The 56,676-nt window shown below is 70.9% G+C and carries 50 protein-coding genes (2 of these 50 running past the window's edge); 32 read left to right on the forward strand and 18 right to left on the reverse strand.

Features of this window, described 5'->3' with window-relative positions:
- Positions 1-206: the final stretch of a trimeric intracellular cation channel family protein gene (locus ABD481_RS14570; RefSeq protein ID WP_344666162.1), read on the forward strand. Its footprint begins 475 nt before the window's first position; 206 of the gene's 681 nt are visible here — the last part of the coding sequence; its start codon lies off the left edge, out of view; the stop codon is at positions 204-206.
- Positions 207-283: 77 nt separating this feature from the next.
- Here ABD481_RS14570 and ABD481_RS14575 read toward each other — a convergent pair whose 3' ends face one another.
- The 3 genes from ABD481_RS14575 to ABD481_RS14585 all read right to left on the reverse strand — a co-directional run bounded on the left by ABD481_RS14575 (position 284) and on the right by ABD481_RS14585 (position 3,003).
- On the reverse strand, positions 284-1,387 hold the full coding sequence (locus tag ABD481_RS14575) for a hypothetical protein (protein WP_344666163.1): 1,104 nt from the start codon (positions 1,385-1,387) through the stop codon (positions 284-286).
- Positions 1,384-1,929 (reverse strand): SigE family RNA polymerase sigma factor, encoded by a 546-nt coding sequence (locus tag ABD481_RS14580; protein ID WP_344666164.1) that lies wholly within the window; start codon positions 1,927-1,929, stop codon positions 1,384-1,386. Before ABD481_RS14580 ends, ABD481_RS14575 begins: the two co-directional genes overlap by 4 nt.
- Before the next feature lie 318 nt (positions 1,930-2,247).
- On the reverse strand, positions 2,248-3,003 hold the full coding sequence (locus ABD481_RS14585) for a hypothetical protein (RefSeq protein ID WP_344666165.1): 756 nt from the start codon (positions 3,001-3,003) through the stop codon (positions 2,248-2,250).
- A gap of 194 nt (positions 3,004-3,197) precedes the next feature.
- Here ABD481_RS14585 and acnA point away from each other — a divergent pair, with 194 nt between their 5' ends.
- On the forward strand, positions 3,198-5,843 hold the full coding sequence (gene acnA, locus ABD481_RS14590; protein ID WP_344666166.1) for an aconitate hydratase AcnA: 2,646 nt from the start codon (positions 3,198-3,200) through the stop codon (positions 5,841-5,843).
- Positions 5,844-5,959: 116 nt separating this feature from the next.
- Positions 5,960-6,319: a nuclear transport factor 2 family protein gene (locus ABD481_RS14595; protein ID WP_344666167.1), complete on the forward strand. Its 360-nt coding sequence runs from the start codon at positions 5,960-5,962 to the stop codon at positions 6,317-6,319.
- Between the two features lie 56 nt (positions 6,320-6,375).
- Here the strand turns inward: ABD481_RS14595 and ABD481_RS14600 are convergent, their stop codons facing one another.
- On the reverse strand, positions 6,376-6,663 hold the full coding sequence (locus tag ABD481_RS14600; RefSeq protein WP_344666168.1) for a hypothetical protein: 288 nt from the start codon (positions 6,661-6,663) through the stop codon (positions 6,376-6,378).
- A 155-nt stretch (positions 6,664-6,818) separates the two neighbouring features.
- On the opposite strand from ABD481_RS14600, the gene ABD481_RS14605 reads away from it, so the two are divergent.
- The 6 genes from ABD481_RS14605 to ABD481_RS14630 all read left to right on the forward strand — a co-directional run bounded on the left by ABD481_RS14605 (position 6,819) and on the right by ABD481_RS14630 (position 15,586).
- Entirely contained in the window at positions 6,819-8,102 is a 1,284-nt protein-coding gene (locus ABD481_RS14605) for a DUF1800 domain-containing protein (RefSeq protein ID WP_344666169.1), read from the forward strand.
- A gap of 10 nt (positions 8,103-8,112) precedes the next feature.
- Positions 8,113-9,474, forward strand: a complete 1,362-nt coding sequence (locus tag ABD481_RS14610) for a DUF1501 domain-containing protein (protein ID WP_344666170.1) — start codon at positions 8,113-8,115, stop codon at positions 9,472-9,474.
- 547 nt (positions 9,475-10,021) lie between these two features.
- Complete coding sequence (locus ABD481_RS14615) at positions 10,022-10,465, forward strand: hypothetical protein (RefSeq protein WP_344666171.1); 444 nt, start codon at positions 10,022-10,024, stop codon at positions 10,463-10,465.
- Positions 10,466-10,613: 148 nt separating this feature from the next.
- On the forward strand, positions 10,614-12,638 hold the full coding sequence (gene dxs, locus ABD481_RS14620) for a 1-deoxy-D-xylulose-5-phosphate synthase (protein ID WP_344666172.1): 2,025 nt from the start codon (positions 10,614-10,616) through the stop codon (positions 12,636-12,638).
- 89 nt (positions 12,639-12,727) lie between these two features.
- Positions 12,728-14,389 carry an ArnT family glycosyltransferase gene (locus ABD481_RS14625; RefSeq protein WP_344666173.1) on the forward strand — a complete coding sequence of 554 codons (1,662 nt, stop codon included), beginning with the start codon at positions 12,728-12,730 and terminating at the stop codon, positions 14,387-14,389.
- 57 nt (positions 14,390-14,446) lie between these two features.
- Positions 14,447-15,586 carry a winged helix DNA-binding domain-containing protein gene (locus ABD481_RS14630; RefSeq protein ID WP_344666174.1) on the forward strand — a complete coding sequence of 380 codons (1,140 nt, stop codon included), beginning with the start codon at positions 14,447-14,449 and terminating at the stop codon, positions 15,584-15,586.
- A 37-nt stretch (positions 15,587-15,623) separates the two neighbouring features.
- Here ABD481_RS14630 and ABD481_RS14635 read toward each other — a convergent pair whose 3' ends face one another.
- The 4 genes from ABD481_RS14635 to ABD481_RS14650 form a co-directional block, all read right to left on the reverse strand.
- Positions 15,624-16,370 (reverse strand): DUF427 domain-containing protein, encoded by a 747-nt coding sequence (locus tag ABD481_RS14635; protein ID WP_344666175.1) that lies wholly within the window; start codon positions 16,368-16,370, stop codon positions 15,624-15,626.
- 26 nt (positions 16,371-16,396) lie between these two features.
- Positions 16,397-17,128: an alanyl-tRNA editing protein gene (locus ABD481_RS14640; RefSeq protein ID WP_344666176.1), complete on the reverse strand. Its 732-nt coding sequence runs from the start codon at positions 17,126-17,128 to the stop codon at positions 16,397-16,399.
- A gap of 74 nt (positions 17,129-17,202) precedes the next feature.
- Positions 17,203-17,433, reverse strand: coding sequence for a heavy-metal-associated domain-containing protein (locus ABD481_RS14645; RefSeq protein ID WP_344666177.1), 231 nt, complete (start codon positions 17,431-17,433; stop codon positions 17,203-17,205).
- Positions 17,433-18,269 carry a phosphatase PAP2 family protein gene (locus tag ABD481_RS14650; RefSeq protein ID WP_344666220.1) on the reverse strand — a complete coding sequence of 279 codons (837 nt, stop codon included), beginning with the start codon at positions 18,267-18,269 and terminating at the stop codon, positions 17,433-17,435. The genes ABD481_RS14645 and ABD481_RS14650 overlap by 1 nt, the downstream gene beginning before the upstream one ends.
- Before the next feature lie 291 nt (positions 18,270-18,560).
- On the opposite strand from ABD481_RS14650, the gene ABD481_RS14655 reads away from it, so the two are divergent.
- From ABD481_RS14655 to ABD481_RS14670, 4 genes are all read left to right on the forward strand, one after another.
- A complete protein-coding gene (locus ABD481_RS14655; RefSeq protein ID WP_344666178.1) occupies positions 18,561-19,928 on the forward strand; it encodes a glutamine synthetase family protein in 1,368 nt (455 codons plus the stop codon).
- 7 nt (positions 19,929-19,935) lie between these two features.
- The gene (locus ABD481_RS14660; RefSeq protein WP_344666179.1) at positions 19,936-20,679 is read left to right on the forward strand and encodes a gamma-glutamyl-gamma-aminobutyrate hydrolase family protein; all 744 of its coding nucleotides are present in this window, start codon (positions 19,936-19,938) and stop codon (positions 20,677-20,679) included.
- A gap of 3 nt (positions 20,680-20,682) precedes the next feature.
- A complete protein-coding gene (locus ABD481_RS14665; protein ID WP_344666180.1) occupies positions 20,683-22,041 on the forward strand; it encodes an aldehyde dehydrogenase family protein in 1,359 nt (452 codons plus the stop codon).
- A gap of 73 nt (positions 22,042-22,114) precedes the next feature.
- Positions 22,115-22,897: a 3-oxoacyl-ACP reductase gene (locus tag ABD481_RS14670; RefSeq protein WP_344666181.1), complete on the forward strand. Its 783-nt coding sequence runs from the start codon at positions 22,115-22,117 to the stop codon at positions 22,895-22,897.
- A 71-nt stretch (positions 22,898-22,968) separates the two neighbouring features.
- Here the strand turns inward: ABD481_RS14670 and ABD481_RS14675 are convergent, their stop codons facing one another.
- A complete protein-coding gene (locus ABD481_RS14675; protein ID WP_344666182.1) occupies positions 22,969-23,220 on the reverse strand; it encodes a hypothetical protein in 252 nt (83 codons plus the stop codon).
- Positions 23,221-23,457: 237 nt separating this feature from the next.
- Here ABD481_RS14675 and ABD481_RS14680 point away from each other — a divergent pair, with 237 nt between their 5' ends.
- The 11 genes from ABD481_RS14680 to ABD481_RS14730 all read left to right on the forward strand — a co-directional run bounded on the left by ABD481_RS14680 (position 23,458) and on the right by ABD481_RS14730 (position 38,612).
- Positions 23,458-24,135 (forward strand): DUF1707 SHOCT-like domain-containing protein, encoded by a 678-nt coding sequence (locus ABD481_RS14680; RefSeq protein WP_344666183.1) that lies wholly within the window; start codon positions 23,458-23,460, stop codon positions 24,133-24,135.
- Between the two features lie 160 nt (positions 24,136-24,295).
- Positions 24,296-25,318: an ABC transporter ATP-binding protein gene (locus ABD481_RS14685; protein ID WP_344666184.1), complete on the forward strand. Its 1,023-nt coding sequence runs from the start codon at positions 24,296-24,298 to the stop codon at positions 25,316-25,318.
- 1 nt (position 25,319) lies between these two features.
- On the forward strand, positions 25,320-26,147 hold the full coding sequence (locus ABD481_RS14690) for an ABC transporter permease (protein WP_344666185.1): 828 nt from the start codon (positions 25,320-25,322) through the stop codon (positions 26,145-26,147).
- A 13-nt stretch (positions 26,148-26,160) separates the two neighbouring features.
- The gene (locus tag ABD481_RS14695; protein WP_344666186.1) at positions 26,161-26,973 is read left to right on the forward strand and encodes an ABC transporter permease; all 813 of its coding nucleotides are present in this window, start codon (positions 26,161-26,163) and stop codon (positions 26,971-26,973) included.
- Between the two features lie 186 nt (positions 26,974-27,159).
- On the forward strand, positions 27,160-28,599 hold the full coding sequence (locus tag ABD481_RS14700) for a diaminobutyrate--2-oxoglutarate transaminase family protein (RefSeq protein ID WP_344666187.1): 1,440 nt from the start codon (positions 27,160-27,162) through the stop codon (positions 28,597-28,599).
- Positions 28,592-30,832, forward strand: a complete 2,241-nt coding sequence (locus tag ABD481_RS14705; RefSeq protein WP_344666188.1) for a pyridoxal phosphate-dependent decarboxylase family protein — start codon at positions 28,592-28,594, stop codon at positions 30,830-30,832. Before ABD481_RS14700 ends, ABD481_RS14705 begins: the two co-directional genes overlap by 8 nt.
- Positions 30,829-32,634, forward strand: a complete 1,806-nt coding sequence (locus ABD481_RS14710; protein WP_344666189.1) for an IucA/IucC family protein — start codon at positions 30,829-30,831, stop codon at positions 32,632-32,634. The genes ABD481_RS14705 and ABD481_RS14710 overlap by 4 nt, the downstream gene beginning before the upstream one ends.
- Positions 32,634-33,209 carry a GNAT family N-acetyltransferase gene (locus ABD481_RS14715; RefSeq protein WP_344666190.1) on the forward strand — a complete coding sequence of 192 codons (576 nt, stop codon included), beginning with the start codon at positions 32,634-32,636 and terminating at the stop codon, positions 33,207-33,209. Before ABD481_RS14710 ends, ABD481_RS14715 begins: the two co-directional genes overlap by 1 nt.
- The gene (locus tag ABD481_RS14720) at positions 33,209-34,546 is read left to right on the forward strand and encodes a lysine N(6)-hydroxylase/L-ornithine N(5)-oxygenase family protein (protein WP_344666191.1); all 1,338 of its coding nucleotides are present in this window, start codon (positions 33,209-33,211) and stop codon (positions 34,544-34,546) included. Before ABD481_RS14715 ends, ABD481_RS14720 begins: the two co-directional genes overlap by 1 nt.
- A gap of 2 nt (positions 34,547-34,548) precedes the next feature.
- Positions 34,549-36,348 carry an IucA/IucC family protein gene (locus tag ABD481_RS14725; protein ID WP_344666192.1) on the forward strand — a complete coding sequence of 600 codons (1,800 nt, stop codon included), beginning with the start codon at positions 34,549-34,551 and terminating at the stop codon, positions 36,346-36,348.
- Between the two features lie 158 nt (positions 36,349-36,506).
- Entirely contained in the window at positions 36,507-38,612 is a 2,106-nt protein-coding gene (locus tag ABD481_RS14730) for an ATP-dependent DNA helicase (RefSeq protein ID WP_344666193.1), read from the forward strand.
- 143 nt (positions 38,613-38,755) lie between these two features.
- Here the strand turns inward: ABD481_RS14730 and ABD481_RS14735 are convergent, their stop codons facing one another.
- The gene (locus ABD481_RS14735) at positions 38,756-39,517 is read right to left on the reverse strand and encodes a hypothetical protein (protein ID WP_344666194.1); all 762 of its coding nucleotides are present in this window, start codon (positions 39,515-39,517) and stop codon (positions 38,756-38,758) included.
- Positions 39,518-39,748: 231 nt separating this feature from the next.
- The gene (gene lexA, locus ABD481_RS14740; RefSeq protein ID WP_344666195.1) at positions 39,749-40,429 is read right to left on the reverse strand and encodes a transcriptional repressor LexA; all 681 of its coding nucleotides are present in this window, start codon (positions 40,427-40,429) and stop codon (positions 39,749-39,751) included.
- A gap of 698 nt (positions 40,430-41,127) precedes the next feature.
- Here lexA and nrdR point away from each other — a divergent pair.
- The 4 genes from nrdR (at position 41,128) to ABD481_RS14760 (ending at position 47,188) form a co-directional block, all read left to right on the forward strand.
- The gene (gene nrdR, locus ABD481_RS14745) at positions 41,128-41,583 is read left to right on the forward strand and encodes a transcriptional regulator NrdR (protein ID WP_344666196.1); all 456 of its coding nucleotides are present in this window, start codon (positions 41,128-41,130) and stop codon (positions 41,581-41,583) included.
- 150 nt (positions 41,584-41,733) lie between these two features.
- Complete coding sequence (locus ABD481_RS14750; protein WP_344666197.1) at positions 41,734-44,688, forward strand: vitamin B12-dependent ribonucleotide reductase; 2,955 nt, start codon at positions 41,734-41,736, stop codon at positions 44,686-44,688.
- A gap of 247 nt (positions 44,689-44,935) precedes the next feature.
- Positions 44,936-46,033: a Fic family protein gene (locus tag ABD481_RS14755; RefSeq protein WP_344666198.1), complete on the forward strand. Its 1,098-nt coding sequence runs from the start codon at positions 44,936-44,938 to the stop codon at positions 46,031-46,033.
- Positions 46,034-46,156: 123 nt separating this feature from the next.
- Entirely contained in the window at positions 46,157-47,188 is a 1,032-nt protein-coding gene (locus ABD481_RS14760) for a M48 family metalloprotease (protein WP_344666199.1), read from the forward strand.
- A gap of 56 nt (positions 47,189-47,244) precedes the next feature.
- Here the strand turns inward: ABD481_RS14760 and ABD481_RS14765 are convergent, their stop codons facing one another.
- From ABD481_RS14765 to ABD481_RS14775, 3 genes are all read right to left on the reverse strand, one after another.
- On the reverse strand, positions 47,245-48,036 hold the full coding sequence (locus tag ABD481_RS14765) for a dioxygenase family protein (protein WP_344666200.1): 792 nt from the start codon (positions 48,034-48,036) through the stop codon (positions 47,245-47,247).
- A gap of 107 nt (positions 48,037-48,143) precedes the next feature.
- Positions 48,144-48,773, reverse strand: coding sequence for a GTP cyclohydrolase II (locus tag ABD481_RS14770; protein ID WP_344666201.1), 630 nt, complete (start codon positions 48,771-48,773; stop codon positions 48,144-48,146).
- A 113-nt stretch (positions 48,774-48,886) separates the two neighbouring features.
- Entirely contained in the window at positions 48,887-49,345 is a 459-nt protein-coding gene (locus ABD481_RS14775) for a MarR family winged helix-turn-helix transcriptional regulator (RefSeq protein ID WP_344666202.1), read from the reverse strand.
- A gap of 63 nt (positions 49,346-49,408) precedes the next feature.
- Here ABD481_RS14775 and ABD481_RS14780 point away from each other — a divergent pair, with 63 nt between their 5' ends.
- Positions 49,409-50,353: a phosphotransferase family protein gene (locus ABD481_RS14780; protein ID WP_344666203.1), complete on the forward strand. Its 945-nt coding sequence runs from the start codon at positions 49,409-49,411 to the stop codon at positions 50,351-50,353.
- Here ABD481_RS14780 and ABD481_RS14785 read toward each other — a convergent pair.
- Complete coding sequence (locus ABD481_RS14785) at positions 50,340-51,014, reverse strand: TetR/AcrR family transcriptional regulator (protein WP_344666204.1); 675 nt, start codon at positions 51,012-51,014, stop codon at positions 50,340-50,342. The genes ABD481_RS14780 and ABD481_RS14785 overlap by 14 nt on opposite strands.
- A gap of 212 nt (positions 51,015-51,226) precedes the next feature.
- Here ABD481_RS14785 and ABD481_RS14790 point away from each other — a divergent pair, with 212 nt between their 5' ends.
- Complete coding sequence (locus tag ABD481_RS14790) at positions 51,227-52,129, forward strand: NAD-dependent epimerase/dehydratase family protein (protein WP_344666205.1); 903 nt, start codon at positions 51,227-51,229, stop codon at positions 52,127-52,129.
- A gap of 153 nt (positions 52,130-52,282) precedes the next feature.
- Complete coding sequence (locus tag ABD481_RS14795; RefSeq protein ID WP_344666206.1) at positions 52,283-53,605, forward strand: FAD-binding oxidoreductase; 1,323 nt, start codon at positions 52,283-52,285, stop codon at positions 53,603-53,605.
- Here ABD481_RS14795 and ABD481_RS14800 read toward each other — a convergent pair.
- Positions 53,581-53,976: a winged helix-turn-helix transcriptional regulator gene (locus ABD481_RS14800; RefSeq protein WP_344666221.1), complete on the reverse strand. Its 396-nt coding sequence runs from the start codon at positions 53,974-53,976 to the stop codon at positions 53,581-53,583. The genes ABD481_RS14795 and ABD481_RS14800 overlap by 25 nt on opposite strands.
- Before the next feature lie 85 nt (positions 53,977-54,061).
- Between ABD481_RS14800 and ABD481_RS14805 the strand changes: the two genes are divergently transcribed.
- Positions 54,062-54,685: an NAD(P)-dependent oxidoreductase gene (locus ABD481_RS14805; RefSeq protein ID WP_344666207.1), complete on the forward strand. Its 624-nt coding sequence runs from the start codon at positions 54,062-54,064 to the stop codon at positions 54,683-54,685.
- A gap of 60 nt (positions 54,686-54,745) precedes the next feature.
- Here ABD481_RS14805 and ABD481_RS14810 read toward each other — a convergent pair whose 3' ends face one another.
- Positions 54,746-56,077, reverse strand: a complete 1,332-nt coding sequence (locus ABD481_RS14810) for an NAD(P)/FAD-dependent oxidoreductase (protein ID WP_344666208.1) — start codon at positions 56,075-56,077, stop codon at positions 54,746-54,748.
- Between the two features lie 225 nt (positions 56,078-56,302).
- On the reverse strand, positions 56,303-56,676 hold the final stretch of the coding sequence (locus ABD481_RS14815) for a TIGR01777 family oxidoreductase (RefSeq protein WP_344666209.1). 529 nt of this gene lie beyond the right edge of the window; only the last 374 of its 903 coding nucleotides appear in the window; its start codon lies off the right edge, out of view — the gene reads right to left on this strand; the stop codon is at positions 56,303-56,305.

Below are 56,676 nucleotides of genomic sequence, written 5' to 3' on the forward strand. Positions count from 1 at the left end.
TCAACGAGGTGCCGTTGGTGCTTCAGCGGGAGCTGTACGCGGTCCCGGCATTCCTCGGCGGTTTGTTGTTCGCGATGATGCAGCGCCACGGATTCGTCGTTCAGGGTTATCTCGCATCGGTCGTCGCGATTTCGCTGACGACCGCCGTGCGCCTGGTGGCGGTGTGGCGGGACTGGCACGCGCCCCGCCCCGGAGCTGTCGCATAGCGCCGGGGCGGGGCCTGATACACGTTTTCTCCGTGTGATTTCTCACAGGGTTCGCATAACGCAGTTCGCTTACTCGTTCAGTTCACGACGTTCGTCGTCCATTTCGCCCGGTCGGTGCCGAGCAGGGTGAGGCGGTCCAGCAGACCGCGCGGGCCGCCGACGGAGGTCAGGGCGGACGTGCCGTCCGCGGTCGGCTCGTCATGGACACAGACCCGCAGGCCCTCGGAGTCCTTGCAGGCGCTCGTTCCCGTGGGTTGCGGGGGGGTCGCCAGCAGGAGGTTGCCGGGCAGGTCCACCGCCGCGGCCGCGTTCTGGTCGGACGCGTTCGGCTTCTGCCCGACCGGGGTGACGGTGAGGGAGAACGACGGACCGCGGTTCTGTCGGCCCGCCGCGCCGAGCTGGTAGGCCACGCCGGTTTCGAAGCCTCCTTGTTCCAGGTCCTTCAACGACGCCTCGGCGAGGGTCACGCCGGCGGGCAGGCCCTCGATGTGGAACGGCAGGGCCACGGGCGTCGATCCGATCCGGAGCGATTCGGCCACCTGGGTCAGCCGGGCCTTCAAGGCGTCGCCGTGGATCGTGTAGTCGCCGCCGAGGGTGTACCAGTCGCCCGAGGCGGTCTGCCAGGCCAGCGACAGGTCCGCCGGGATCTCCGGGACGTCGCCCGGATTCACGATGAAGTACGCCCTCGTGCTGCCGGCCAGGCTGGTCGGCAGCTTCTGCTCGTATTGCGCGAGCTGCGGCTCTCCTCCCGTGCGCGTCAGCGTGAGCTGCTTCACCGGCGCGATCGTGGAGCTGTCGGCGGCGGCCGGCATCGGCGCGGCCGCGGTGAGGGTGTCGCCGTAGTCCGGGCCGGTGGTGCGGGTGGTGGTCCGGTACCCGTCGGGCAGCCACCCGAAGGCGCCGATCGCGACCAGCGGGTCGGTGCCGGTGAAGACGCGGTGCGCCGGGCCGGCGGTGCTCGCCGGGGCCTTGCCGGCCGGTGTGGTGCCGCCGAGCGCGTTCACCACCAGCGCGCAGGCGGCGACGACGGCCACGCCGCCGCCGAGCGAGGCCAGGCGGGCGGCGGCCAGGCGGCGGCGCCCGTCGGCGCGGGCCCGGTCGATGTCGACGGTGCTGGGCGGCGCGGCGCTGTGGGCGGCCTCCGCGAACGCGTCCAGCGAGGACTTCAGATCGTGCGTCATCGAGGTCCCTCCATTACAGGGATCGGATTCGGATCGAGGAGGTTGCGCAGGGTCGCCAGGCCGCGGGCCGACTGGCTTTTCACGTTGCCGGTCGAGCAGCCCATCAGCTGCGCCGTCTGCTCGACCGAGAGGTCGCAGTAGTAGCGCAGGACCACGGTGGCGCGCTGCCGGGGCGGCAGCCGGGACAGGGCCGCGCGCAGGTCCACGTCCAGCGCGGCGCCGACCCCGGCGTCGAGGTCCGCGGCTCCGGCCGGCTCCGGGTCCGAGGACCCCGGTCCGAACCGGTGCAGGACCGTCCACTTGGCCCAGCCGCTGCGCTGCTCGGCCAGATAGGTGTTCACCAAGGTGCGCCGCGCGTAGCCGTCGACGTTGTCGGCCCGGGAGGCCCGGTTCCAGTGCGTGTAGAGCTTGGTGATGGTCGTCTGGACCAGGTCGTCGGCGCGGTGCCAGTCCCCGCACAGGAGATAGGCCACGCGCCGCAGCCAGGCTTGGCGGGCTCCGGCGTAGGCGGTGAAGTCGGCGTCGCGGTCAGGCTTCGCCATGCGGTTCCCCCTCAGGTGTCGGTGTGTCCGGACACCCACCTGATGCGGTCGGGGGAGGCGGGGGTTGCATCGGCGGGCCGCGTCCCGCCGTCTCTCCGGGCGGTCCGGCCGTGACCGGGGCCTATGCGGTGCGGTAGTAGTAGGAAGTGGACGCGGCGGCCACCGGACCCCGGCCGTCGGTGCGGGCAGCCCGCCGGAGCTTCGCGCTCCGGCGGGCTGTCACGTCCGATCGTCAGGGCGGCGGGTCGGCGGGTCGGCGGGTCGGCCGGACGGCCGGGTGACCGGCCAGCGGGTCGGTCGGTCAGCGGGTCGGCCGGATCAGTCGAACAGGAGCTCCAGCTCCGGCTCGTCGGCGCCCCGGTCCAGGTAGCAGGCGCCCGGCTCCACGTACTCGGTGCCGCCGGGGCCGTTGATGTGGATGCCGGTGAAGACCGCCACGTGCACCGGCACCGTCTGCCGCTCGCGCAGCACGGTGATCACCTTGTGGGTGTCGGCGGTGATCACGTCGCGGGCGATGCGGGTGAGCCCGGCCAGGTCCGGCAGCGGGCCCTCGGGCAGCCACGGCGGGATGCGGTCGCGGAGCATGCCCTGCTCCGGGTCCAGCAGGTCCAGGAAGGGATAGTCGCCGGTGGGGGCGTTGTCGCCGCGCAGTTCGTCGTGCAGCGCCATCAGGGCGCCGCAGGTGTGGGACACGCCGGGGACGCCGGGGCGCTCGACGTTGCCGATGACGCCGGTGGCGTCGATCCCTATGTGCGGCAGGGCCACCAGCACGAAGCGGCGTATGCCGTCCTCGATCGGGGCGTGGCTGGCCGCGGCCAGGATGCCGGTGCGGCCCAGCACGATCATGCCGGCCAGGCCGGCCATGTTGAAGCCGGCGCCCCAGGTGTCCTGGAGCCGGGCGGTCAGGTTGAAGGCGAGCTCGTCGCGGCAGGTGGCGATGAGCGGCAGGGAGTTGGCGGCGTGGAATCCGTGGGGGGCCAGCAGCTCGCGGGTGGCCCGGACGAACCCGGTCGCGGGGATCGCGTCCGGGAACGTGGAGCGCAGGACCAGGGAGGCGGCCTTCGGGGTCGTCATGGGGTCAGTCTGCATGGCGTCCATCGGAAACGATTGTCACCGGGGCCCCGGGCGGGCGCCAGCGGCCGTCCGGGTGAGGGGGGTCACACCGGTGCCGCCCTCGGGCGGCCCCCCGGGTTGGTCAAGCCGGGCGGCACCCACTAGAGTCTCTTGATGTCGAGATACTTTCCGCAAGCGAGAGCTGGGCCATCGCAATGACCTCCAAGAACAGCTTCGGCGCCCGCGACACCCTGGCGGTGGGCGCGCAGTCGTACGAGATCTTCCGCATCGGGGCCGTCGAGGGCTCCGGGCGGCTTCCCTTCAGCCTGAAGGTGCTGCTGGAGAACCTGCTGCGGACCGAGGACGGGGCCAACGTCACCGCCGGGCAGATCCAGGCGCTGGGCCAGTGGGACCCGAGCGCCGAGCCGGACACCGAGATCCAGTTCACGCCGGCCCGGGTCATCATGCAGGACTTCACCGGCGTGCCGTGCGTGGTGGACCTGGCCACGATGCGGGAGGCGGTGGCCGAGCTCGGGGGCGACCCGGCGAAGATCAACCCGCTGGCCCCGGCCGAGCTGGTGATCGACCACTCGGTGATCGCCGACGTGTTCGGGCGCCCCGACGCCTTCGAGCGCAACGTCGAGATCGAGTACGGCCGCAACCGCGAGCGCTACCAGTTCCTGCGCTGGGGGCAGACCGCCTTCGACGAGTTCAAGGTGGTGCCGCCCGGCACCGGCATCGTGCACCAGGTGAACATCGAGCACCTGGCCCGGGTGGTCTTCGACCGCGCCGGCCAGGCCTACCCGGACACCGTGGTCGGCACCGACTCGCACACCACCATGGTCAACGGCCTGGGCGTGCTGGGCTGGGGCGTCGGCGGCATCGAGGCCGAGGCCGCGATGCTCGGCCAGCCGGTCAGCATGCTGATCCCGCGGGTGGTCGGCTTCAAGCTGCACGGCGAGCTGCCGGCCGGGGCCACCGCCACCGACCTGGTGCTCACCATCACCGAGATGCTGCGCAAGCACGGCGTGGTCGGCAAGTTCGTCGAGTTCTACGGCGCCGGCGTGGCCGCCGTGCCGCTGGCCAACCGGGCCACCATCGGCAACATGTCGCCGGAGTTCGGCTCCACCTGCGCCATCTTCCCGATCGACGGCGAGACCATCTCCTACCTCAAGCTCACCGGCCGCCCGGCCGAGCAGCTGGCGCTGGTCGAGGCCTACGCCAAGGCCCAGGGCCTGTGGCACGACGCCGACCACGAGCCGGTCTACTCCGAGTACCTGGAGCTGGACCTGGCCACCGTCGTGCCCTCCATCGCCGGGCCCAAGCGCCCGCAGGACCGGGTCGTGCTGTCCCAGGCCCAGGCCAAGTTCGCCGAGGCGCTGCCGACCTACGCCGCGCAGAGCTCGAAGCCGACCGGCGTCACCATGGAGGACGGCAGCCAGTTCGCCATCGACAACGGCGCGGTGGTCATCGCCTCCATCACCTCCTGCACCAACACCTCCAACCCGCAGGTGATGATCGGGGCGGCGCTGCTGGCCAAGAAGGCGGTGGAGAAGGGCCTGCACACCAAGCCGTGGGTCAAGACCACGCTGGCGCCCGGGTCGAAGGTCGTCACCAACTACTACGAGCGCTCGGGGCTGACGCCGTACCTGGACAAGCTCGGCTTCAACCTGGTCGGGTACGGCTGCGTCACCTGCATCGGCAACTCCGGGCCGCTGCCGGAGCCGGTCAGCAAGGCGGTCAACGAGGCCGACCTCGCGGTGGTGTCGGTGCTCTCGGGCAACCGGAACTTCGAGGGCCGGATCAATCCGGACGTGAAGATGAACTACCTCGCCTCGCCGCCGCTGGTCGTCGCCTACGCCATCGCCGGGACCATGGACTTCGACTTCGAGAGCGAGGCGCTGGGGTTCGACGGCGAGGGCGAGGCGGTGTATCTGCGGGACATCTGGCCGACCACCGCTGAGATCCAGGGGGTCATCGACCAGGCCATTACGGCTGAGATGTTCGCCAAGGACTACTCGGACGTGTTCGCGGGGGACGAGCGGTGGCGCTCGCTGCCGACGCCGACCGGCAACGTCTTCGAGTGGGACGCCGACTCCACCTACGTGCGCAAGCCCCCGTACTTCGAGGGCATGGCGGAGCAGCCGGCGCCGGTGGCCGACATCCACGGTGCGCGGGTGCTGGCCAAGCTCGGCGACTCGGTGACCACCGACCACATCAGCCCGGCGGGTTCCATCAAGGCGGACAGCCCGGCCGGCAAGTACCTGGCCGAGCACGGTGTGGAGCGCAAGGACTTCAACAGCTACGGCTCGCGCCGCGGCAACCACGAGGTGATGATCCGCGGGACCTTCGCGAACATCCGCCTGCGCAACCAGCTGCTGGACGACGTCGAGGGCGGGTTCACCAAGGACCTGCTGACCGGCGAGCAGACCACCATCTACGACGCCTCGCAGTCCTACCAGGCCGCCGGCATCCCGCTGGTGGTGCTGGCCGGCAAGGAGTACGGCTCCGGGTCCTCCCGGGACTGGGCCGCCAAGGGCACGGCGCTGCTGGGTGTGAAGGCGGTCATCGCCGAGAGCTACGAGCGCATCCACCGGTCCAACCTGATCGGCATGGGCGTGGTTCCGCTCCAGTTCCCGGCCGGGCAGAACGCCGAGTCGCTGGGGCTGACCGGTGAGGAGACCTTCGAGATCACCGGGCTGGAGGAGCTGAACGAGGGCACCACGCCGCGGACGGTGAAGGTGAAGGCCGGGGACGTCGAGTTCGACGCCGTCGTCCGCATCGACACGCCTGGTGAGGCTGACTACTACCGCAACGGCGGCATCATGCAGTACGTGCTGCGGAACCTGCTGAAGAAGTAGGCGGTACTCGCGTCACGCGTGGTACCCGCAGTACCCGCAGTACCCGCAGTACCCGCGTCACGTGTTGTGCGGCGGCCCTCGACCCTTCCGGGTCGGGGGCCGCTTATCGTGGGGCCGTGGACGACGATCAGACCGCCGCGGCGGTGCGGGAACATGTGCGGGCGTTCAGCGAAGGCGATCTGCGGGCCCTGATGGCCGGGCTCGCCGCCGACGCGGTGTGGATCACCGGCCGGACGACTGTGCGCGGGACGGCCGAGCTGGAGCCGTTCTTCGCCGCGGCCATCAACGATCTGAAGCCGCGGCTGGCCATCGAGAATCTCGTGGTGGACGGGCCCCGGGCGGCGGCGCAGGTGACCGAGACCCTGGTGTGGGACGGTGCTGAGCGGTCGTTCGCGGTCGCGGCGTTTTTTGTGCTGCGGGACGGGCTGATCGTGGCCGCGAAGATCTACCGTGAGGGCAGCGCGGAGTTGGAGTGAGGCGGGTGGCCGCCGCACGCCATCGGCTTTGGGCCGTTGTTCTCGGGCTGTCGTTCTCAAGCCATCCGCTTGAGTTCCTCGTCGGCGACCAGGGCCCAGTGCATGTCCGGACCGGCGGAGGCCCGCGCGAACCACATGTAGGCCTGTGCGAACTCGCGATGGCGGCAGGCGATGACGCCCAGGAAGATCATGGCCGCGGGCGCGGACTCCGGGGCGTTGATGCCGGCCACCGTCAGCAGCGAGAGCCGGGCGCCCTCCAGATCGCCGTCGGCGTAGGCGTACATGGCGCCGGCGAAGTAGGCGTCGGCCTCGGCGCGCAGCCGGAGCGGGACCGGTGGGGGCACTCTGGGCGGGGGATGCAGGGAGCGCGCTATTGCCGCGTGGGCCTCATGATTCCGCACAGCGTGCCGCGGGCCCGAGGGGTCGGAGGCAGGATCCGTATCGGAGGACATATGGCGTACTTACCCGTGCCTTAACCAAGTTCCCCGATTCTTGGGGTGTGAGCATCGACCAGAACAGATCCGCCGTGGCGCATCTGCTGCGGCGCGCCGGTTTCGGAGCGAACGGTGCGGAGATTGACGCCGCCGTGAAAGCCGGTTACCAGGCGACGGTGGGCGCGCTGCTCGGCGCGGCCGGGGACGCCGGGGCGGCCGCCACGCCGGCGCCGGACTTCCCGCTGGTCAAGGACCCGAAGAAGGGCAACGCCCAGCAGGACTACGAGCTGGTCGGGTGGTGGCTGGCGCGGATGGCGGCGGTGACGCAGCCGCTGGTGGAGAAGCGGACGTTCTTCTGGCACGGGCACTTCGCGACGTCGCTGCAGAAGGTCAAGAGCGTCGGGTTCATGCTGAAGCAGAACCAGACGATGCGCAGCCTCGGCGGTGGTGACTTCTCCTTGCTGGCGCACGCGATGGTGCGCGATCCGGCGATGATGCTGTGGCTGGACAGCGCGGGCAACACGCTCAAGGCGCCGAATGAGAACCTGGCGCGCGAGTTGATGGAGCTGTTCACGCTCGGCGTCGGCAACTACAGCGAGACCGATGTGCGCGAGGCGGCGCGGGCGCTGACCGGTTGGCGGCTGGGCCCCGACGGCGGGTCGAATCTCGTGCCCAAGCTGCACGACGGTACGGCCAAGACCGTGTTGGGGAAGTCGGCGAACTTCGACGATGCCTCGCTGGTGGACTGGCTGTTGCAGCAGCCTGCGTCGGCGGCGTTCGTTGCTGCGCGGGCTTGGAACCGGTTGGGGATGCCGGGGGCGATTCCGGGTGATGTGTCGGGTCGGTTGCAAGCTGCGTATGGGGCGCAGCGTGACTTCAACGCGTTGCTCAGGGCTCTGTTTCTCGATCCGGTCTTTACCGGGAGCCAGGCGCGCTACGCGTTGGTGAAGCAGCCGACGGAGTATGTGGTCGGTGTGCTGCGAGCGTTGAAGATCAAGATTGATGCGAGCTCGGGGTCGAAGGACGTGGCGGCGTTGCGGACCGCGTTGACGGGTCTGGGGCAGATTCCGTTCTACCCGCCGAATGTCGGGGGCTGGCCGGAGGGGACGGCTTGGTTGACTACTGCGGCTGCGCAGACGCGTTTTGTGTTTGCCGAGTGGGCTGTCGGCAAGGGTGATTTGTCGCAGGTGGCGGGTGCCAGTCCTTCGATGAGGATCGACGCTGTTGCGCATCTGCTGGGAGTGGATGGCTATAGCGACCGTACGGCTGGGGCTCTGCGTGAGGTCGTTGCGGATCCGAAGCAGCTGGTCACTTTGGCGTTGTTGGCGCCTGAATATCTCGTGAACTGAGGAGTCGATCATGGATGCAGTGACCCGACGCCGGTTCCTGGAGCTGTCCGGTGTGCTGTCCACGGGGACGTTCGCCGCCGCTTGCTCGGGATCGCATGGCCATTCCGGTGGTGCTCCGCATGGCGGCGCCGTGATGACGCCTGGTGGTCCGGTGACGTCCGGTGCTCAGCTTGGGGCTGCCGCGCAGCATGCGCCGTTGGTCGCTGGGCAGGGTGTGCTGGTGATGGTGACGCTCTACGGGGGGAACGATGGTCTCAATACCGTGATTCCGTACGCGGATGGGGCGTATCACGATTCCCGGCCTGATCTGGCGTTCACGGACAAGGAAGTGCTTGATCTCGGTGAGGGGCTTGGCTTCAACCCCGCGATGACGGGGCTCCACGCGATGTGGCAGCGGAAGCTCTGCGCGGTGGTGCGCGGTGTCGGGTATCCGAAGCCGAACCACAGCCACTTTGTCTCGATGGATATCTGGCAGACGGCGTCGCCGGGTGAGCCCACCGGGTCTGGGTGGTTGGGGCGGTGGCTTGATGCGCAGCCGGATGATCAGCTACGAGCTCTGCGGGCGATTTCGGTCGGCGGGACGCTGCCGCCGTTGCTTGGGGGGACGAAGACGGCGGGTAGTTCGTTGCCGCTTGGGCAGTTTCGGTTGCCGAAGGCTGGGCCGCTCGACAGTGGGTTCATGGCGTTGGGTGGGGCATCGGCGCAGGATTCTGTGATGGCTGCTTATGCGGCGCGCGATGTCTCGGACTTGTTCACGGTCGCCAAGACGTTTACTCCGGCGTTGGAGTCGGCGAAGAAGGCGGGTGGGAGCAACAAAACCCCGGCTGCTGGGGGCAATACGACCCCGGCTGCTGGGGCTGCTGGCGCTGCTGGGGGTAACGCGAAGGTTGCCAAGGGTTCAGCGTTGGCTCAACAGCTGGATATCGTTGCCGAGTGCATCAACGCTTCCGTGCCGACTCGTGTCTACAGCGTCTCGCTCGGCGGATTCGATACGCATAGCGCTGAGAAGCAGACGCAGCAGCAGTTGTGGGGTGAGGTGGACCAGGCTGTTGTTGATTTCCAGAACGCTATCTCGGCTGGTCCGCATGGGAAGAACGTGGTCACGGTGCTGTACACGGAGTTCGGGCGGCGCGTGAAGGCCAACGCGAACGAGGGCACTGATCATGGGACGGCGGGGCCGGTGCTGGTGGTTGGGGAGCCGGTCAACGGGGGGTTCTATGGGGAGCAGCCTTCGTTGACGGATTTGGATAGTGGGGATCTGAAGTTCAGCACTGACTTTCGCAGTGTGTATGCGACGCTGTTGGACAAGGTGCTGGGGGCGGATCCGGTTCAGGTTTTGGGGGCTGATCAGCCGCGAGTTGGGTTTCTGTAGGCGAAAGTCAAAAGCTGGGAAAAGCGAAAGGCAGGCGCTTCCAGCGGGGGCCTCTGATCCCTCGGAGAACTGGCGCTAGTCCATAGGGGGGTCTGGTTAGTCTCTGCGCTGGCGGTTTGTGGGGTGGGGGTTTGTTCCCCTCGCTCACGTCGGCAGCCCTACGGGTACAGCACCGCCGCCCAGGTATCAAGTCCATGCCGCTGCGGTGAGAGTCCTAGTGCTGCGGTTGGGCTTGCATGAACTTGACACCTGGTCGGCGGTACTGTAGGCAAAGCCCTGCCGACGTGACCGAGGAGAACAAACCAACAACCCAGGGAGAGAGCTGACAATCACGGGGGAGGGGGCGGCTGCCTTGCTGGCTACGGCCGCCGGGAAGGTTCAAAGCAAAAGCGGCGGCTGAAAAGGCCTTCTCGCACCGGCGCTCCCAAGGCATGCCTTACCGGCAGCCGCAGGTTTGCCCCACCGGCAGCCGCAGGGCTGAAGTGGCCGCCCACTGCCCCTGGATCCTTCAGTCCTGTTCGCGGCTCGGGTCGGACTCGGTGGCCAGGTGCTGGACCGCCGCGACCTGTACCGGCCGCGCGGCGAGTACCCGCTGTCCGACGTGCTCGGGCACGTGCGGCGCTTCGCCGCCGAGCTGGGCGCCGGCATCATCAACCACGGCCGCCCCCTCACCGGCTTCGGCGGCTACAGCGGTGAGGTCGGCCACACCGTCGTCAACTCCACCGGCTGGCTGGCGATCGGCATCGGCAACCTGGTCTCCCTCCTCAACCCCGAGGTGGTGATCATGGGCGGGATGTTCCGTGAGGTCTTTCCGCTGGTCCGGGACCAGGTCCTGGACGCGTTGGGCGCCGGCGGCCTGCAACCCCCGCGTCAGGACGTGCGGTTCGTGCTCCCCGGCCTGGGTGCCGGCTCCACCCTGCTGGGCGCCGCCGAACTGGCCTTCGGTTCGTTGCTCGACGACCCGCTCGGCGTGCGCGGAGCGCTCGGCTGAACGCCGTGCCGGGATGAACAGCCTGCGCAGGCCGTGTGAAGATCATGTAGAAGGCGCCCCAAGCGCCAGGGCGGCGCTCAGGCCGGGCTTAGACTCTCTGCCGTATAACTGGAAGCCAGGAGCGTTGTTTCAACTGAAGGAGGATCGGGTGGCACTGCTGGAGAGGATCCAGGGTCCGCGCGATCTGGACAAGCTCAGCTCCGAGCAGCTCACCGAGCTGGCAGCGGAGATCCGCGCTTATCTGATCCCGACCGTGGCGAAGACGAGCGGCCACATCGGCCCGAACCTCGGGGTGGTGGAGCTGACCATCGCGCTGCACCGGGTCTTCGACTCGCCCCGGGACACCGTGCTGTGGGACGTCGGCCACCAGGCCTACGTGCACAAGCTGCTCACCGGCCGTCACGACTTCTCCACGCTGCGGCAGGAGGGCGGCCTGTCCGGCTACCCGGCCCGCGTCGAGTCCGAGCACGACGTGATCGAGAACTCGCACGCCTCCACCGCCCTGGCCTACGCCGACGGCATCGCCAAGGCGCACCAGGTGCGCGGGGTCACCGACCGCCAGGTGGTGGCGGTGATCGGGGACGGTGCGCTGACCGGCGGTATGGCCTGGGAGGCGCTGAACAACATCGCCGCGGCCAAGGACCGACCGGTGATCATCGTGGTCAACGACAACGAGCGCTCCTACACCCCGACCATCGGCGGCCTGGCCGAGCACCTGGCCACGCTGCGCACCACCCAGGGCTACGAGCGGTTCCTGGAGTGGGGCCGCGGCATGCTGGGCCGCACCCCGGTCATCGGCACCCCGCTCTACGAGGCGCTGCACGGGGTGAAGAAGGGCCTGAAGGACATCGTCGCCCCGCAGGGCATGTTCGAGGACCTGGGCCTGAAGTACGTCGGCCCGGTCGACGGCCACGACATCGCCGGCATGGAGTCCGCGCTGCGCCGGGCCCGCAACTACCACGGCCCGGTGATCGTGCACGCCATCACCCGCAAGGGCGAGGGCTACCCGGCCGCCCGCAACCACCAGCTGGACCAGCTGCACCAGGTCGGTCCGGACAGTGACCCGGAGACCGGGCAGCCGCTGGCCCCGGCCGGGGCCTCCTGGACCTCGGTGTTCGCCGACGAGATGGTGAAGGTCGGCGCCGAGCGCGACGACGTGGTCGGGATCACCGCCGCCATGCTGCACCCGGTGGGCCTGCACAAGTTCGCCGAGCGCTTCCCGGACCGGATCTTCGACGTCGGCATCGCCGAGCAGCACGCCGTCACCTCGGCGGCCGGCATGGCCTTCGCCGGCCTGCACCCGGTCGTGGCGATCTACGCCACCTTCCTGAACCGGGCCTTCGACCAGATCCTGATGGACGCCGCGCTGCACCGGGCCGGTGTGACCTTCGTCGCCGACCGCGCCGGGGTCACCGGCAACGACGGCGCCAGCCACAACGGCATGTGGGACATGTCGATCTTCCAGGTGGTCCCGGGCCTGCGCATCGCCGCCCCGCGTGACGGCGCGCAGCTGCGGGCGCAGCTGCGCGAGGCGCTGGACGTCCACGACGCCCCGACCATGATCCGCTTCTCCAAGGGCGCGGTCTGCGACGACATCCCGGCGGTGGCCAAGGCCGGCGGGATGGACGTGCTGCGCACCACCGCCGGCACCGCCCTCACCCCGGACGTGCTGGTGGTCGGCGTCGGCGCGCTGGCCGGGGTGGCGCTGGACGTCGCCGAGCGCCTGGCCGACCAGGGCATCGGCGCCACCGTGGTGGACCCGCGCTGGGTCAAGCCGGTGGACCCGGCCCTGGTGCTGCTGGCCGCCGAGCACCGGCTGGTGGTCACCGTCGAGGACAACGTCCGGGTCGGCGGCGTCGGCTCGGCGATCGCCCAGGAGCTGCGGGACGCCGCCGTGCGCACCCCGCTGCGCGACTTCGGCATCCCAGCGCGGTTCCTGGACCACGCCAACCGGGCCACGGTGCTGGAGCAGGCCGGGCTGACCGGCCAGCGGATCGCGCACGAGATCGTGGGCCTGGTGGCCGGCCTCGGCGCGCCCGGCGCGCCGGCGTCAGCGGAGAACGCGGAGTCCGCGGCGTCCGCGGCATCGGCGCCGTCGGCTCCCGAGCCCTCGGCGTCCGCCGGAACCTCGGAGTCGCCCAACGGGTCGGCACCGAAGGTAACGGCCCGGTAGCGATCGGCTGATCTTAGGTGGTTACCTCCCCGCGGGCAGTTGCGGGGAGGGTAACCTCTTCGACATGGGTGTTGAGGCATAGCACGACGATGGTCGCGACTGATGCTCCCCCGAGAACCGGCCCCGGCCTGGCCGGCCCGCCGGACGGCCCGCCCGAACCGACCTGGCCGCACCGGATCTGGAACACGCCGCAGGCCTCGTGGACGCGGGTCATCCTGCTGTTCCTCGCCGTGGCCACGATCACCCACCTGCCGGCCTTCAGCCGGACCTTCTGGAACCCGGACGAGGGCTTCCTGGCCACCCAGGCCCGGGCGCTGAACACCGAGGACGGGCAGTTCTACCAGATCATCGTCGACCGCAAGCCGCCGCTGCTGCCGTACCTCTACGCCTGGGTCTTCAAGCTGTTCGGCGACCACGGCCTGTCCACGGTGGTGGTGATCCGGGCCCTGGCGATCGTGGTGCACGTGATCACCGCCGTGCTGATCACCCAGATCGCCAAGCGCCGGTTCGGGCGGCACGGGGTCTGGGCCGGCCTGCTCTACCTGCTCGGCTCGGCCGGGATGGCGCCGGAGGACTCGCAGGCGGCGTCGTTCGAGGTCTTCATGCTGCCCTGGACCTGTGCGGCGTTCCTGCTGGCGGACAGTGCGCGCCGCCGGCGCACCCGCGCGATCCCGCTGCTGGCCGGGGCCGGCGTCGCGGCGGCGCTGGCGACGCTGACCAAGCAGACGGCCGGCGTCACCATGCTCCCGGTGATGTGGCGGGCGTGGAAGGACCAGCGCTGGAAGGGCCTGGTCACGGTGATCCCGGCCTTCGCGCTGCCGATCCTGGGCGTGGCGCTGTGGGTGGGCTTCGGGGACTTCTTCTTCTGGGTGTTCACCGGGAACAGCGAGTACCTCACGTCGCTGGGCTCGTTCGCGACGATCATGGCCCGGCTGTGGGGGAACCTCGGCATCTTCGCGGGGGCGTCCGCGGCCGCGTTCCTGGCGATCATGTACATGACGGCGCGCAACGGCATCTTCAAGGCCGACGCCGACCTGTGGCTGTGGCTGGCCGGCGCGGCGATCGGGGTGTCCAGCGGCTTCCACTTCTTCGGCCACTACTTCCTGCAGATGCTGCCGCCGATAGTGATCCTGGCCACCGGCGCGCTGCACCGCAACGGATCGCGCCTGCGATGGACCATGCTCGGCGTCACGGCGACGACCGCGACGTTGTTCCTGACGCTGGCGTTCACGTGGCCGCGGACGAACAAGGAGCACAACTGGGAAGTGGCCCAGGCGGTGCAGAAGGCCGCCGGGGCCGGCCGGTCGGTGCCGATCGTGGTGTGGGGGATGGACCCGTCGATCTACTTCATGTCGGGGCAGATCCCCGCCAGCCGGTTCATCACGGCCGGGTTCCTGTCCGGGTTCGCCGGGGGCGGCGAGCAGGACAAGGTGCCGGAGATCGTCTACGACCCGAACAGCCCCATGGTGGGCCTGGCGCAGGACATCCTGAACCTTCAGAAGAAGGGCCAGGACCCGGACCTGTTCGTCGACGATTCCTGGGGGAAGCCGTACCAGCCCAAGGACATCGCGGTCATCGCCGACCTCCTGAACAATTACTACGAGTTCGACAAGGGCGTGGACCACACCTTCATCTACAAGCTGACCGATCGGGACGGGCTGCGGGTGTGGGCCCAGACCATCCTCGACAAGGGGATGCAGGACGTGTGGAACAAGAACCAGTGGGACTTCATCAACCCGGGCGACGGGTGAGCCCGGGCGGCTGAGAGCCGAGTGCCGGGCGTCGGCGGGGCGTGGAAGGATCGAGCCATGGCCTCGACGACGCTCACCCAGGATGTGCTCAACCGCACGCTGCTGGCCCGGCAGGGCCTGCTGACGCCGTTCGACGGCACCCTGGCCGGGACGGTCGAGGCGATCGGGGCCATCCAGGCCCAGTACTGGCCGGCGGTGGCGGTGTCGCTGCTGACCAGGAACAGCACGGCGACGGTGGCGGGCGTCCATGACGCCTTCGAACGCCGCGAGCTCGTGGTCGGCTCCTCCATCCGGGGGACGGTCCACGCGGTGAGCAGGGCCGACCATCCGCTCTACGCCGCGGTCTCCGAGGCGACGAACGCGGACGTCACCAGGACCAAGGACGAGGTGCTGGATCCCGGAATGCGGGAGCTGCGGACCGCGGTCCTGGCCTTCGCGGCGGAGCAGCCGCGCGAAGCCGGGGAGTTCCTGGCGTTCGCGCAGCAGTGGGTCGCCGAGCATCCCGGGGCGATGTCCCCGGCGAACCTCGACTACCACGAGTCCCGGAACTGGCGGCCGATCTATCGCAGCAACGCCTTGATCCGCGTGCCGGTCGACGGCCGTTGGGCCACGGCCACGGGCCCCAAGACGTACCTCTACCAGCCGGAGCGCGCGGCCGACACCGACGCCGCGATCGCCACGCTGGTGCGACGGCACCTGGCCGCGTTCGGCCCGGCCGCGGTGGACGACGTCGCCACCTGGCTGGGGCTGAAGGTGACGGCGGCGCGCGCGGTGATCAGCGGCTTCGACGACCTGGTGACCTACACCGACGAGGGCGGGCGGACGCTCTACGACGTACCGGACGGCGAGATCGTCGAGGGCGACGTCGACGCCGCCCCGCGGCTGCTGCCGAGGTTCGACAGCATTCTGCTGGCGCACAATGCGAAGCACCGCCAGCGGATCATTTCGCGCGAATACTGGGGTCGCGTCTACAACGGGAAGAACTTGCAGATCCTGCCGTCATTCGTGGTCGGCGGATATGTCGCCGGGATCTGGTCGGTCGAGGTGAAGAAGAAGCTGGCGACGGTGACGCTGGAGCCGTTCCACAAGCTGGGGAAGGCTGACAGCAAGGCCCTGGTGGCGGAGGCGGAGCGGATGGTGCGGTTGATGGCGCCGGACGCCGGGGAGCACGCGGTGGGGTTCGGAGACCGGGCGTGACACCCCGGCGGCCGGCGAGTGCGGCCGCGCCGCGGGTTCAGTAGCGCTTCTTGGGGCGCTCCTGGAGGACGCCGTCCAGGTAGATGTCGACCTTCTCGTTGTAGACGGCGGCCAGCCCGCCGATCTTCTGGACCTCGGCGAACGGGGTCCGGTAGATCCAGATCAGGTCCTTGGACAGCTGGTCGCCGACCTGCACCGACCAGTACGTCGCCGCACCCTTATAAGGACAGTGCGTCACGGTCTCCGACGGACGCAGCACTTCCTGGTTCAACGCCGTGATCGGCACGTAGTAGCGGGGAGGAAGGCCGGTCTCGAACAGGATCATGCTGTTCGGCGAGTCGGCCAGCACCACGCCGTCCAGTTCGGCGCGGAAGTGGCGGCTGCTCGCCAGCACGTCGATCCGGCTGTACGGGTCGCGCGGGTGGGTGTAGACCGGCTCGTCCTCCTCGAACCAGTCGAAGGCGTCGAAGTCGAAGCGCACCGCGTCGCGCAGCTCCTCCAGCGGGGACTCCGGCACCGTCCGGGCCTTCCCGGCCGCCGTCAGGCCGCCGATCAGCACGTCGTGGACCTGGGCGTCGCCCCGGCTGGGGGAGTGCTCGGCCTCCCCGGTCGGCTTCAGGTCGGCCAGCACGTCCGTGGCCGGCACGTAGTACGTCGGGTAGTAGGGCACCTCCCAGACCAGCAGCGGCCGCAGGGTGTCCGCCACCAGCTTGTTCTGCAGGTAGAGCCGTACTCGTTTCTGTCCCTGCTCCACCTTGACGCGTCCGCGGATGGTGTCCGCCATGGTCGTGCCGCCTCTCGGAATGACTGTCAGTCGCGGATGGCGATGCGCAAGCGCCGGAAGCCCTTGCCTTTGTTCTCCACTTTCAACACCTCGATCTTGCCGATCCATTTCGTCGACTCGACGTGGGTGCCGCCGTCGGCCTGGGTGTCGAGGCCGACGATGTCGACGATGCGGACCTCGGTCAGCTCCGGCGGCACCAGGTTGGTCGCGGTGCGGATGATGTCGGGGATGGCGAAGGCCTCGTCGCGGGGCAGCGTCTTCACCTCGATCCGGCGGTCCTTGGCCACCTCGACGTTGCACGCCTCCTCCACGCGCGCTTTGAAGTCCGCGGGGATCTCCGGGAGGTTGAAGTCCATGCGCGCGGTCCCGGCCTCCATGTTGCCGCCGGTGACCAGTGAGTCGAAGTCCCGGAACACCACGCCGGACAGCAGGTGCAGCCCGGAGTGGGTCCGCATCAGCCAGGTCCGCCGCTCGTCGTCCAGGGCGCCGCGCACCGCGGTCCCGGCGGGCGGCAGGGGGTCCTCGTCGTGCGGGATCAGGACCAGGTCGTCCGCTTTGCGGACCCCGACGATCCGGGTCCGCACTCCGCCCCACAACAGCACGCCCTCGTCCGGCGGCTGGCCTCCGCCGCCGGGGTAGAAGGCGGACCGGTCCAGGACGATGCCCTCGCCGTCGGACTTCAGGACCGTGGCGTCCCATTCCCGGAGGGTCTGGTCGTCGAGTTCGAGGCGGTGGGTGTGAAGGTGGGAAGCCGTCATGGACGAAGGGTATTCCGGCCGGCACGGTCCGGGCCGGGCGCCGCCGCTTCCGGACGTGTCCGGAGCCCGGCGCCTCAGACCAGCTGGTAGCCCGCGTTCTCGACGGCGTCCCGCACCGCCGCGATCTCCAGCGGCCCGGCGCTGCTCACCACCGCGCGCTTGCCGGCCAGGTCGATCTCCACGCCGCTGACGCCGGGCAGCGCCGACAGCGCCTCGGTGACCGCCGCGCTGCAGTGCCCGCAGCTCATCCCGGCCACCCCGTAGGCGGCGGTGGTGACGACGGCGGGGGAGAGCGCGGCGGACATCAGGTGCTCCTGGCGAGTTCGGGGGCGGGTACCTCGGCCGACGCTACCCGCAGCCCCTTGATCCAGGCGGCGGCGCGCCGCACCAGGGCCTGGATTCCAGCCGAAAGCATCAGCAGGGCGACCCCGACGATCCCGTCGGCCCAGTAGTGGTTGGCGGTGGCCACCACCACCGTGATCGTCATCACCGTGTGGGCCGGGCCGATCCAGCGCCACTTGCTCGGCGACACCCGCCACACCGTGTAACCGACGATCACCGCCCAGATCACGTGGACCGAGGGCATCGCGGACAGCTGGTCCGGGGAGTCGGCGTTCATCGGGCCGTAGACCGACTGGTGGAAGTACAGCGCGGTGTCGGTCAGGTGCGCCTTCTCGATCATCCGCGGCGGGGCCACCGGGATCAGCTGGATGGCCAGGGCGAAGGCCGTCGCCATCGCCATCGTGGTGCGGACCCGGGGATAGAACTCGCGGTGCCGTACGAACAGCCAGATCAAGAAAATGATCATGCACGTGAAGTGCATCGAGGCGTAATAAAGATTGAAGAACTTCACAACAGCCGGGTGCGCCGGGAAGAACAGGTGCTGCACCCAGTGCTCGCTCGGCAGGAAGACGTCCCGTTCGGCGTCCCAGAGCCACTCGCCCCGGTCCAGCGCGCCGTTCACCTTCATCACCGACAGCCGGCCGGCGACCTGCCACAGCCCGAACAGCCCGAGCACCGTTCCGAGCTCGCGCGGGAACGGCACGTACCGCACCAGCAGCGGCTTGCGGGAGAAGTACATGGCCACGGCCAGCACCAGCAGGATGCCGCACAGCCAGAAGGCCATCTGATAGGGCATCATCCAGTGCACGGCAGGCTCCCGTATGGGTCAGCGGGTGATCAATGGCCCAGCTTAACTCCCGTCATATGGTCGGTGTCCGGCGCGGGCCCGGCCCGCACCCGGCGGCGGACCCGCGCCACCCGGTGCGGGCTGCGCCCCTTCCCGGCGATCACTACGGATCTTGACGAGCACCCCCGGCGCACACCAGGGTAGGGGCCAGCACAGTCGCAAAGCCCTGTCAGTCACCATCCGCGGCCGCGGGAACGCCCCAGTTTTCCCGGGCCCGCCAGCGTTTGACCCAAGGTAGGAACAATGCCCGCGCGTTCCGGCATGCTCACGCTCCAGCAGCTCCGCGACCTCATATCGGTCGGCCGAATAGACACCGTCCAGATCGCGATGACCGATATGCAGGGCCGACTGCAGGGCAAACGCCTGTCGGCCGAGTTCTTCCTGGACGAGGTGGCCCCGCACGAGACCGAGGCCTGCAGCTACCTGCTGGCCGTCGACGTCGACATGAACACCGTCTCCGGCTACGAGACCTCCAGCTGGGACACCGGCTACGGCGACTTCGTCCTCAAGCCGGACCTGACCACCCTGCGCAACCTCCCGTGGGAGCCGGGCACCGCCCTGGTCCTGGCCGACGTCACCGACCACCACGGCGAACCGGTCAGCCAGAGCCCGCGCCAGATCCTGAAGAAGCAGCTGGCCCGGCTCGCCGAGCGCGGCTGGACCGCCTACGCCGGCACCGAGCTGGAGTTCATGGTCTTCAACGACTCCTACCAGGAGGCGTGGCAGAAGGGCTACCGCGACATGCAGCCCGCCGTGCACTACAACGGCGACTACTCGATGCTCGGCGGCGCGCTCGTCGAGCCGCTGCTCAAGCGGATCCGCACCGGCATGACCGGCGCCGGCATGTACGTGGAGTCCGCCAAGGGCGAGTGCAACCTCGGCCAGCAGGAGATCGCCTTCCGCTACGCCGACGCCCTCACCACCTGCGACAACCACGTCATCTACAAGACCGGCGCCAAGACCATCGCGCAGCAGGACGGCAAGTCCGTCACCTTCATGGCCAAGTACGACCACCGCGAGGGCAACTCCTGCCACATCCACCTGAGCCTGCGCGGCCCCGGCGGCACCCCGGTCATGGCCGACCCGGACCGCCCCAACGGGCTGTCGCAGATGATGGAGCACTTCCTGGCCGGCCAGCTGGCCCTGCTGCGCGACTTCACCCTGCTCTACGCCCCGAACATCAACTCCTACAAGCGCTACGCGCACGGCTCCTTCGCCCCCACCGGCATCGCCTGGGGCCGCGACAACCGCACCTGCGCGATGCGGGTCGTGGGCGAGGGACTCTCGCTGCGCGTCGAGAACCGGGTCCCCGGCGGCGACGTCAATCCCTATCTGGCCATCGCCGGCATGATCGCCGCCGGGCTGGCCGGGATCGACCGCGAGCTCAAGCTGCCGCCGGAGTTCACCGGCAACGCCTACGACGCCGACGTCCCGCGGGTCCCGGACATGCTCAGTGAAGCCGTGGACATGTTCTCCTGGAGCGAGCCGGCGCGCGTGGCGCTCGGCAACGACGTGGTGGAGCATTACATCAACATGGGCCGCGTGGAGCTCGCGGCCTTCCAGTCGACCGTCACCGACTGGGAGCGGTTCCGTTCCTTCGAAAGGATGTGAGCCCGGGATGCCGGCGCCTCTCATCGGCATGAGCAGCTATCAGGAGACCGCCACGTGGGGGCCGTGGCGGAACGTTCCGGCGGCGTTGCTGCCGAACCGCTACGTGGAGTCGGTGACGCGGGTCGGGGGCCTGCCGCTGCTGCTTCCGCCGCACCTGGAGGCGCACGACGCGCAGACCCTGAAGGAGCAGGGGGCACAGGCCGTCGCCGTCCTGGACGGCCTGATCCTCACCGGCGGCCCGGACATCGACCCGGTCGGCTACGGGGCGGTCCGGCACCTGGACACCGACAGCCCGCGCAAGGACCGCGACGCCTGGGAGTACGCGCTGCTGGCCGCCGCCCTGGAGCGGGACCTGCCGGTGCTGGCCATCTGCCGCGGCTTCCAGCTGCTCAACGCCGCCCTCGGCGGCACCCTGCGCCAGCACCTGCCCGACGAGGCGGTGTTCGGCAACGCGCACCGGCAGCAGCTCGGCCAGTACGCGGCGGTCCGCATCGACCTGGACCCGGCCGCGCCGCCCGGCCGCGACCTCGGCGCGCACATCATCGCCTGGTGCCACCACCATCAGGGCATCGACAAGCTCGGCGCGGGCCTGGAGTCCACCGGCAACGCTCCCGACGGCCTGATCGAGGCCGGCTGGATGCCGGGCAAGACCTACGTGGTCGGGGTGCAGTGGCACCCCGAGGAGGACAGCAAGCCGGAGCTTTTCCGGTCCCTGATAGACGCCGCGACCCGTTACGCAAAAGGAAGATAGCGCGTGTACGACCTGATCAACCCCGCCACCGGTGAGGTCTTCCGGAGCATCGAGATGACCACCGCCGACGGCGTGGACGCCGCCGTGGCCCGCGCCAAGGCGGCCTTCCCGGCCTGGCGCGACCTCGCCCCGGCGGACCGGGCCCGGCTGCTGCGGCGCTTCGCCGACCTGGTCGAGGAGCACCGCGAGGAGCTGGCCCGCACCGAGGTGGAGAACGCCGGCCACACCATCGGGAACGCCCGCTGGGAGGCGGGCAACGTCCGCGACGTGCTGACGTACTACGCGGCGGCCCCGGAGCGGCTGTTCGGCCGGCAGATCCCGGTGGCCGGCGGCCTGGACCTGACCATCGCCGAGCCGCTCGGCGTGGTCGGTGTGATCGTGCCGTGGAACTTCCCGATGCCGATCGCGGCCTGGGGCTTCGCCCCGGCGCTGGCGGCCGGCAACACCGTGGTGCTCAAGCCGGCCGAGACCACGCCGCTGACCGCGCTGCGGCTGGCCGAGCTGGGCCTGGCGGCCGGACTGCCGGAGGGCGTCCTGCAGGTGGTGCCCGGCTTCGGGCCGGAGGCCGGGGCCCGGCTGGTCGAGCACCCGGACGTGCGCAAGATCGTGTTCACCGGCTCCTCGGCGGTGGGCCGCGCGATCATGGCCCGGTGCGCCGACCGGGTCAAGCGGGTCACCCTGGAGCTCGGCGGCAAGAGCCCGAACATCGTGTTCGCCGACGCCGACCTCGACAAGGCCGCCGCCGCCGCGCCCTACGGCGTCTTCGACAACGCCGGCCAGGACTGCTGCGCGCGGACCCGGATCTACGTGGAGGCGTCGGTCTACGACGCGTTCCTGGAGCGGTTCCTGGACGCCTGCCGCGGGGTCGTCATCGGCGACCTGCTCGACGAGAAGACCGAGATGGGCCCGCTCATCTCGGCCGCGCAGAAGGCCCGGGTCGCGAGCTTCGTCGACGCCGTCCCCGAGCAGGACATCGCCTTCCGCGGCGAGGTGCCGGACAACGGCGGGTTCTGGTACCCGCCGACCGTCGTCACCGGCGCCGCGCCGGACGCGGCGATCCAGTGCGAGGAGGTGTTCGGACCGGTCGTGACCGTGACGCCGTTCGGCTCCGAGGCCGAGGCGGTCGCGGCCGCCAACGGCACCGAGTACGGCCTGTCCGGCTCGATCTGGACCCGCGACCTGTCCCGCGCGCTGCGCGTGTCGAAGGCCGTGCAGTCCGGCAACCTCTCGGTGAACTCCAACTCCTCGGTCCGCTACTCGACGCCGTTCGGCGGCTTCAAGCAGTCCGGGCTCGGGCGCGAGCTGGGTCCGGACGCGCTCGCCGCCTTCACCGAGACCAAGAACGTCTTCATCGCGCTGTGAACGCCGTCCCGGTACCGTGCCGGGCGACAGTCTGGTTGAGAACCGCTACAGGAACACCATGAACAGGAGCACAATGTCCGAGCGTCTGTCCGGCCGCGTGGCCGTCATCACCGGCGGTACCGGAGGGATCGGGATGGCCACCGCGCGCCGCTTCGCGGCCGAGGGCGCCCACGTGGTCCTCGCCGACCTCGACGAGGCCGCGGGCAAGGCGGCGGCCGAGGAGGTCGGCGGCCTGTTCGTGCGGACCGACGTCACCGACGCCGAGCGGGTCGCGGCGCTGTTCCAGGCCGCCGTGGACACCTACGGCCGGGTCGACATCGCCTTCAACAACGCCGGCATCTCCCCGCCCGACGACGACTCCATCCTGGAGACCGGCATCGAGGCCTGGGACCGGGTGCAGAAGGTCAACCTGACCTCGGTGTACCTGTGCTGCAAGGCGGTCCTGCCGCACATGATCCGCCAGTTCGAGGAGTCCGGCCGCGGCGGCTCGATCGTCAACACCGCGTCGTTCGTCGCCACCCTGGGCTCGGCCACCTCGCAGATCTCGTACACCGCCTCCAAGGGCGGCGTGCTGGCGCTGTCCCGCGAGCTCGGCGTGCAGTTCGCCAAGCAGGGCGTCCGGGTCAACGCGCTGTCCCCGGGGCCGGTGAACACCCCGCTGCTCAAGGAGCTGTTCGCCAAGGACCCGGAGCGGGCCGCCCGCCGCCTGGTCCACGTCCCGCGCGGCAGCTTCGCCGAGCCGGAGGAGATCGCCGCCGCGGTCGCGTTCCTGGCCAGCGACGACGCCTCGTTCATCACCGCCTCGAACTTCCTGGTCGACGGCGGCATCAGCGGCGCGTACGTCACGGCTCTGTGACGTCCGTCCGCGGCTGAGGAGCCGGCCGGCCGGGACCCGCCCTGCGCGGGCCTCCCGACCGGCCGGGCCGATCAGTAGTCGTAGGTCATGTAGGCGTTCGGCCCGCCGGGCTGGTGGTAGCCGCTGTCGTGGCACTGGAAGTCGATGATCCTGTGCTCCGCGAGCCACTGCTCGCCGGTGTTGTAGCACTCGCCCCAGTTCGTGAACTGCGCGGTGCCCGAGGCGGCGGGACGGACGGTGCCCGCGTTCGCGGCCGTGGCGAACGCCGCGGAGGCGAGGAGGCCGGCCGCGGTGAGCGCGATCCCGGTGATGGCACGCTTCATGGAAACATCCTGTTCGTCGTCGATGGTGCCTGGGGGACGGAGCTGCCCGGCGCCGGACAGCAGCACGTTATCGACGTGACGTTTGGGTTTCGTTCAGCCATTCTTTGGTTCGCAGGTCACGGACTTGCCCGCGGCCCGATCTGGTCTAGTCCAATTCCGGGCGAGCCGAAAACGGGCCCTGACAAACCCGGCCTCCGGAGGTTCTGGCGATGCGGCCGTTCTTGTAAGGTCTCAAGCATGACGAGCAACGTCCCCGAACCCATCGACCCGCGCCAGCTCCGCGTGTCGGACACCGAGCGCGAGGCGGTCGCCGAACAGCTGCGGGTCGCGGCCGGGGACGGCCGGCTCGACTTCGAGGAGCTGGAGGACCGGATCACCGCGGTCTACAGCGCCAAGACCTATGCCGAGCTGGAGCCCATCACCCGGGACCTGCCGACCGGCACCACCGTCCGCGGGCCGTCGAGCTCGCCGGCCCCGACCACGCGCGGCCGCTGGCGGGTGGGCCTGAAGCCCGGCCGGACCAAGACGGTCGTGGTCATGGGCGGCTCCGAGAGCACGGGCAAGTGGGTCGTTCCCCGCAATTACAAGGCGTTCGCGATGATGGGCGGCATCGAGCTGGACCTGCGCGAGGCCGACTTCGAGGACATGGAGGTCACGATCAACGCCTCCACCTGGATGGGCGGCATCGCGATCATCGTGCCCGAGGGCCTGAACGTCTACGTGCACGGCTTCGGCTTCATGGGCGCCTACTCCGGGACGCCCGGCGGCGAGGTCGATCCCACCGCCCCGACCGTCCACATCCGCGGCTTCGCCTTCATGGGCGGAGTGGATGTCAAGCGCAAGCCGCCGAAGCAGCCCAAGAACAAGAACAAGAACAAAGAGCTGAGCGACGACCGGCGGGAGCTCCAGGGCTGAGCCGGCCCGGGCGCGCCCCGCCGGCGGCGCGCGGCCGGCGCCCGGATCAGGAATCGGTGAGACGCCGGCCATCCGGTGCGACACCGGGAATCGTCGAGAACCCGGCGGCCTGCGCGTAAAGCATTATCGATCTGTCGGTGATCGCCGCTAGGTTGCGGTCATGGCCCGGATCTCTGCTTCGCCCTCTCCCGTCGCGGTCTCGGCCCCGGACGCTCCGCTGATCAAGGCGGTCGGCCTGCGCAAGGTCTTCCCGCCGTCGAAACGCGGCGGCGAGCCCTTCACCGCCGTCGACGGCATCGACTTCGAGCTCCACCGCGGCGAGGTCTTCGGCTTCCTCGGCCCGAACGGCGCCGGCAAGTCCTCGACGATGCGCATGATCGGCTGCGTGTCCCCGATCAGCGGCGGCGAGCTCACCATTCTCGGGATGGACCCCCGCGTCGACTCCTCGCGGATCAAGGCCCGGCTCGGCGTGGTCCCCCAGGAGGACTCGCTGGACCTGGAGCTCCGGGTCCGCGAGAACCTGCTCATCTACGGCCGCTACTTCGGCCTCAAACGCGCCGAGATCGCCGAGCGCACCACCGAGCTGCTGGAGTTCGTCCAGCTCGCCGACCGCGCCGAGTCCACCGTCGAACCGCTCAGCGGCGGCATGAAGCGCCGGCTGACCATCGCGCGCTCGCTGATCAACTCCCCGGAGATCCTGATCCTGGACGAGCCCACCACCGGCCTGGACCCGCAGGCCCGCCACGTGGTCTGGGACCGGCTGTTCCGTCTGAAGCAGGCCGGCACCACGCTGGTGCTCACCACCCACTACATGGACGAGGCCGAGCAGCTCTGCGACCGGCTGGTGGTGATGGACCACGGCCGGATCGCCGCCGAGGGCTCGCCGCGCTCGCTCATCGAGCGTTTCTCCACCCGCGAGGTGCTGGAGATCCGCTTCGAGCCCGGCAGCGGCGCGCACGAGGCGGCGATCGCCAAGGCCGAGGGGCTGATCGGCACCGGGGAGCGGGGCTCGATCGACCGGCTGGAGGAGCTGCCCGACCGGATCCTGGTCTACAGCGACGACGGCGAGGCGGCGCTGGCCGCCGTCCACGGTTCCGGGATCACGCCGCTGGCCTCGCTGGTCCGCCGCTCCTCGCTGGAGGACGTGTTCCTGCACCTCACCGGCCGGACGTTGGTGGACTGACATGGCGTCGGAGGCGACCACCGCGCCGTCGATGGCGGCCCGGGAGCTGCGCGGGCTCCTCACCAACTACCGCCGCACCTGGCGGGCGTCGATCTTCTCCAGCGTCCTGGCCCCGTTGATGAGCCTGGTGGCGCTCGGCATGTCGCTGGGCAAGATCGTCGACAGTGGTCCCGGAGCGCACTCGTTCGGCACTCTGGACGGCCGGCCGGTGACGTACCTGGTGTTCCTGGCCCCGGCGCTGCTGGCGAACACCGGGATGCAGACGGCGCTCGGGGAGTCGATGTATCCGGTGATGGGCGCGATGAAGTGGCAGAAGACGTATCACGCCGCGATCGCCTCGCCGCTGAGCGCCCTCGACGTCTACCTCGGCCACCTGCTGTTCATCGGATTCCGGATCCTGATGAACTGCGGGGTGTTCCTGGGCACGATGGCGCTGTTCGGGGCGGTCCGGGCGGCCGGGCCCGCCGGCCTCGGGCCGCTGCTGGCGCTGCCGGCCGCGGTGCTGACCGGCCTGGCGTTCGCCGCGCCGGTGGTGGCGTGGGCCGTCACCCAGGAGCGGGACACCGGGTTCTCGGTGGTGTTCCGGTTCGTGATGATCCCGCTGTTCCTGTTCTCCGGGACCTTCTTCCCGGTGTCGCAGCTGCCCGCGATGATCCGCCCGCTGGCGTACGTCACGCCGCTGTGGCACGGCGTGGACCTGTGCCGCGGCCTGGCGCTCGGCACGGCCACCGCCGGGTCGGTGCTGCTGCACGTCGCCTATCTGTCCGCCGTGGTCGGCGCCGGGGTCTGGTACGGCGCCCGGACCTACCGCCGCCGGCTGAATCCGTAGAGAGGGGCGGACGATGACGACGACCGAACTGCCGCTGACCCGGCTGCTGCTGGGCCGGCGCGCCTTCGGCTCGATGGGCGGTTCCAAGGCGTCGGTGCTGGTCGAGCGCAACATGGTGGTCTACCGCCGGCTGTGGCTGATGCTGGCCTCGGGGTTCTTCGAGCCCGTGTTCTACCTGCTGTCGATCGGTGTCGGCCTGGGCAAGCTGACCGGCGCGGTGGACGGTGTCCCGTACGCCGACTACGTCGCGCCCGGGCTGCTGGCCGTCTCGGCGATGAACGGCGCGGTGTTCGACTCGACGTTCAATGTGTTCTTCAAAATAAAGTACGCCCGGACCTACGACGCGATGCTGGCCACGCCGCTGCGGGTGGGCGACATCGCGCTCGGCGAGATCACCTGGGCGCAGCTGCGCGGGCTGATGTACTCGGCCGCCTTCCTGGCCGTCATGCTGGCGATGGGCCTGGTGCACTCGTGGTGGGCGCTGCTCGCGCTGCCGGTGACGGTGCTGATCGGGTTCGCGTTCGGCGCGGTGGGGATGGCGTGCACCTCGTTCATGCGATCCTGGCAGGACTTCGACCTGGTGACGCTGGCCCTGATGCCGATGTTCCTGTTCTCCGGCGCGTTCTACCCGCTGTCGGTCTACAGCCACTGGGTCAGGGTGCTGATCGAGGCCCTGCCGCTGTACCACGGCATCGACCTGCTGCGGTCGCTCACGCTGGGCCGGGTGCACGTCGGGCTGCTGTGGGACGTGCTGTACCTGGCGGTGATGGCGGCGATCGGGGGGCTGGTGGCGGCGCGGCGGCTGGAGCGGCTGCTGCTGACGTGACGGCCGGTCCGGGGCGCCGGAGTCCCGGACGGCACGGAAACGACGCCGGGGGCGTCGGTGGCGTGTCGGTGATCGGCGCTCCGGACCGCGCGCGGGAGAATCACTGTCGGTAGTGATTCAGGTTGACTTCCGTGATGGGAGTTAGGTAAGCCTTACCTGATCTCTTGCCACGGATGGAGAACCGCTATGCCCTCGCCCGCCCCGCCCGCCGACCGATCCACCCCCCAGGCCGTGACACCCGGCGATGGCGTGCCGGGCGGCGGCCGCCCGATCCTGGCCCGGCAGAACGCGCGCGAGTCCGCGGCCCGCACCTACGCGCGGCACCTGCCGATCGTGCCGGTGCGGGCGCAGGGCTCGTGGATCACCGGCGCCGACGGCCGCGACTACCTGGACTGCCTGTCCGGGGCCGGCACGCTGGCCCTGGGCCACAACCACCCGGCGGTGGTCGCCGCGATCCGCGCGGTGCTGGACAGCGGCGCGCCGCTGCACGTGCTGGACCTGGCCACACCGGTCAAGGACGACTTCACCTCGGCGCTGATGGAGCTGCTGCCGCCGGAGCTCGCGGCCGACTGCCGCGTCCACTTCGCCGGGCCGACCGGGGCGGACGCCGTCGAGGCCGCGGTGAAGCTGGCGCGCACCGCCACCGGCCGCCGCGGCCTGTTCGCGTTCACCGGCGCCTACCACGGCATGACCGCCGGCGCGCTGGCGCTGAGCGGGGCCACCGCGGTGCGCGAGCCGGCGGTGGCCGGCGACCCGTTCCTGACCCGGCTGCCGTTCCCGCACCCCTACCGCTGCCCCTTCGGCCTGGGCGGCGCCCTGGGCGAGGCGGCCTCGGCGGCGTACGCCCGGACCCTGATCGAGGACCCGCAGTCCGGCACCGCGCTGCCCGCCGCCCTGGTGGTGGAGCCGGTGCAGGGCGAGGGCGGCGTGGTCCCGGCCCCGGACGGCTGGCTGCGCGCGCTGCGGGCCCTGACCCGCGAGCACGGCGTGCCGCTGATCGCCGACGAGGTCCAGACCGGCTTCGGCCGCACCGGGGCGCTGTTCGGCGTCGACCACGCGGGCGTGGTGCCGGACGTGATGGTGCTGTCCAAGGCGGTCGGCGGCGGCCTGCCGCTGGCGGTCGTGGTCTACCGCGGCGCGCTCGACCGCTGGGCCGAGGGGGCCCACACCGGCACCTTCCGCGGCAACCAGCTCGCGATGGCCGCCGGCGCCGCGACGCTGCGCCACATCGCCGCCGAGGGACTCGCGGCCCGCGCGCAGGAGCTGGGGACGCGCATCCTGGACCGTCTGGCGAGATATCAGGCCCATTACCCCGTCCTCGGACAGGTGCGCGGACGCGGACTGATGATCGGCATGGAGATCGTCGACCCCGCCGGTGAGCCCGATCCGCTCGGCGCCCGGCCCGCCGGCCCGGCCGCGGCCCGCCGCCTGCGCGCGGAACTGCTCTCCCGCGGCGTGATCGCCGAGCTCGGCGGACGGCACGGCGCCGTCCTGCGCCTGCTCCCGCCGCTGACCCTGGCCGACGACGAGGCCGAGCACCTGCTCCGCGCGCTGGGACGGGCACTGGACGTGGTGGCGGAGGACCAGGAAGCGCCGCAGGCGCGGGCAGAGGTGGCGCATGTCTGAGGAATTCCAGCCCGATCCGCCGGCCGAGGCCGGACCGGACGCGCTCACCGACGGCACCGTGGCGGCCCTGGCCGAGGGCCAGATCTGCGCCGGCGCGTCGACCCCCGGCCTGGTCGGCTCCGTGGGCCAGGTGGCCCACGACATCGAGGCCGACGTGCTGCGCGGAATCCTGCGCGCCGAACCATTGGGAGCCCTCACAAAAACGGACGCCCAACCCGGATCGACCCTGTTCGGCGACGCGAACAGCTGCCACACCGAGGCGGAGCTGCTGCGGGTCGAGCCGAGTGGCGCGGTGGCCTCGGCGAGCGGGGCGCCGGCGAGCGGGGCGCCGGCGAGCGGGGTGCCGGGCGGAGTCGGCTCGGTCGCAAAGGATGGCGATAGCGCGACTGAGGCGATGCAAGTCGGGCCGTGCGGAGTCGGCGCGGTCGCAAAAGATTGCGACAGCGCGACTGAGGCGATGCAAGTCGAGCTGAGCGGTGCCGATGCGCAGCCGGATGGCGTCGATGTGGTGGCGAAAGATTGTGACACCGACTGCGACATCGAAGCCGAGGTGTTGCGCGGCGTGCTGCGCGCGGAGCCCTTCGATGCCGACCTGACCACCGGTCCGGCGCTGTCCATCGCGGCCAATCGGGCTTTCGCGAGCGCGGAGCCGTCCGTTCAGGATTCGTCCGCGTCGTCCGCTCAGGCGTCGTCCGCGTTATCCGCGTTGTCCGACCTCTCCGCCTTCGAGGCCGCCGCCCTCGCCTCCGGCCCTTCCGGCACCGGCACGCTGGCGCTGTACCTCGCCGACGTCCTCGACGGTCTGGACCGCGGTCGTGCCGACTGGCCCGGTCCGCTGCCGCCCGGCGGGCCCGCCGCGGTCCGCGACGCCGTCGCCGCCAGCGGGTTCGGTCTGTTGCCCGAGCGGGGTGCCGATCCCTTCGAGACGCTCTCCTCCCTGGGCCGTCTGCTCGCGTGGGGTGCCGCCGATCCCGGGCATCCGGACTGCGCCGCGCATCTGCACTGTCCGACCCTCGCGGTCAGCGTCGCGGCCGAGGCGGCGGTGGCCGCGCTCAACCAGTCGCTCGATTCGTGGGACCAGTCGCCGGCCGCCGGGGAGATCGAGGCCGGGGTGGTGCGGACGCTGACCCGCGCGGCCGGCTATGCGGACTCCAGCGCCGGGGTGCTGACCTCCGGCGGCACCGAGTCGAACCTCATGGGGCTGCTGCTGGCCCGGGACGACGTCCTGCGCCGCCGGTTCGACGCCGATCCGGACCTGGACGGCATCCCGCCGTTCGCGGTCGGGCGGCTGCGGGTGCTGGCCTCGGACCAGGCGCACTTCTCCGTCGCGCGCAACGCCGCCTTCCTCGGGCTCGGCGAGCGGTGCGTGATCCCGGTGGCCTCCGACCTCGACGGCCGGATGCTGCCCGAGGCCCTGGCCGAGGCGCTGGACGCGGTCGCGGACCGGGACGAGGTGGCGATGGCGGTGGTCGGCACCGCCGGGACCACCGACTTCGGCGCGTTCGACCCGCTGGAGCCGCTGGCCAAGCTCGCCACCCGGCACGGCGCCTGGTTCCACGTCGACGCCGCGTACGGCGGCGGCCTGCTGCTCGGCACCGAGCCCGACGCGCGGCTGCACGGCCTGGCCGCCGCCGACTCCGTCACCCTGGACCTGCACAAGCTCGGCTGGCAGCCGGTCCCGGCCGGCACCTTCCTGGTGAAGAACGCCGCCTCGCTGCGCACCCTGGAGAAGCGGGTCGCCTACCTGAACGCGGTCGACGACGAGCAGGCCGGCTACCCGAGCCTGCTCGGCCGGTCGCTGCGCACCACCCGGCGGGCCGACGCGGTGAAGGCGGCGGCCGCGTTCCAGGCCCTGGGCCGGGCCGGCTTCCAACGGCTGCTCGACCGCTGCCAGGAGCTGGCCCGGTACGCCGCCGAGGCGGTGCGGCGGCACCCGGAGCTGGAGCTCACCGCCGAACCGCAGCTGACCACCGTCCTGTTCCGCTATCTGCCGCCGGACCCCCGCGACGCCGACCGCGTCAACGGGGCCCTGCGGCGCCGCCTGCTCGAGGCCGGCCGCGCCGTCCTCGGGCGCACCGAGCTGGCGCGCGAGCGGCCGGGGACGCCCCCCGGCAGGGTCCGGCTCAAGCTCACCCTTCTCAATCCGCACACCACCGAACCGCAGATCGACGCCCTGGTGGCCGCGGTCGGCGCGGCCGGCGGCGCTGTGTCCGCAAGGAGCGGTCCATCATGAACACCTTCGCGGCCGACGAGCTGTCGGCCGAAGTCCTTCTCCGCTGCTGGGTCCGCGAGGCCCGGATCCCGGTCCCGACCGGCGGCCCGATGCGGCTGACCTTCCCGGCCACCGGCGTCACCGTCGAGGTGGACGTCGACGCCTGGTCGGCGGTCGGCTGGCACCGCTTCGGCCCGGTGTACCCGCTGGCGGTGCCGCACGCCAACCGCCGCTCCGGCGCGCCCAAGAACAAGGTGTTCGCGCGGCCGGCCGGGGACGAGATCACCGCCGACAGCGCCTGGACCGCCGAGTCCTGGCTGCCCCCGGCCGCCCCGCCGCCGCTGGACGCCGCGACGCTGGCCACGCTGATCGTCCGGGAGGCCGGCGGCGGCGCGCTGGCGGTCGCCGAACTGGTCGGCCGGGTGGTCGACTCCAGCCGCCGGATCGCCGCGCACCTGTCGCACGGCACCTCGCAGGGCCCGACCCGGTTCCTGTGGGCGGAGAAGGCGCTGGTCGCCGGGCACCCGTTCCACCCGGCGCCCAAGGCCCGCGAAGGGCTGTCCGACGAGGAGGCGGTGCGCTACTCCCCGGAGCTGGACGGCGAGTTCCAGCTGCACTGGTGGTCGGTGGACCCCGTCCTGGCCGTCCACGACTCGGCCGAGGCCGAGTCGGCCCCGACCCTGGTCGCCAAGCTGCTCGGCGGCGACCTGCCGCGCGGCGCCGCCCCGGACCGGGTGCTGATCCCGGCGCACCCGTGGCAGGTGCACGACCTGCGGCAGCGCCCGGAGATCCAGGCCCTGATGGACCAGGGCCTGCTGGCCGACCTCGGCCCGCACGGCCGGCCCTGGCACGCCACCAGCTCCCTGCGCACTGTCTACCGCGCCGACGCGCCCTACATGCTCAAGCTGCCGCTGGCGCTGCGGATCACCAACTCCAAGCGCGAGAACCTGCGCAAGGAGTTGCTGCGCGGCGTCGAGGTGCGGCGGATGCTGGACGCCGGCCTGGCCAAGGCGATCGCCGCCGCGCACCCGGAGTTCGGCATCGTCGGCGACCCGGCGTGGGTGGCGGCCGACACCGGCGCGCCCGGCCTGGACGTGATGCTGCGGGAGAACCCGTTCGGCCCGCTGGACCGGGTGTACTGCGTCGCGGCGTTCACCGATCTCGGCTACGGGCCCTCGCGCAACGGCCACCTGCGCGAGAACCTGCTCGCCGACATCGTCGTGGGCTCGGCCGAGCGCACCGGCGCCCGCCCCGCCGACGCGGTGCTCGACTGGTTCACCCGCTACCTGGAGGCGGTGGTGGTGCCGATCCTGTGGCTGGACTCGGCGCACGGCGTCACGCTGGAGGCGCACCACCAGAACACCCTGGTGCTGCTGGACCCGCACGGCCTGCCCGAGGGCGGCCGGTACCGCGACAACCAGGGCTACTACTTCCGCGAGTCGGCCGTGCCGCACCTGGCCGACTTCGTGCCGCGCCCCGGCGAGGACAGCGACTCGGTGGTCTGCGATGCCGTCGTGGACGAGCGGCTCACCTACTACGTGGGCGTCAACAACCTGATCGGAATGATCGGCGCGCTGGGCGCCACCGCCTTGGTCGACGAGCGCCGGCTGCTGCGCCGGGCCCGGGAGGTGCTGGGCCGGTTCGCGGCCTCGCGGCAGGCGGCCGGCCGGGCGCACCGGGTGACCGAGCGGCTGCTGGAGAGCCCGACGCTGCCGTGCAAGGCGAACCTGCTGACCCGGGTGGCCGGGCTCGACGAGCTGGTCGGGCCGGTGGAGACACAGAGCGTGTACATCCAGATCCCGAATCCGCTGGCGGTGCCGTGATGACGACGCTCTCCACCCGCGGCGGCTGGCTGCTGCCGACGCCGTTCGGCCGGTTCGAGCTGGAACCGCTGCGGCCGCTGAAGGACCTGGCGGTGCTGCACGCCTGGATGAACGACCCGGAGGTCGCGGCGTTCTGGGACCTGGCCGGGCCGCGGGAGGTGCTGGACCGGCACATCGCCGCGGTGCTGTCCGCGGCGCACGCGGAGCCGTGCCTGGGCCGGCTCGACGGCGAGGCCATGAGCTACTGGGAGCTGTACCGGGCCGATCAGGACCCGCTGGCCGACCACTACTCGGCGCGCCGGGGCGACGTCGGGATCCATCTGCTGATCGGACCGGGGTCGTTCCGCGGGCGCGGCATCGGGTCAACGCTGATCCGGGCGGTCGCGGACTGGGCGCTGTCCCGGACCCCCTGCTCGCGCGTGGTGTCCGAGCCGGACCTGCGCAACCAGCGGTCGATCCGGGCCTTCACCAACGCCGGGTTCGAGCCGCGCGGGGTGCTGGACCTGCCGGAGAAGCAGGCGATGCTGATGGTCTACGACCGGATCCTGATCCCCGAGACCCGGAGGGCCGGCTGATGGCCGCCGGGCCGGGCCCGCGGCGCTTCGACCTGGTCGGCGTCGGCATCGGGCCGTTCAACCTGTCGCTGGCGGCGCTGGCCGAGCCGCTGCGCGAGAACCACAGCCTGGAGCCGCTGTTCCTGGAGCGGCAGCCGGAGTTCTCCTGGCACCGCGGGATGCTGCTGGACGGCGCCGCGCTCCAGGTGCCGTTCCTGGCCGACCTGGTGTCGCTGACCGACCCGACCAGCCGGTTCTCGGTGCTGAACTGGCTGCGGGAGACCGAGCGGCTCTACAGCTTCTACTTCGCCGAGAACCTGTTCCTCCAGCGCCGCGAGTACGAGGCCTACTGCCAGTGGGTGGCCGCGCAGCTGCCGTTCTGCCGGTTCGGCACCACGGTCACCCGGGTGCGCCGCTCGGCGCGGGAGGAGGGCGGCTTCGAGGTCGAGTACACGGCGCCGAGCGGCCCGGCCACCGTGCACGCCGCCAACCTGGTGCTGGGCATCGGCACCGAGCCGGTGCTGCCCTTTGACATCGACGGCCAGGTCCTGCACAGCGCCGACTACCTGGTGCACCGCGACCGGCTGCGCGGCCTGGACGACGTGACGGTCGTCGGGTCCGGGCAGTCCGGCGCGGAAGTGGTGCTGGACCTGCTGCGGACCGGGGCCCCGGGCCAGCGGGTGCGGTGGCTGACCCGCACCGCCGCGTTCGAGCCGATGGAGTACTCCAAGCTCGGGCTGGAGCACTTCACGCCGGAGTACACCCGCTACTTCCACGGCCTGCCCGAGGACGTGCGGGCCGACCTGCTGCGGACGCAGGGCCGGCTGCACAAGGCGATCAGCTTCGGGACCATCGCCGACCTGCACGCCGAGCTGCACCTGCGGTCCTTCGACAGCCTGTACGGCGGCACCCTCGGCCTGGCCGGCGACACCGGCGTGACCCTGCTGCCCGGCGTGTCGGTGACCGGCGGCGGGCCCTCGGTGCGCGGCTGCGTGGAGCTGACCTGCCTGCACGAGCGGCGCAAGTGCGAGTTCAGCGTGCTGACCGACGCCGTGGTGTTCGCCACCGGCTACCGGCCCCGGCCGCCGGCGTTCCTGGACCCCGAGCTGGCGGCCGCCCTGGCCGACGCCGACCTGGAGTACCGCGTCGCCCCCGGCCTGTACGTCCAGAACGCCGAGCAGCGCACCCACGGCGTCGGGGCCCCGGACCTGGGGCTGGGGGCGCACCGCGCGGCGGTGATCCTGAACGCCGTCACCGGCCGCACCGTCTACGACCTGCCCAGGCGCGCGGCGCACACCGCCTTCGACCCTTTGGCGGCCGCCGAGCGCGATCCCGGAATCCGAATCGAGGTGTCCTGACCATGTCCCAACCGGCCCGCAACCTCCGCGCCGAGGCCGGCGCGGCGTCCGAGACCTGGCGGAAGGCGGCGCGCGCGCTGCTGGCCAAGTGCATCGGGGAGTTCTGCTACGAAGGCCTGCTCACGCCGGATCCCGATCCGGAGGCGGAGGGGGGTGACAGCTACCGGCTCGATCTGGACCACGGCGTGTGCTACCGGTTCCGGGCGGACCGGGGCGACTACGGATCCTGGTTCGTCGACGACGACTCGCTGCGCCGCTCCGAGCGCGGCGCGGAGTCCGCGCCGCACGATCCGCTGCTGTTCGTGCGCGACGCGCAGGGCCGGCTGGAGCTGCCCGGCGACACCGCCGGGCACCTGATCCGGGAGCTGGCCGCGACCCTGGCCGCGGACGTGTGCCTGGCCCGGGGCGCGATCGGCGCGGCCGAACTGGCCGAGCTGTCCTACGCCGAGCTCGAGGGCCACATGACCGGGCACCCCTGGATCGTGTTCAACAAGGGCCGGTTCGGGTTCTCGGCCTCCGACGCGCTGCGCTACGCCCCCGAGGCCCGGCACCGGGTGCGGCTGCCGTGGATCGCGGTGGACCAGGACCTGGCGGACTTCACCGCGGTGCGGAACCTGACCTCGCAGCGGCTGTACACCACCGAGCTGGACTCCAACACCCGGATCCGGTTCGGCAGCGAGCTGGTCCGCAACGGGTTCAACCCGGCCCGCTACTGGTGGCTGCCGGTGCACCCGTGGCAGTGGGACGAGATGATCCAGCCGCTGTTCGGCGCCGAGGTGGCGGCCGGCCTGATCGTGCCGCTGGGCTACGCCGACGACGAGTACCTGCCGCAGCAGTCGATCCGGACCTTCGCCAACGTGGACCAGCCGGCCCGGCACCACGTGAAGCTGCCGCTGTCGGTGCTGAACACGATGGTCTGGCGGGGCCTGCCGACCGAGCGGACGCTGGCCGCCCCGGCGGTCACCGAGTGGCTGCTGGACGTTGCCGACGCCGACCCGTTCCTGTCCGACGAGTGCCGGGTGATCCTGCTCGGCGAGGTGGCCTCGGTCGCGGTCCGGCACCCGATCCTGGACCGGATGCCGGACGTCCCCTACCAGTACCGCGAGCTGCTCGGCACCATCTGGCGCCAGCCGCTGCCGCCGCGCCTGGAGCCGGGCGAGCGGGCCCGGACCCTGGCCGCGCTGCTGCACGTCGACGGCGAGGGCCGGCCGCTGGTGGTGGAGCTGGTGGAGCGCTCCGGCCTGGACGGCGCGGACTGGCTGGACAAGCTGTTCGCCGCCATCCTGCCGCCGCTGCTGCACTTCCTCTACAAGTACGGGATCGTGTTCAACCCGCACGGCGAGAACACGGTGCTGGTCTCGGACGAGCGCGAGTGGCCGACCCGGATGGCGGTGAAGGACTTCGTCGACGACGTCAACATCTGCGAGAAGGACCTGCCCGAGCTCGGCGCGCTGCCGCCGGCGGTCGAGGCGGTGCTGATCCGCGAGTCCCCGGACTACCTGTGCCAGTTCATCCAGTCCGGCCTGTTCATCGGCCACTTCCGCTACCTGGCCCGGCTCGCCGAGCAGCACCTGGACGTGGACCGCGGGCTGTTCTGGGGCCTGGTCGCCGATCGGGTGCTGGACTACCAGGCCAGCTTCCCGCAGATGGCCGACCGGTTCGACATGTTCGACCTCTTCCAGCAGCGCATCGACCGGCTGTGCCTGAACCGGAACCGGCTGCACCTGACCGGCTACCGCGACCGCGCCGAGCGGCCGCACGTGGAGGCCGAGGGGACGGTGGCGAACCCGCTCAGCGTGTGAGCGGGCGCGGGTGCGGAACGCCGGCCTGGAACGCGGGCCGGGAACGCCGGCCCGGAACGCCGGCCCGGAACGCCGGCCCGGAACGCCCGCTCGACCCGGAGCCCGTCTCCGCCGATCCGGTCCGACCTGTCGGTCCGGATCGGTACTCTGGTGCGACCATGCCGAACTCTGGCGGGGCCGCCCCCGAATCCTCAGAAGACGACCTGACCCCCCTGCTCGACGCCGCGGTGGAGGCGTTGGGCGGTCAGACCCGTCCCGGCCAGATCGCCATGGCCCAGGCCGTGGCCGCGGCCCTCGACGACCGGGTCCACCTGCTCGTGCAGGCCGGCACCGGCACCGGCAAGTCGCTGGCCTACCTGGTGCCGGCCCTGGCGCACCACAAGCGGGTGATCGTCGCCACCGCCACCCTGGCGCTGCAACGGCAGCTGTTCGCCTCCGACCTGCCCCGGCTGGCCAAGGCGATGACCCCGCTGATCAACCGGGAGCCGGCCTACGCGCTGCTCAAGGGCCGCAACAACTACGTCTGCCTGAACAAGGTCGAGGGCGGCCAGGCCGACGACGGCGACCAGGACGTGCTGTTCGACCCGCTGGCCGTCGGCAAGCTCGGCGCCGAGGTGCTGCGGGTCCGGGACTGGGTCGAGGAGACCGAGACCGGCGACCGGGACGACCTGTCGCCCGGTGTCTCGGACCGGGCCTGGGCCCAGGTGTCGGTCTCGGCCCGGGAGTGTCTGGGCTCGAAGTGCCAGTACTTCGAGGACTGCTTCGCCGAACAGGCCAAGGAGCTGGCCCGGTCCGCCGACGTCGTGGTCACCAACCACGCCCTGCTGGCCATCGCCGCCATGGACTCCGACGTGCAGGTGCTGCCCGAGCACGACGCGGTGATCGTCGACGAGGCGCACGAGCTGGTCAACCGGGTCACGTCGGCGGCCACCGGCGAGCTGACCAAGAGCGCGGTCGAGCGCGCCCACCACCGGGCCGACAAGTTCGTGAAGGAGACCACCGCCGCCAACCTGGCCGTGGCCACCCTGGACTTCACCGAGGCGCTGGAGAACTCCCCGGAGGGCCGCTTCGCCCGCGGGCTGCCCGAGGAGCTCGGCGCGGCGCTGTCCGCGCTGCGCGACGCCAGCCGGGCCGCCCTGACCGACCTGGCCAAGAACAAGGGCGGCGACCTGGACATGGACGGCGCGCGCAAACAGGCGCGCGCGGCCTGCGAGGCCGTGCACCAAGTCGCCGAGCGCATCCTGGAAGGCTCGGACCAGGACGTCGTCTGGCTGGAGCGGACCGAGTTCCGGGGCGTCAAGAGCTCCACGGTGAAGATCGCACCGCTGGGCATCGAGTCGCTGCTCCGGTTCCGGATGTTCGCCCGCAACCCGGTGGTGCTGACCTCGGCCACCCTGAAGCTCGGCGGCGACTTCACCGGGGTGGCGGCCAGCGTCGGGCTCAACGGCGGCGAGCGGATCGAGCTGGACTTCGTGCCGGAGAAGCCCGAGGAGCTCTACGACGCCGCGGTGAAGCTGCTCCGGGACGGCGACAGCGACGGCGAGGAGTTCCTGGACATGGTCCAGAACCTGCCGCAGCACTGGCGCGCGCTCGACGTCGGCTCGCCCTTCGACTATCCGAAGCAGGGCATCCTCTACGTCGCCCGGCACCTGGACGCGCCGAGCCGCGACGGCATCCGGGACGACCAGCTGGACCTGCTGGCCGATCTGATGGACAACGCCGGCGGCCGCACGCTGGGCCTGTTCTCCTCGATGCGCGGCGCCCAGACCGCCGCGGAGAAGCTGCGGGAGAAGATCGACCTGCCGATCCTGTGCCAGGGCGAGGACTCGCTGGCCGAGCTGCTGCGCAAGTTCGCCGAGGACCCGCAGACCTGCCTGTTCGGGACGCTGTCGCTGTGGCAGGGCGTGAACGTGCCGGGGCCGTCGCTGCAACTGGTGGTGATCGACCGCATCCCGTTCCCGCGGCCGGACGACCCGGTGGCGGCGGCGCGGACCGAGGCCGTGGGGCGCAGTGGCGGCAACGGCTTCATGGCCGTCTCCGCCTCGCACGCCGCGCTCCTGATGGCCCAGGGCGCCGGCCGGCTGATCCGCGCCATCGACGACAAGGGCGTGGTGGCGGTGCTGGACTCCCGGCTGGCCACCGCGCGCTACGGCGGGTTCCTGCGGTCGTCGATGCCGCCGTTCTGGCAGACCGACGACACCGACCGGGTGCTGAAGTCGCTGCGGGCCATCGACGCGATGGCGAAGGCCGCCGGACAGAACTGACTCCTGGGTCCTGGCACCGGGTTTTGACGCCGAGTTCGGTTCTGTCCGGCGGCCGTGCCGAGCGCTGCTCAGCGCTCGGCACTCTGCGCGCCGCTCAGTGTGTCTTGATCACCGCGTCCTGATCATCGTGTCCTGCGCGCCGCTCACTGCTCGGGCGTGTCGGCGCTCTCGGCGGAGCTGATGGCGTCGGCCGGCTTGTCCAGGTAGAGCCCGAGCTTGGCCTTGGCCACCTTGGCCGGTGCCGGCAGCTTCAGGTCCTGGACGTCCTTGCCGCTGGTGTCCGGCGTCGGGTTGGCGGTCACCGACAGGTAGGTGTAGCCGTCGACGGCGTTGGAGGCGTTGCCCGGGTTCAGGTCGATGGCCGCGTACTGCGTCGCGCCGCTCTTGATGATCAGCGGGCCGCCGCCCAGGCCGCTGGGAATCAGCGGGCGGGTCTGCTCCGGGCCGCCGCCCGGGCCCGCGGTGATCCACACGTAGGGCAGGTACTGGAGCTCGCAGTCCGCGCCGGTGTTCTTCACGGCGATGACCTGGACGGAAGCCTTCTGACCCGCGATGGCGGGCGCGAGCGAGGCGTTCAGCTTGGCGTTGTCGCAGGCGGCCGGGATCCCCGCGGCGCTGCCGGCCTTGCTGGAGCTCTTGCCGGACGGGCTGGAGGCGGACTTGGCGGACGGGCTCGACGAGGTGCCGGAGGACGCGCCGGAGGCGCTGGAAAGGCTGGACGAGGCGGTACCGGCGGTGCCGGTCGTACCGGAGGCGGAGGAGGTCACACTGGGGGTGGCACCCGCCGGGGACCCCGAGGCGGCGGGTTGCTGGGCGGCGGGCTTCGCCGTGTTCGACGAACAGCCGGTGGCGGTGAGGGCCACCAGCGCGCTGCCGGCCAGGAGTGCGTACTGCAGACGGTTCATGTCCTGGTGACGTGCGAGTCCGTATACAGGTTGCTTACAGATAGGAAAATCGCTTGATATCGGCGCCGCCGTGATCCGCTGTGTTCCCGCCGGGACCGTGGTCGTCGGCCGGTGGATCGCGGCGGCGCCGAGGCGCCGGAGCGCCGTGCGCGGTGCTGGTCGCAGTGCTGGTCGCGGTGCTGGTCGCGGTGCTGATCGCAGCGCTGGTCGGGGTCGGGTCCGGGTGTCCGCTCAGAGGCGGCGCAGCACCGTCACCACCCGGCCCAGGATCACCGCGTCGTTGCCGGGGATGGGCTCGTAGGCGGCGTTGCGGGGCAGCAGCCAGACCGCGTTCGCCTCCTTCTTCAGCTCCTTGACGGTGGCCTCGCCGTCGATCATGGCGGCCACGAACTCGCCGTTCTCGGCCTGCTTCTGCTGGCGGATGACGACCACGTCGCCGTCGCAGATCGCGGCCTCGATCATCGAGTCGCCGACCACCTTCAGGGCGAAGAACTCACCCTCGCCGACCATCTGCTTGGGGATCGGGATCAGCTCCTCGACCCGCTCCTCGGCCAGGATCGGACCGCCGGCCGCGATCCGGCCGACCAGCGGGACGTACGCCGGCTCCGGGGAGTCCCCGCCGCGCGGGGCGGAGTCGGCGCCGCGCACGATGTAGGCCCGCGGGCGGTTGGCGTCGCGGTGCAGGTAGCCCTTGCTCTCCAGGGTCACCAGCTGGTGCCGGACGCTGGAGGTGGACTGCAGGCCGACGGCCTCGCCGATCTCGCGCATCGACGGCGGGTAGCCGCGGCGGCGGACCGAGTCGCGGATGACGTTCAGGACCGCCGTCTGGCGCTCGGTCAGGCGCGGCGACGGGACGTGCCCGTCGTGCGGGCCTGGAGGGGTGACGGTCGGGTTGGTGCTCCGGACGGCCATGGCTTTGCGGCTCCTTCGCCATTGAGCTGGGCGGTGGTTGTGCTGGATCGACGGTTAGCTCGGATCAACCGTAGCGGCTCCCACCCCCAGGGTGACGAACGGCTGTTCGACCCCGGGGCGGGCGCCGCGGGCGTACGGAATGTCTAACGCGGGACCGGCGGGAAGGTAACGGCCGATTCCACACTCCGTTCGGATCCGGTCGCGGACCGCTCGTCCGTTCGGTCGGCCGGCGGCCGGCGGGCGGGGGCGGACGGGTCGGGAACGGGCCGTCGATCGGGCCGGTGATCAGGTCGCCGATCAGGTCGCCGATCAGGCCGGGGGCCCGGCCGCCGGGGGTCCGGCACCGGCCGGACCGGAGCCGGCCGTCCGGCGTTGGTCCGGTCGGGTGGAACCGGAAAGAATCTTGGGCGTTCGAACAGCGCCCCGGGCTTGCCCCCGTAGCTGCGACGATCGCGAACGGTAGTCCCACGAACCCCGTTCACCCCTTACGCGACACGCCGGTCCGGGTTGCGAGCGGTGTGGCGGCTGCCCTACGGTACCCCTACATCTTGTGATTGGAATAGCGTTCACGCTCCACTGGTTGTGGTTAGTACAACACAGCGGAGGGTGACGCCAACCCGTCGCGCCCGCCCCGGCACCGGTCCCACGCCGGCGGCGGCCACCGGTCCGGATCGTGCCGCGAGGAGGCGCCGAGCATCATGCACTGCCCCTTCTGCAAGCACGACGACAGCCGGGTCGTCGACTCCCGCAGTTCCGAGGACGGCAACTCGATCCGCCGGCGGCGGCAGTGCCCGGAGTGCGGGCGCCGCTTCACCACGGTGGAGAGCGCCCAGCTGGTGGTCATCAAGCGCTCCGGGGCGACCGAGCCGTTCAGCCGGGACAAGGTGGTCGGCGGGGTGCGCAAGGCCTGCCAGGGCCGGCCGGTGACCGAGGGCCAGCTGGCCGTGCTGGCCCAGCGGGTCGAGGACGTGCTGCGGGCCCAGGGCTCGGCCGAGATCCCCACGCACGAGGTGGGGCTGGCGATACTCGGGCCGCTCCGGGAGCTGGACACGGTCGCCTATCTGCGCTTCGCGTCGGTGTACCGGGCCTTCGAGTCGCTGGAGGACTTCGAGGCCGAGATCCTGATGCTGCGGGCGGACAGCGAGCGGACGTAAGCCCAGGCGGGGTGGGTCCGCAGGAATAATTGAGATTTTCGCGGGGCCGTCCACTGCGGCCCGGCGATTCAGAACTTGATCAATTCCGTAGGCGCGAGGGGCGCCCGCGGGGTGTCGGATGGGTTTCCCAGGACGGGAGAGGTTAGAAGGATGACGGAGACGGCTAGCGGACCGCGCGGCGCGGCGTCGGCTCGCGGCAACGGGAAGGCTCCCATCAAGCCCGGGCAGGTCGTGCCGGCGCAGCCGGCCACGGTCGGGCACACCCCCGCCCGGGGCGGCAAGGGCATGGCGATCGAGCGGATCCACACCACGCCCGGCGTGCACCCGTACGACGAGGTCGAGTGGGAGCGCCGCGACGTCGTCATGACCAACTGGCGGGACGGCTCGATCAACTTCGAGCAGAAGGGCGTGGAGTTCCCGGCGTTCTGGTCGGTGAACGCGGCCAACATCGTCACCACCAAGTACTTCCGCGGCGCCGTCGGCACCCCGGCCCGCGAGTGGTCGCTCAAGCAGCTCATCGACCGGATCGTGAAGACCTACCGCAAGGGCGGCGAGGACCACGGCTACTTCGCCACCGACGGCGACGCCGAGGTCTTCGAGCACGAGCTGGCCTACGCGCTGCTGCACCAGATGTTCAGCTTCAACTCCCCGGTCTGGTTCAACGTCGGCACCAAGTCCCCGCAGCAGGTCTCGGCCTGTTTCATCCTGGCCGTCGACGACTCGATGGACTCGATCCTGAACTGGTACCGCGAGGAGGGCCTGATCTTCAAGGGCGGCTCCGGCGCCGGCCTGAACCTCTCCCGCATCCGCTCCTCCAAGGAGCTGCTCTCCTCCGGCGGCAACGCCAGCGGCCCGGTGTCCTTCATGCGCGGCGCCGACGCCTCGGCCGGCACCATCAAGTCCGGCGGCGCCACCCGCCGCGCCGCCAAGATGGTGGTGCTGGACGTGGACCACCCGGACATCGAGGAGTTCGTCCAGACCAAGGCGCGCGAGGAGGACAAGATCCGCGCGCTGCGCGACGCCGGGTTCGACATGGACCTCGGCGGCCGGGACATCACCAGCGTGCAGTACCAGAACGCGAACAACTCGGTCCGGGTCACCGACGAGTTCATGACCGCCGTGGCCAACGGCGAGCGCTTCGGCCTGCGGGCCCGCACCACCGGCGAGATCATCGAGACCCTGGACGCCAAGAAGCTGTTCCGCGACATGGCGAAGGCGGCGTGGGAGTGCGCCGACCCGGGGCTGCAGTACGACGACACGATCAACGCCTGGCACACCAACCCCGAGACCGGCCGGATCACCGCGTCCAACCCGTGCTCGGAGTACCTGTCGCTGGACAACTCCTCGTGCAACCTGGCCTCGCTGAACCTGATGAAGTTCCTGCGCGAGGACGACAGCTTCGACACCACGACCTTCGTGAAGCTGGTCGAGCTGGTGATCACCGCGATGGACATCTCGATCTCGTTCGCGGACTTCCCGACCCCGGAGATCGGCCAGACCACCCGCGACTACCGGCAGCTGGGCATCGGCTACGCCAACCTGGGCGCGCTGCTGATGGCCACCGGCCACGCCTATGACAGCGAGGGCGGCCGCGCCATCGCCGCCGCGATCACCTCGCTGATGACCGGCGCGGCCTACCGCCGCTCGGCCGAGCTGGCCGGCGTGGTGGGTCCGTACAACGGCTTCGCGCGCAACGCCCAGCCGCACGCCGCCGTGATGCGCAAGCACTCCGAGGCGGCCGAGGCCTACCGCCCGGTGGAGGAGTTCGACCAGCGGATCCTGGAGCTGTCCCGCGCCGAGTGGAAGCGCGGCCTGGAGATCGGCGCCCGCAACGGCTGGCGCAACGCGCAGGCCTCGCTGCTGGCCCCGACCGGCACCATCGGCTTCATGATGGACGTCGACACCACCGGCGTGGAGCCGGACCTGGCGCTGGTGAAGTTCAAGAAGCTGGTCGGCGGCGGCTCGATGCAGATCGTGAACAACACCGTGCCGCGCGCCCTGAAGCGCCTGGGGTACCAGCAGGAGCAGATCGAGGCCGTCGTCGAGTACATCGGCGAGCAGGGCCACGTGATCGATGCCCCGGGCCTGAAGCCGGAGCACTACTCGGTCTTCGACTGCGCGATGGGCGAGCGCTCGATCGCCCCGATGGGCCACGTCCGGATGATGGCGGCGATCCAGCCGTTCCTGTCCGGGGCCATCTCCAAGACGGTGAACATGCCCGAGGAGGCCTCGGTCGAGGACGTCGAGGAGATCTACTTCGAGGGCTGGAAGCTGGGCCTGAAGGCGCTGGCGATCTACCGCAACAACTGCAAGGTCGGCCAGCCGCTCCAGGACGCGAAGGGCCAGAAGGCGGCGGCCGCCGCGGCCGCCGCGACCGCCACCCCGGCCCCGCCGGCCGCCCCGCTGTCCGCCGTGGCCCACCCGGTCCGCAAGCGCCTGGGCAAGAGCCGCCGAGGTATCACCAGCTCCTTCTCCGTCGGCGGCGCCGAGGGCTACATGACCGCCAACGCCTACGACGACGGCGACCTGGGCGAGGTCTTCCTGAAGATGTCGAAGCAGGGCTCGACCCTGGCCGGCATGATGGACGCCTTCTCCATCGCCATCTCGGTGGGCCTGCAGTACGGCGTCCCGCTGGAGACCTACGTCGCCAAGTTCACCAACATGCGCTTCGAACCGGCCGGCATGACCGACGACCCGGACGTCCGCATGGCCCAGTCGATCATCGACTACATCTTCCGCCGCCTGGCCCTGGACCACCTGGACTTCGACACCCGCGCGGCCTACGGCATCTACACCAACGAGGAGCGCCAGCGCCAACTCGAAACCGGCAGCTACCTCCCGGACGACAGCGAGGAACTCGACCACGAGACCCTCGCCCAGTCCGCCCCGATAGAGCACCGGTCCGAGCCGGCCGCCCCGGCGAAGCAGACCACCCCGGTCCCGGTCGAGACCCCCAAGCGCGTCGGCTCCTCGACGGAACTGCTGGAGGCCAAGCTCGGCTACGCCGCGGACGCTCCGCTGTGCCTGACGTGCGGGACGAAGATGCGACCTTCGGGGAGCTGCTATGTGTGCGAGGGGTGCGGGTCGACGAGTGGGTGCAGCTGACCCTGAGCACTGTTGAGCGGTAGACAGTCAGGTCACAGGGGACGCCGACGATTATGTCGGCGTCCCCTGTGAGCTCTCAGGGCGTGGGCGTGTTCGAGCTGACGCAGCACACCCTGCCGTTCTTCCCCTCGGCTGTCGGTCGTGTTGCTGCCACCCTTGCCACTCGTAGTTGATAAGTTCAATTGAGTAAAGGGTGGGTGTATCAAAGAGGCGTCTGGCCCGAAAGTGGCAGGTAGGAGCGCGGCTGGTGGTGGGTAGAGGGCGTCCAAGCCGGGCTACTGTGTACGAGCGTCTTGATCGAGCCTTGGTGGAGCTCAACGAGCGGTTCGGCGGATTGCCGAACCCCAAGGAAGCCCAGTCGATCTGGGACGATATCTGGCATCTGGAAGCACACCACTCCACGGCGCTGGAGGGGAACACTCTCGTCCTTCGCGAGGTGCAGACCCTCCTGGAACAGGGCCGGGCGGTCGGAGCCAAGCCACTCGGGGAGTACAACGAGGTGCGCGGCTATGCCGACGCTGCGCAGTGGGTATATGGCCAAGCATTGGAGCCGGGTGACTGGCACGACGGTCGGCTTCTTACGCTTGCCGAGGTCCGTCAAGTGCATCACGCCGCCATGACTCCCGTTTGGGACGTGGCACCGCATCCTGATGCGAAAAGCAGCGAAGGACCGGGCAGTTTTCGCGAGCACGACATTCATCCATTCACGGCGGGCATAACGCCACCCGCGTGGCCGCTCGTCCCGGTGCGAATGCAGGAATGGGTCGCGGAGGTGTGCCTTGTCGGTGAACGGCTCGCGAGCGCCGCGTCGGATCAGCCGCTTCCCTCGGATCAGCCGCTTCCCGAGGTGCTGGCGCGCTTGCACAACGAGTTCGAGCAAGTGCATCCGTTCATTGACGGGAACGGCCGAACTGGGCGGCTCGTGCTGAACCTCGTGCTCGTCAGGCTCGGGTACCCTCCGGTCGTCATCTTCAAGCGACAACGCGAGGCGTACCTGTCGGCGATGCAACGAGCCGACGCCGGCGACTACGGCTCGCTGGGAGAGCTGATCGCCCGAGCGATGATCGACAGCCTTAACAGCTTCATTGTGCCGAACGTCGCCGGCCCGGCCCGCTTGGTACCACTCGCGGCTCTGGTCGACGTGACGACAACCCTGGCCGCTTTGCGGCAGGCGGCCCAGCGAGGTCGGCTTGATGCCGTGCAGGGAGCCGATGGCATCTGGAGAAGCTCACGAAAGGCGGTCGACGCCTACAAAGCCTCCAAACATCAGCGGCGCCCGGTGGTGAGTACCGCAGCTTCCGAACAAGCATCGTCCATCAGAATCCGCAGGGCTGATGTGGCCTGACCGATAGGCAGAGCCATAGGCCACAGGGCGAAGCGTTCGTACACAGCAGGTCCCGCGAGGAATCGGCGCAGCCCCCCTCCCCACGTATGAGAACATTGCCTCTCGCGAAAACGGGGAGGGGTCATGCGCGTTGGGGTCCGTGCTGCCGTCGCGGCACTGTTGCTTCTGTCGTTCTATGCGTTGCTGGCCGCCGTGACCTGGTTCGGGGTGCTGATTGTTCGGCGTGCCTTCCACGATCCGGCCTACGCTGCGTCGGCCCGTGTCGCCGTTGCGCTGTTCGGGCTGCTGTTCATGGTTCCGGCTATCCGGGTTCTGAACACGGCCGTTCGTAAGCAGCCGCCGGTGTTGTCCGGAGTCGGGGTGTCGCGGGAGCAGCAGCCTGAGTTGTGGGCTCTGGTCGAGCAGTTGGCGCGGGCCTGTGGGGTCGCGGTCCCGACCCGGATAGTGGTCACCGGGGAGGTCAACGCCGCGGCGCAGAGCTCTGCTGCGTGGTTCGGCACGCTGCGGCGGGAGCGGACCGTCTACCTGGGGCTGCCGCTGCTCGCCGCGCTCGATACCGCGCAGGCCGCCGGGGTGCTGTGCCACGAGTTGGGCCATCACGCCTCCGGCGACTCACGGCTGTCGGCGTTGACCTACCGCTCCACCGACGCGCTGCTCGCCACCTTCCGCAAGGGCCGCCTTTGGGCGGTGAGCCAGCTGACCGAGCGTCTCTTCTCGGTGTTCGCCGGCCTCTATCTCAGCGTCACCTTCGCGGTGCGCCGCAGGCAGGAGTCGAGCGCGGACCAGCTTGCTGCGCGGGTCGCGGGCTCCGAGGCGGTCGCCACCGCGCTGGACGCCATCCCGCTGACGCGCGCCGCCTATGCTGCCTACTTGCAGGGCGCCACCTCCGAGGAGCCGAGGACGCCCGCGGAGCTGGCCGCCGATCTGGACGGCTTCCGCGAGCTGCTCGACTCCGACGCTGTCCGCCTCGTTCCCGGCCCCGACAAGCGCCCGAACCTGTTCGACTCGCACCCGCCGCTGGCCGAGCGTGTCGCCGCGATCCGGAAGACGGCGCACGAGGCCACCGTGTCCATCGCCCCCGGCAGGGCCATCGGCCTTGTCCGTGAGCCCGCGGGTCTCGCCCGCGCGGTGGCCGCGCTTTCGGAGACCGCCTGACGTCTCAAGACCGCCTGACCTCAAGCGCCTGACGTCTCAAGCCGAGCGTCAGCCTCTCACCCGAACTGCACCGACCGCTTCGCCAACCCCATCCAGAACCCGTCGATCACACTCTCCTGCGTCCCCAGCTGCTCCTCCGCCGCCCCCAGCGTCACGAACAGCGGTGCGAAGTGCTCCGTGCGCGGATGCGCCAGCTTCCCCGCCGGCGCCTTGTTCTCGAAGTCCAGCAGCGCGTCCACGTCGCCGGCGGCCAGTGCCCGCTTGCCCCAGTCGTCGAACTCGGACATCACCGAGTGCACGCGGCCGTCCTGGCTCAGCGCCCGCAGGTTGTGGGTGAAGAAGCCGCTGCCGACGATCAGCACGCCCTCGTCGCGCAGCGGCGCGAGCCGCCGCCCGATCGCCATCAGCTGCTCCGGCTCCAGCGTCGGCATCGAGATCTGGAGCACCGGCACGTCGGCCTCCGGGTACATTTCCACCAGCGGCACGTACGCCCCGTGGTCCAGCCCTCGCTCCGGCTCGTCCTGGACGTCGACCCCGCCGGGACCGTGCAGCAGCTTCCGGACGGACTCGGCCAGCGCGGGCGCGCCCGGCGCCCGGTACTGCACCTCGTAGTAGTGCTGCGGGAAGCCCCAGAAGTCGTAGACGAGCGGCACCGTCTCGGTCGCCCCCAGCGCGAGCGGGGCCTCCTCCCAGTGCGCCGACACCATCAGCACCGCCTCGGGCTTCGGCAGGTCGGCGCTCCAGGCGGCGAGCTGTCCCGGCCACAGCGGGTCGTCGGCCAGCGGGGGAGCGCCGTGGCTCAGGTAGAGAGCCGGCATCCGTTCGGGGGAGGTGGTGCTGGTGCTCATGGCGATCTCCACACGAGTCGGCGGGGTGTTTGGCGGGGGCGTTCGGCGGGAGGTGTTCGGCAGGAGTGTTCGGTCCGGGCAGTCCGGGCAGTCCGAGCGGTCGGCCCTCAGGCCACGAAAAGCACGTCGTCCAAGGCGATGCTGTGCCGCGTGTGCTCGACCTTGGCCCGCAGGTACCGCAGGTTCTGCGCGGTGGCGTGGGCCCCGGTCGGCACCCGTTCGGCGACGGCCACGTCCAGGCCCGCCAGCTGCGCCTCCTTGTCCGGATTGTTCGACAGCAGGTGCACGCTGTCCACTCCGAGCGCGCTCAGCATCTGCGCCGCGACGGTGTAGTCCCGCGCGTCCTCCGGCAGGCCGAGCGCGACGTTGGCCTCGTACGTGTCCAGCCCGGCGTCCTGGAGGGCGTACGCGTCGAGCTTGTTGTACAGCCCGATCCCGCGCCCCTCCTGCCGCAGGTAGAGCAGGTACCCGCCGGCCTCCGCGATGCGCTCCACGCTCTCCCGCAGCTGCGGGCCGCAGTCGCAGCGCGCGGAGCCGAAGACGTCCCCGGTCAGGCATTCGGAGTGCATGCGGACGAGCGGGGTGGGGCCGGGCTCGCCGAGCACGACGGCGAGGTGCTCCCCGCCGTCGACCAGGCCGTGGAACGTCACCAGCTCGGCGTCGACGCTGTAGCCGTCGCCGAAGCGTAAAGGAACACGGACTCGGGTGCGGACCGTGGCCTCGGGTGTCTCGCTCATCGCGCGGGTTCCTCCGTGAGAGGTAGTTCCAATTCGAACCACCGTGGGGGACCCGAGCCTAGTCCGGCTCGCCTCCGGTGTTCAAATTCGAACAACTCCCAGGCGTCCCGCGGCTATTCCCGGAGCCGCCGCGCCACTTCGCCGAGGCCGTCGGCCAGGGTCGCGAGCTGGTCGGGGGTCAGCACGTCGATCAGCACCTCCCGGACCGCCGCGACGTGCCCGGGCGCGGCCCGCTTCAGCCGCGCGCGCCCGGCCTCGGTGAGGACCGCGAACACGCCGCGCACGTCGGTCGGGCAGGACCGGCGCTCGGTGAGCCCGGCCTTCTCCAGCTGGGTGATCTGATAGGTCAGCCCGCTCTTGGAGGTCAGCAGCGCGTCGGCGAGCTCGGTCATCCGCAGCGACGCCTCGGGGGCGTCGGCCAGCCGCACGAGGATCTCGTACTGCGTGTGGGAGAGCCCGACTTCTTCCTTCAGCTGCTGCTCGACGCGGCGCTCCACCAGCGCCCCCGCGGCGAGGAAACCGGTCCAAGCACGCATCTCCTGCTCGGACAGCCACCGCGGTTCGTCACTCATGCACCGATTGTAACGGCCGATAATCGGTTGAGATCTCTCCGCGCCGATCTCTACGTTGATCGAATGACCGAGGACGGGGTGACGCCGGACCAGGCCGCTGAGATCCTGCGCGATGCTGTGCTGGGCGCGCAGGTGGTCGGGATCGAGCGGATGGTCGGCGGTGCTGTCAGTGGCGCGTATGAGGTGCTCTGCGCGGACCCCGAACAGAACGTCGTACTCAAGGTCTACGCGCCGGACAGTGGATGGATCCTCTCCAAAGAGATCAGCGTCTACCGTTCCGTTCGAGAGAGCGGCGTCACGATGGTTCCCACGCTTCTCGGGGCCGCGGGTAGCGATGGCCTTCTCGGGCAGCCCTATCTCCTTATGAGCAAGCTCCCCGGTCGAACCATGGACGCCGTGAGCCCAGGTATGTCGGACGCGGACCTGCGCTCTGTATATAGGCAGATGGGGAAGCTCATCGCGCAGTTCCACGCTATAGAGCACGAAGCATACGGTTACCTGACCTCTACAGAGATCGTCGATCCGCAGCCCTCCAGCGAAGCGCACCTGAGGTCCGTCCTCGCGCGCACATCGCAGGCCTATCTGGAGGCAACCGGCGACCGCGACCTCTATGAGGCGGCGCACGCCTACCTTGCCGCGCGCAGCGATCTCTTCGCCCTCTGCGAACGCCCCGTACTCCTCCACAACGACTTCCACGAGGGCAACATCATCGTGGAACAGACACCGGACGGCCCTGTGATCAGCGGCGTCATCGACATGGAGAACGCCACGGCCGGCGACCCGGTGATGGACCTGGCCAAGACGCACAGCTATTCCATCCGCGACAACGCTATAAAGCTCGAAGGACTCTTCGAAGGCTACGGCGTGATACCCGTCGAATGGGAACGCCGCTTCCGCCTGTACCAGGTGGTCCACCTCTTCGAACTGTGGCAGTTCTTTTACGGCCGCGAGCCGGGCACTCCGGAAAAGATCGCTGAGGACCTCCGCACACTCATCACCGCGGGGTGATCCCCACCATCGCCGCCAGCTGCCGGAGTTGCCGGTCGAACCACTCGTTGCGCTGATCGATGGCGTTGTTCAAGCGGCCGAAGACTTCGAAGTTCACCGCTCCGTACACATGCGTCGCCGCGCTGAGGAACGGTTCGATCGCCTGTGAGCCCTCCACGAAGCCAAGAGCCTCCGCTGCCGCGCGCAACTCCGCGGCGTATTCAGCGTTCTCTGTAGGCGGCATCGCTATAGGCGCCTCCGGTTCCCGGATCTTCCCGGCCGCCTCTGCTTCAGCGATGCACCGCCCGAGCGCGATCAGAGTCCGCGCAGCCGGCGGCACGGTGTCCATGGGCGCCTTATAGCCCGGGATCGGGCTGCCGTAGATGAGCGCATACTCCGCGGGATGCGCGAGCGCCCAGTTGCGGATGGTGTGCCCGACGCTGAACCAGCGCGCCAGATAGGCTTCGCGCCGGTCCACATTCCCGTCGGCGGCGTCCGCGGCGTCGGCCAGCGACGTGTACGCGTCGATGATGAGCGCCGTCAGCAGTTCGTCGCGGCTGGGGAAGTAGCGGTAGATCGCCGAGGACACCATCTTCATGTCGCGGGCGACGCCGCGCAGTGACAGCGCCGAGCCGTCGCGCTCCAGGTGTACCAGGGCCACACGCTTGATCTCGGCGATCATCTCGGCGCGGACGCGGGCCCGGATCGACGGGGCCGAAGCCTTCTCATCGCTCATAACGCGAGTATTGCACACAACCGAGAGCAGTGCTCTTGACAGTGAGAGCCGATCCGGTGCACAGTGATGTCAACAGAGAGCACCGCTCTCAAAGAGAACCACCGGACACGCCGCCGCCCGCCTCCCGGAGCGGTGGTCGAATCGAGGGGCTGAGAATCATGGCGCTGCACGTCATCGTGGGTGCGGGACCCGTCGGCACGGCGACCGCGAAGGTGCTGGCCGAGCGCGGCGAGCAGGTGCGGGTGGTCACGCGCAGCGGCGGCGGGCCGGAGCACGAGAACGTCGAGCGGGTGGCCACCGACGCCACCGACGCCGACCGCCTGAGCGCGCTGGCCGAGGGCGCCGCGGCCCTCTACAACTGCGCGAGCCCGCAGTACCACCAGTGGTTCACCGACTGGCCGCCGCTGGCCGCCGCGCTGCTGGCCGCCGCCGAGCGCACCGGCGCGGTGCTGACCGTCGCCAGCAACCTCTACGGCTACGGGCCCGTGACCGGCACCATCACCCCCGACACCCCGCTGGCCGCGACGCACCCGAAGCTGAAGCTGCGCGCCGACATGTACCGCGAGGCCCTGGCCCGGCACGAGCAGGGCCGGATCCGGATGACCGAGGTCCGGGCCAGCGACTACCTGGAGGCGAACTCGATCTTCTCCTTCGCGCTGGCCAAGCCGCTGGGCGCGGGCAAGCGGGCCTGGGTGCCCACGCCGCTGGGCGTGAAGCACAGCTGGACCGCCATCGGCGACGTGGCCCGCACCCTGGCCACCGTCTCCGGCGACGAGCGGGCCTGGGGCCGGGCCTGGCTGGTCCCGACCAACGCGCCGCTCACCGTGCGCGAGCTGGCCGACCGGTACGTGGCCGTCAACGGGCTGCCGCCGGCGAAGCTGACCGAGCTGCCGTACGCGGTGCTGTGGGGCGCCGGCCTGTTCGACAAGATGGCCAAGGAGCTGCGGCACACGCGGTACCAGTTCGCCAAGCCCTTCACCATCGACAGCACCCTGACCGAGCAGACCTTCGGCCTGGCCCCGACCCCGATCGACCAGGTCCTGGCCACCATCACCGCCTAGCCCGGTCACGGGCCGCTGATCGCACCGGATCAGCTCCGGATCAGCACCGGATCAGCGTGGATTCGCCTGCCAGCCACGCTCGGCGACTCCTATGTCGGTGGTTTTCCGTACCGTGGACGGTGATCATCGAGAACGAAGAAAGCGAGACCCGCGATGTCCCAGCCCTCCTTGCTCCCGTTGCGCACCGCCGTCCGCGGCGAGGTCCTTCTCCCCGGCGACTCAGGCTTCGACGAGGCCGCCCGTCCTTGGAACCTGGCGATCGACCAGGCGGTGCTGGCCGTGGTGACCGCCGCGGACGCCGACGACGTCGCCGCCGCCGTACGCTTCGCCAAGGACCTGGGGGTGCCGATAGCGGTGCAGCCCAACGGGCACGGCGCCTCCGGCACCGCCGCCGGCACGATCCTGCTGCGCACCGGCCGCCTCGACGAGATCACCCTCGACGTCCAGGCCCGCACCGCCCGGGTCGGCGCCGGGGTGAAGTCCGGCGCCGTGACCGCCGCGGCCGCCGAGCACGGCCTGGTGCACAGGCCGGGCAGCTCGCCGGTGGTGTCCGCGACCGGCTACACCCTCGGCGGCGGTGTCGGGTTCTTCGCCCGCAAGTACGGCATGTCCTCGGACCACGTCGTCGAGTTCGAGGTCGTCGACGCCGAGGGCGAGCGCCGCCGGGTCGGCGCCGACGAGCATCCGGACCTGTTCCACGCGCTGCTCGGCGGTGGCGGCGACTTCGCGATCGTGACCGCGATGACGCTGCGGCTGCACGAGGAGCGCGAGCTGTTCGGCGGCACGGTGATCTGGCCGGCCGCCCGCGCCGCCGAGGTGTTCCAGGCCTTCCGCGACGTCACCGCCGCCGCGCCGCCGGAGCTCACCGTCTGGGCGTCCCTGGCCCAGTTCCCCGGCGCGCCCGCGATGGCCGCGGTGTCGGTGGCCTTCCTCGGCTCGGAGGCCGACGGCCGCGCGCTGCTGAAGCCGTTCGACGCGATCGACGACGTCCTGCAGGGCGCCTGGCGCCCCGTGCCGTTCACCGAGATCGGCACCATCACCAACGACCCGGTCGACCCGGGCCCGAGCGTGTCCCGCGCCGAGCTGTTCGGCCGCTTCGACGCCGGCGTGGTCGCCACCCTGCTGGCCGAGCCCATCGACCCGCTGCTGGCCGTGCAGGTCCGCCACCTGGGCGGCGCGCTGGCCGAGGACCGGCCCGGACCGCACGGGCCGGTGACCGAGGAGTACCTGGTCTACATGGTCGGCCTGGCGCTCACCCCCGAGGGCGGCGCCGCCGTGGCGGCCAAGCAGGCCGAGGTCGCCGCCCGGCTCGGCGACGTGCTGACCGGCCGCAAGCCGGCCACCTTCCTGAGCCCGGTCGACACCTTGGCCGACGCGTTCCCGGCGGAGCAGATCGAGCTGCTGCGGGCCGCCAAGCAGAAGTGGGACCCGCAGGGCCGGTTCGTCGCGAACTACCCGGTGCCGGTCGGCAAGTAGGCGTCGGAGTCGTAGCGGCCGGCCTCATAGCGGCCGGCCTCGTAGCGGTCGCGCGCCGCGAGCAGGGCGTCGAAGTTCTCGGCGCCCCACTCACGGCACGCGGCGATGGCCGGCAGCAACGTCCGCCCGAGCTCGGTGAGCTCGTACTCGACGCGCGGCGGGTTCTCGCCGTAGTCGGTGCGGGTGACGAACCCGTCGCGCTCCAACGCCCGCAGCGTCTCGGTCAGGACCTTCGGCGCCACCCGGCGCAGCGGCACCCGCAGCTCGCTGAACCGGCGGGGCCCGTCCTCCAGGCAGAGGACGACCAGCCCGCCCCATTTGTCGGCGATCCGGAACGGACTCACCGTCGACGGGCACGCCGGATTGAACATGTCAGGACTCAACGGTGTGCGCTCATCCACAGGTCGAGCATAGTTACGTTGAAGTAAGCGGGGCCACCCGTCCTACCTTCGGGCCATGGCGAACATCATTGTTTTCGGAGCCGGCGGTCGGGCCGGGAAGCGCACCGTGGCCGAGGCGGCGCGGCGCGGGCACCGGGTCACCGCGGTCGTGCGGGACCCGGCCAAGTACCAGGAGCTGGCTGCCGACGGCGTCACGATCGTGGCCGGCGACGTCACCGACGCCGCCTCGGTCGCGGCCGTCGCCGCCGGGCACGACGTCGCGATCAACGCCGCCGCCGGCATGGACCCGGAGCACTTCGTGAGCGCGGCCGCCGCCCTGGTCGCCGGGCTCCCCGAGGCCGGCGTCGCCCGGCTGGTCGCGGTCGGCATCGGCGGCGCGCTGGAAGTGGCGCCCGGCGTGCCGGCCTACGACAGCGAGGGACTGCCCGAGGAGGCCGCCGCCTTCTCCCGCAACCATGCCCGGCAGCTGCCGCTGCTGCGCGACTCGGACCTGGACTGGGTCGTGCTGGCCCCGCCGCTGGTCTTCCTCGACGAGGGCGAGGGCACCGGCGCCTACCGGCTCGGCGGCGTCGAGGCCGTCCCCGGCGCGGACTCCTTCGCCTACGCCGACCTGGCGCTGGCCCTGGTCGACGAGGCCACGGCGCCGACCCGCTCCCGCGAGCTGGCCTCGGTGGCGTGACGGCGCCCCCGACCCGGACCGGGTCGGGGGCGCCGCAAAAAACAAGCGCCTCACGGCGCCTCAGGCGGTGTAGCGATCCACGTCCTTGGTGCGAAAGGTGACACCGAGATCGGCCATCACCGACCTCGCCGCGCGCCGGCCGGACTCCAGGGCCCCGTCGATCCCGGCGGTGCCCCGGTGGTCGCCGCACACGTACAGCCCGTGGATGAGCCGGACCGGGCGGCGGAAGTTGTGCGGTGCGGTCATGGCCGGGGCGGCGTGCGGGAAGTGGTGGACCGCCACGCACTCCCAGCGGTCGTCCTCGGCCGGATAGAGCTCGGCCAGGCGGGCCCGCACCGCCGCCTCCAGCTCCGAGGTGCGGGTGCCGGTGTGGCCCACGACGTTGGTCGAGACCAGCGTGCGGTGGTCCGGGCTGCGGGCCGGCACCGCGTGGCTGACCGGCGCGGTGCGGGAGACCGGCGAGTGCGGGTCGGCGTCGACCAGCACCGCGGGCTCGCCGCGCGCCGGCTGCAGGACGGCGGCGTGGTGGAACGTCGTCACCGAGCGCAGCTGCGGTTCGTGCAGGCCGGGCAGCAGCTCCACGGCGGTGGCCGGATCGGTCGCCACCACCACGGCCGAGCTGCGCAGCACCTCGTCGGCGGTCACGACGCCGTTGGCGTGCACCACCAGCACCTCGGTCTCCAGCCGGACCGCGCCCGGCGGCAGCTGCTCGGCCAGCCGCTGCGGGATCGCGGCGATGCCCGCCGAGGGCAGGCACCAGCGGCCCCGGACCAGCTGGCGCAGCGCCAGCTCCACCGCGCGGCCGGAGACGGACAGCCGGGGATCGGCCTCGGCGGTGAAGGCCTCCAGATAGGGCCGCAGGAACCCGTCCACCACGCGGCGGGACAGGCCGAGCTCGGCCACCAGGTCGGCGGCCGACCGCTCCGGGGCGGCCAGGATGGCGTCGGTACGGGTCGCCGCCACCTTCAGCAGCCAGCCGGACTGCCGGCGGCGCTCGGCCGGGGAGCCCAGCGGGGTGCGCAGCGCCGGGCCGCCGTGGCCGTCCGGGACGCCGGCCAGGCCCGCCGCTCCGACCGCGCCCCCGGCACGGTCCCCGTAGCGGATGCGCTTGCCGTCCAGTTGCAGGTCCACCCCCGCGGCGAAGCAGCCCAGCTCCAGCTTCGCGTTGTCGCCGTGCTCGGCCGTCGACACCAGGTGGAACCCCCGGTCGACGACGAAGCCGGAGACCCTCTCGGTGCCGGCCCGGCCCCCCACCCGGTCGGAAGCCTCCACGACCAGGACGTCCAAACCCGCCTCGTGCAGCCACCCCGCGGCCTGCAATCCGGCCACGCCCGCGCCGACGACGATGACGTCGGCGTCCTGGTGCCGGTGGCTCGGACTTTGTGCTGTCACTAGAGCCCCTCCACACTCCTAGAGCCGACTCCCCGGGCGCGCCCCGTGGGCCCGCGCGGCTGCGCACGGGCACGGCGAAGCCGGCCGAGCGTCGGCGCCTCTGTGGAGGGATCCCTACCCCTGGGCCCGTGGCGTACTCTTGCGAAACGCCCGCTGTCTCAGCATCCGAGAACTCCGGGTGGCCGTCCGGCTACCTGCGATTATCAGTGCACTTAAATGCGGGTTTCACGCCAGCGCGGAGCGCAGCGCCGCCCGCGGGTCGGCGGCGGTGAAGGCGAACCCGGCGTCGGTCAGCCGGGCCGGCAGCACCCGCTGGCTCCCGGTCAGCTCGTGCGCCATCGCCCCGAACAGCACCCGCAGCGCCAGGCCCGGCACCGGCAGCACGGCCGGCCGGTGCAGCACGTGCCCCAGCGCCTTGCTGAAGGCCCGGTTGGTCACCGGCAGCGGTCCGGTCAGGTTCACCGGGCCGGTCAGCGTCCCGTCGGCGGTGCGGGTCAGCACCAGCCGCACCGCGGCCAGGTAGTCGGCCATCGCGATGAACGAGAAGTACTGCTTCCCGCTGCCCACCGGCCCGCCGATGCCGGCCCGGAAGAACGGCA

The sequence above is a fragment of the Catenulispora yoronensis genome (genome assembly GCF_039531695.1).
GTDB lineage: Bacteria > Actinomycetota > Actinomycetes > Streptomycetales > Catenulisporaceae > Catenulispora > Catenulispora yoronensis.

Coding starts and splice junctions, on each gene's coding strand:
- ABD481_RS14575 (WP_344666163.1), bottom strand. CDS start 1,387: ATGACGCACGATCTGAAGTCCTCGCTGGACGCGTTCGCGGAGGCCGCC.
- ABD481_RS14580 (WP_344666164.1), bottom strand. CDS start 1,929: ATGGCGAAGCCTGACCGCGACGCCGACTTCACCGCCTACGCCGGAGCC.
- ABD481_RS14585 (WP_344666165.1), bottom strand. CDS start 3,003: ATGACGACCCCGAAGGCCGCCTCCCTGGTCCTGCGCTCCACGTTCCCG.
- acnA (WP_344666166.1), top strand. CDS start 3,198: ATGACCTCCAAGAACAGCTTCGGCGCCCGCGACACCCTGGCGGTGGGC.
- ABD481_RS14610 (WP_344666170.1), top strand. CDS start 8,113: ATGGATGCAGTGACCCGACGCCGGTTCCTGGAGCTGTCCGGTGTGCTG.
- ABD481_RS14625 (WP_344666173.1), top strand. CDS start 12,728: ATGGTCGCGACTGATGCTCCCCCGAGAACCGGCCCCGGCCTGGCCGGC.
- ABD481_RS14630 (WP_344666174.1), top strand. CDS start 14,447: ATGGCCTCGACGACGCTCACCCAGGATGTGCTCAACCGCACGCTGCTG.
- ABD481_RS14635 (WP_344666175.1), bottom strand. CDS start 16,370: ATGGCGGACACCATCCGCGGACGCGTCAAGGTGGAGCAGGGACAGAAA.
- ABD481_RS14640 (WP_344666176.1), bottom strand. CDS start 17,128: ATGACGGCTTCCCACCTTCACACCCACCGCCTCGAACTCGACGACCAG.
- ABD481_RS14645 (WP_344666177.1), bottom strand. CDS start 17,433: ATGTCCGCCGCGCTCTCCCCCGCCGTCGTCACCACCGCCGCCTACGGG.
- ABD481_RS14650 (WP_344666220.1), bottom strand. CDS start 18,269: ATGATGCCCTATCAGATGGCCTTCTGGCTGTGCGGCATCCTGCTGGTG.
- ABD481_RS14655 (WP_344666178.1), top strand. CDS start 18,561: ATGCCCGCGCGTTCCGGCATGCTCACGCTCCAGCAGCTCCGCGACCTC.
- ABD481_RS14660 (WP_344666179.1), top strand. CDS start 19,936: ATGCCGGCGCCTCTCATCGGCATGAGCAGCTATCAGGAGACCGCCACG.
- ABD481_RS14670 (WP_344666181.1), top strand. CDS start 22,115: ATGTCCGAGCGTCTGTCCGGCCGCGTGGCCGTCATCACCGGCGGTACC.
- ABD481_RS14675 (WP_344666182.1), bottom strand. CDS start 23,220: ATGAAGCGTGCCATCACCGGGATCGCGCTCACCGCGGCCGGCCTCCTC.
- ABD481_RS14680 (WP_344666183.1), top strand. CDS start 23,458: ATGACGAGCAACGTCCCCGAACCCATCGACCCGCGCCAGCTCCGCGTG.
- ABD481_RS14685 (WP_344666184.1), top strand. CDS start 24,296: ATGGCCCGGATCTCTGCTTCGCCCTCTCCCGTCGCGGTCTCGGCCCCG.
- ABD481_RS14690 (WP_344666185.1), top strand. CDS start 25,320: ATGGCGTCGGAGGCGACCACCGCGCCGTCGATGGCGGCCCGGGAGCTG.
- ABD481_RS14695 (WP_344666186.1), top strand. CDS start 26,161: ATGACGACGACCGAACTGCCGCTGACCCGGCTGCTGCTGGGCCGGCGC.
- ABD481_RS14700 (WP_344666187.1), top strand. CDS start 27,160: ATGCCCTCGCCCGCCCCGCCCGCCGACCGATCCACCCCCCAGGCCGTG.
- ABD481_RS14705 (WP_344666188.1), top strand. CDS start 28,592: ATGTCTGAGGAATTCCAGCCCGATCCGCCGGCCGAGGCCGGACCGGAC.
- ABD481_RS14710 (WP_344666189.1), top strand. CDS start 30,829: ATGAACACCTTCGCGGCCGACGAGCTGTCGGCCGAAGTCCTTCTCCGC.
- ABD481_RS14715 (WP_344666190.1), top strand. CDS start 32,634: ATGACGACGCTCTCCACCCGCGGCGGCTGGCTGCTGCCGACGCCGTTC.
- ABD481_RS14720 (WP_344666191.1), top strand. CDS start 33,209: ATGGCCGCCGGGCCGGGCCCGCGGCGCTTCGACCTGGTCGGCGTCGGC.
- ABD481_RS14725 (WP_344666192.1), top strand. CDS start 34,549: ATGTCCCAACCGGCCCGCAACCTCCGCGCCGAGGCCGGCGCGGCGTCC.
- ABD481_RS14730 (WP_344666193.1), top strand. CDS start 36,507: ATGCCGAACTCTGGCGGGGCCGCCCCCGAATCCTCAGAAGACGACCTG.
- ABD481_RS14735 (WP_344666194.1), bottom strand. CDS start 39,517: ATGAACCGTCTGCAGTACGCACTCCTGGCCGGCAGCGCGCTGGTGGCC.
- lexA (WP_344666195.1), bottom strand. CDS start 40,429: ATGGCCGTCCGGAGCACCAACCCGACCGTCACCCCTCCAGGCCCGCAC.
- nrdR (WP_344666196.1), top strand. CDS start 41,128: ATGCACTGCCCCTTCTGCAAGCACGACGACAGCCGGGTCGTCGACTCC.
- ABD481_RS14750 (WP_344666197.1), top strand. CDS start 41,734: ATGACGGAGACGGCTAGCGGACCGCGCGGCGCGGCGTCGGCTCGCGGC.
- ABD481_RS14760 (WP_344666199.1), top strand. CDS start 46,157: ATGCGCGTTGGGGTCCGTGCTGCCGTCGCGGCACTGTTGCTTCTGTCG.
- ABD481_RS14765 (WP_344666200.1), bottom strand. CDS start 48,036: ATGAGCACCAGCACCACCTCCCCCGAACGGATGCCGGCTCTCTACCTG.
- ABD481_RS14770 (WP_344666201.1), bottom strand. CDS start 48,773: ATGAGCGAGACACCCGAGGCCACGGTCCGCACCCGAGTCCGTGTTCCT.
- ABD481_RS14775 (WP_344666202.1), bottom strand. CDS start 49,345: ATGAGTGACGAACCGCGGTGGCTGTCCGAGCAGGAGATGCGTGCTTGG.
- ABD481_RS14780 (WP_344666203.1), top strand. CDS start 49,409: ATGACCGAGGACGGGGTGACGCCGGACCAGGCCGCTGAGATCCTGCGC.
- ABD481_RS14785 (WP_344666204.1), bottom strand. CDS start 51,014: ATGATCGCCGAGATCAAGCGTGTGGCCCTGGTACACCTGGAGCGCGAC.
- ABD481_RS14790 (WP_344666205.1), top strand. CDS start 51,227: ATGGCGCTGCACGTCATCGTGGGTGCGGGACCCGTCGGCACGGCGACC.
- ABD481_RS14795 (WP_344666206.1), top strand. CDS start 52,283: ATGTCCCAGCCCTCCTTGCTCCCGTTGCGCACCGCCGTCCGCGGCGAG.
- ABD481_RS14800 (WP_344666221.1), bottom strand. CDS start 53,976: ATGTTCAATCCGGCGTGCCCGTCGACGGTGAGTCCGTTCCGGATCGCC.
- ABD481_RS14805 (WP_344666207.1), top strand. CDS start 54,062: ATGGCGAACATCATTGTTTTCGGAGCCGGCGGTCGGGCCGGGAAGCGC.